The 56,973-nt window shown below is 66.4% G+C and carries 54 protein-coding genes and 1 tRNA gene (2 of these 55 only partly in view); 37 read left to right on the top strand and 18 right to left on the bottom strand.

Going from position 1 to position 56,973, the window contains the following annotated elements; translation table 11 throughout:
* The 4 genes from lysS to PQB87_RS11975 form a co-directional block, all read right to left on the bottom strand.
* Positions 1-600: the 5' portion of a lysine--tRNA ligase gene (lysS, locus tag PQB87_RS11990; RefSeq protein ID WP_021157678.1), read on the bottom strand. The gene continues 927 nt to the left of window position 1, outside the view; 600 of the gene's 1,527 nt are visible here — the first part of the coding sequence; the start codon lies at positions 598-600; its stop codon lies beyond the left edge, outside the window.
* An 82-nt stretch (positions 601-682) separates the two neighbouring features.
* A protein-coding gene (gene prfB / locus PQB87_RS11985) for a peptide chain release factor 2 (protein ID WP_111941483.1) occupies positions 683-1,787 on the bottom strand; the annotation gives its coding sequence in 2 pieces (ribosomal slippage) (positions 683-1,705 and positions 1,707-1,787; 1,104 coding nt in all).
* A gap of 152 nt (positions 1,788-1,939) precedes the next feature.
* Entirely contained in the window at positions 1,940-3,637 is a 1,698-nt protein-coding gene (gene recJ, locus PQB87_RS11980; protein WP_027786972.1) for a single-stranded-DNA-specific exonuclease RecJ, read from the bottom strand.
* Positions 3,638-3,654: 17 nt separating this feature from the next.
* Complete coding sequence (locus tag PQB87_RS11975; RefSeq protein ID WP_155630061.1) at positions 3,655-4,719, bottom strand: regulator; 1,065 nt, start codon at positions 4,717-4,719, stop codon at positions 3,655-3,657.
* A gap of 162 nt (positions 4,720-4,881) precedes the next feature.
* Between PQB87_RS11975 and PQB87_RS11970 the strand changes: the two genes are divergently transcribed.
* From PQB87_RS11970 to ftsB, 9 genes are all read left to right on the top strand, one after another.
* Positions 4,882-6,135, top strand: coding sequence for a lipoprotein-releasing ABC transporter permease subunit (locus PQB87_RS11970; RefSeq protein ID WP_021157682.1), 1,254 nt, complete (start codon positions 4,882-4,884; stop codon positions 6,133-6,135).
* Positions 6,128-6,886 carry a lipoprotein-releasing ABC transporter ATP-binding protein LolD gene (gene lolD / locus PQB87_RS11965; RefSeq protein WP_021157683.1) on the top strand — a complete coding sequence of 253 codons (759 nt, stop codon included), beginning with the start codon at positions 6,128-6,130 and terminating at the stop codon, positions 6,884-6,886. Before PQB87_RS11970 ends, lolD begins: the two co-directional genes overlap by 8 nt.
* Positions 6,887-6,949: 63 nt before the next feature.
* Positions 6,950-7,738 (top strand): TatD family hydrolase, encoded by a 789-nt coding sequence (locus tag PQB87_RS11960; RefSeq protein ID WP_060063364.1) that lies wholly within the window; start codon positions 6,950-6,952, stop codon positions 7,736-7,738.
* A gap of 57 nt (positions 7,739-7,795) precedes the next feature.
* Complete coding sequence (locus PQB87_RS11955) at positions 7,796-10,288, top strand: DNA internalization-related competence protein ComEC/Rec2 (protein WP_233344721.1); 2,493 nt, start codon at positions 7,796-7,798, stop codon at positions 10,286-10,288.
* Positions 10,289-10,337: 49 nt separating this feature from the next.
* Positions 10,338-11,183, top strand: a complete 846-nt coding sequence (locus PQB87_RS11950; RefSeq protein ID WP_031399457.1) for an alpha/beta fold hydrolase — start codon at positions 10,338-10,340, stop codon at positions 11,181-11,183.
* A gap of 181 nt (positions 11,184-11,364) precedes the next feature.
* On the top strand, positions 11,365-13,017 hold the full coding sequence (gene pyrG, locus PQB87_RS11945; RefSeq protein ID WP_043190306.1) for a CTP synthase: 1,653 nt from the start codon (positions 11,365-11,367) through the stop codon (positions 13,015-13,017).
* Between the two features lie 2 nt (positions 13,018-13,019).
* A complete protein-coding gene (gene kdsA / locus PQB87_RS11940) occupies positions 13,020-13,874 on the top strand; it encodes a 3-deoxy-8-phosphooctulonate synthase (RefSeq protein WP_059688888.1) in 855 nt (284 codons plus the stop codon).
* A gap of 106 nt (positions 13,875-13,980) precedes the next feature.
* Positions 13,981-15,264 carry a phosphopyruvate hydratase gene (gene eno, locus PQB87_RS11935; RefSeq protein ID WP_011352544.1) on the top strand — a complete coding sequence of 428 codons (1,284 nt, stop codon included), beginning with the start codon at positions 13,981-13,983 and terminating at the stop codon, positions 15,262-15,264.
* 81 nt (positions 15,265-15,345) lie between these two features.
* Positions 15,346-15,771, top strand: a complete 426-nt coding sequence (ftsB, locus tag PQB87_RS11930; protein ID WP_233344720.1) for a cell division protein FtsB — start codon at positions 15,346-15,348, stop codon at positions 15,769-15,771.
* A gap of 89 nt (positions 15,772-15,860) precedes the next feature.
* On the opposite strand, the gene PQB87_RS11925 is transcribed toward ftsB, so the two are convergent.
* The 3 genes from PQB87_RS11925 to PQB87_RS11915 all read right to left on the bottom strand — a co-directional run bounded on the left by PQB87_RS11925 (position 15,861) and on the right by PQB87_RS11915 (position 17,882).
* A complete protein-coding gene (locus PQB87_RS11925) occupies positions 15,861-16,247 on the bottom strand; it encodes a hypothetical protein (RefSeq protein ID WP_489241901.1) in 387 nt (128 codons plus the stop codon).
* A gap of 134 nt (positions 16,248-16,381) precedes the next feature.
* Entirely contained in the window at positions 16,382-17,332 is a 951-nt protein-coding gene (gene hslO, locus PQB87_RS11920; protein ID WP_048020835.1) for an Hsp33 family molecular chaperone HslO, read from the bottom strand.
* A 25-nt stretch (positions 17,333-17,357) separates the two neighbouring features.
* Complete coding sequence (locus PQB87_RS11915) at positions 17,358-17,882, bottom strand: gamma carbonic anhydrase family protein (RefSeq protein ID WP_021157692.1); 525 nt, start codon at positions 17,880-17,882, stop codon at positions 17,358-17,360.
* Positions 17,883-18,031: 149 nt separating this feature from the next.
* Here PQB87_RS11915 and PQB87_RS11910 point away from each other — a divergent pair, with 149 nt between their 5' ends.
* The 10 genes from PQB87_RS11910 to PQB87_RS11865 all read left to right on the top strand — a co-directional run bounded on the left by PQB87_RS11910 (position 18,032) and on the right by PQB87_RS11865 (position 27,111).
* The gene (locus PQB87_RS11910) at positions 18,032-18,889 is read left to right on the top strand and encodes a ferritin-like domain-containing protein (RefSeq protein ID WP_153488557.1); all 858 of its coding nucleotides are present in this window, start codon (positions 18,032-18,034) and stop codon (positions 18,887-18,889) included.
* 177 nt (positions 18,890-19,066) lie between these two features.
* Positions 19,067-19,957, top strand: coding sequence for an alpha/beta fold hydrolase (locus PQB87_RS11905; RefSeq protein WP_021157695.1), 891 nt, complete (start codon positions 19,067-19,069; stop codon positions 19,955-19,957).
* Between the two features lie 82 nt (positions 19,958-20,039).
* A complete protein-coding gene (locus PQB87_RS11900) occupies positions 20,040-20,870 on the top strand; it encodes a 3',5'-nucleoside bisphosphate phosphatase (RefSeq protein WP_060060508.1) in 831 nt (276 codons plus the stop codon).
* A gap of 82 nt (positions 20,871-20,952) precedes the next feature.
* On the top strand, positions 20,953-21,585 hold the full coding sequence (locus tag PQB87_RS11895; RefSeq protein ID WP_021157697.1) for an L-threonylcarbamoyladenylate synthase: 633 nt from the start codon (positions 20,953-20,955) through the stop codon (positions 21,583-21,585).
* A 49-nt stretch (positions 21,586-21,634) separates the two neighbouring features.
* Positions 21,635-22,297: a site-2 protease family protein gene (locus PQB87_RS11890; RefSeq protein WP_021157698.1), complete on the top strand. Its 663-nt coding sequence runs from the start codon at positions 21,635-21,637 to the stop codon at positions 22,295-22,297.
* 8 nt (positions 22,298-22,305) lie between these two features.
* Entirely contained in the window at positions 22,306-23,508 is a 1,203-nt protein-coding gene (locus PQB87_RS11885) for a tryptophan--tRNA ligase (RefSeq protein ID WP_111941495.1), read from the top strand.
* 8 nt (positions 23,509-23,516) lie between these two features.
* Complete coding sequence (locus PQB87_RS11880) at positions 23,517-24,119, top strand: class I SAM-dependent methyltransferase (protein WP_059554211.1); 603 nt, start codon at positions 23,517-23,519, stop codon at positions 24,117-24,119.
* Positions 24,120-24,167: 48 nt separating this feature from the next.
* Entirely contained in the window at positions 24,168-25,073 is a 906-nt protein-coding gene (gene dapA, locus PQB87_RS11875; protein WP_021162674.1) for a 4-hydroxy-tetrahydrodipicolinate synthase, read from the top strand.
* A 111-nt stretch (positions 25,074-25,184) separates the two neighbouring features.
* Positions 25,185-26,330 (top strand): NlpB/DapX family lipoprotein, encoded by a 1,146-nt coding sequence (bamC, locus tag PQB87_RS11870; protein WP_027786987.1) that lies wholly within the window; start codon positions 25,185-25,187, stop codon positions 26,328-26,330.
* A gap of 4 nt (positions 26,331-26,334) precedes the next feature.
* A complete protein-coding gene (locus PQB87_RS11865) occupies positions 26,335-27,111 on the top strand; it encodes an MBL fold metallo-hydrolase (RefSeq protein ID WP_059688884.1) in 777 nt (258 codons plus the stop codon).
* A gap of 113 nt (positions 27,112-27,224) precedes the next feature.
* Here PQB87_RS11865 and PQB87_RS11860 read toward each other — a convergent pair whose 3' ends face one another.
* Genes PQB87_RS11860 through PQB87_RS11850 form a run of 3 tightly spaced genes read right to left on the bottom strand, consistent with a single transcriptional unit; the run spans position 27,225 to position 28,940 of the window.
* Positions 27,225-27,488, bottom strand: a complete 264-nt coding sequence (locus tag PQB87_RS11860; RefSeq protein WP_034195863.1) for a hypothetical protein — start codon at positions 27,486-27,488, stop codon at positions 27,225-27,227.
* Positions 27,418-27,663 (bottom strand): hypothetical protein, encoded by a 246-nt coding sequence (locus PQB87_RS11855; RefSeq protein ID WP_075122947.1) that lies wholly within the window; start codon positions 27,661-27,663, stop codon positions 27,418-27,420. The genes PQB87_RS11860 and PQB87_RS11855 overlap by 71 nt, the downstream gene beginning before the upstream one ends.
* A gap of 56 nt (positions 27,664-27,719) precedes the next feature.
* Positions 27,720-28,940, bottom strand: a complete 1,221-nt coding sequence (locus PQB87_RS11850) for a JmjC domain-containing protein (RefSeq protein WP_489241893.1) — start codon at positions 28,938-28,940, stop codon at positions 27,720-27,722.
* 32 nt (positions 28,941-28,972) lie between these two features.
* On the opposite strand from PQB87_RS11850, the gene PQB87_RS11845 reads away from it, so the two are divergent.
* A complete protein-coding gene (locus PQB87_RS11845) occupies positions 28,973-29,515 on the top strand; it encodes an FKBP-type peptidyl-prolyl cis-trans isomerase (RefSeq protein WP_027786990.1) in 543 nt (180 codons plus the stop codon).
* Here PQB87_RS11845 and PQB87_RS11840 read toward each other — a convergent pair.
* Positions 29,495-30,766 carry a hypothetical protein gene (locus PQB87_RS11840; protein WP_233344716.1) on the bottom strand — a complete coding sequence of 424 codons (1,272 nt, stop codon included), beginning with the start codon at positions 30,764-30,766 and terminating at the stop codon, positions 29,495-29,497. The genes PQB87_RS11845 and PQB87_RS11840 overlap by 21 nt on opposite strands.
* The gene (mutS, locus tag PQB87_RS11835; protein ID WP_059688882.1) at positions 30,747-33,404 is read right to left on the bottom strand and encodes a DNA mismatch repair protein MutS; all 2,658 of its coding nucleotides are present in this window, start codon (positions 33,402-33,404) and stop codon (positions 30,747-30,749) included. Before mutS ends, PQB87_RS11840 begins: the two co-directional genes overlap by 20 nt.
* A 9-nt stretch (positions 33,405-33,413) precedes the next feature.
* Here mutS and PQB87_RS11830 point away from each other — a divergent pair, with 9 nt between their 5' ends.
* Together PQB87_RS11830 and PQB87_RS11825 are read left to right on the top strand one after the other, a co-directional pair.
* Positions 33,414-33,650: a hypothetical protein gene (locus tag PQB87_RS11830; RefSeq protein WP_233344714.1), complete on the top strand. Its 237-nt coding sequence runs from the start codon at positions 33,414-33,416 to the stop codon at positions 33,648-33,650.
* 248 nt (positions 33,651-33,898) lie between these two features.
* Positions 33,899-34,594 carry a methyltransferase family protein gene (locus PQB87_RS11825; RefSeq protein ID WP_233344713.1) on the top strand — a complete coding sequence of 232 codons (696 nt, stop codon included), beginning with the start codon at positions 33,899-33,901 and terminating at the stop codon, positions 34,592-34,594.
* A 117-nt stretch (positions 34,595-34,711) separates the two neighbouring features.
* Here PQB87_RS11825 and PQB87_RS11820 read toward each other — a convergent pair whose 3' ends face one another.
* Positions 34,712-36,334, bottom strand: coding sequence for an NAD(P)/FAD-dependent oxidoreductase (locus tag PQB87_RS11820; RefSeq protein WP_059589645.1), 1,623 nt, complete (start codon positions 36,332-36,334; stop codon positions 34,712-34,714).
* 326 nt (positions 36,335-36,660) lie between these two features.
* Positions 36,661-37,464, bottom strand: a complete 804-nt coding sequence (locus tag PQB87_RS11815; RefSeq protein ID WP_021162664.1) for an inositol monophosphatase family protein — start codon at positions 37,462-37,464, stop codon at positions 36,661-36,663.
* A 280-nt stretch (positions 37,465-37,744) separates the two neighbouring features.
* On the opposite strand from PQB87_RS11815, the gene PQB87_RS11810 reads away from it, so the two are divergent.
* Both PQB87_RS11810 and cysE read left to right on the top strand, forming a co-directional pair.
* On the top strand, positions 37,745-38,569 hold the full coding sequence (locus PQB87_RS11810) for an RNA methyltransferase (RefSeq protein WP_153488556.1): 825 nt from the start codon (positions 37,745-37,747) through the stop codon (positions 38,567-38,569).
* A gap of 307 nt (positions 38,570-38,876) precedes the next feature.
* A complete protein-coding gene (gene cysE, locus PQB87_RS11805; RefSeq protein ID WP_021162662.1) occupies positions 38,877-39,650 on the top strand; it encodes a serine O-acetyltransferase in 774 nt (257 codons plus the stop codon).
* 68 nt (positions 39,651-39,718) lie between these two features.
* Here the strand turns inward: cysE and PQB87_RS11800 are convergent, their stop codons facing one another.
* From PQB87_RS11800 to PQB87_RS11785, 4 genes are all read right to left on the bottom strand, one after another.
* Positions 39,719-40,519, bottom strand: coding sequence for a UDP-2,3-diacylglucosamine diphosphatase (locus PQB87_RS11800; protein WP_233344712.1), 801 nt, complete (start codon positions 40,517-40,519; stop codon positions 39,719-39,721).
* A 27-nt stretch (positions 40,520-40,546) separates the two neighbouring features.
* Complete coding sequence (locus PQB87_RS11795) at positions 40,547-41,038, bottom strand: peptidylprolyl isomerase (protein WP_006751616.1); 492 nt, start codon at positions 41,036-41,038, stop codon at positions 40,547-40,549.
* 88 nt (positions 41,039-41,126) lie between these two features.
* Positions 41,127-41,708, bottom strand: a complete 582-nt coding sequence (locus tag PQB87_RS11790; RefSeq protein ID WP_021162660.1) for a peptidylprolyl isomerase — start codon at positions 41,706-41,708, stop codon at positions 41,127-41,129.
* Positions 41,709-41,747: 39 nt separating this feature from the next.
* The gene (locus PQB87_RS11785) at positions 41,748-42,470 is read right to left on the bottom strand and encodes a tetratricopeptide repeat protein (protein ID WP_060060498.1); all 723 of its coding nucleotides are present in this window, start codon (positions 42,468-42,470) and stop codon (positions 41,748-41,750) included.
* Positions 42,471-42,704: 234 nt separating this feature from the next.
* Between PQB87_RS11785 and cysS the strand changes: the two genes are divergently transcribed.
* The 13 genes from cysS to PQB87_RS11720 all read left to right on the top strand — a co-directional run.
* Complete coding sequence (gene cysS / locus PQB87_RS11780) at positions 42,705-44,102, top strand: cysteine--tRNA ligase (RefSeq protein ID WP_021162658.1); 1,398 nt, start codon at positions 42,705-42,707, stop codon at positions 44,100-44,102.
* 43 nt (positions 44,103-44,145) lie between these two features.
* Positions 44,146-44,973, top strand: coding sequence for a DNA-3-methyladenine glycosylase family protein (locus PQB87_RS11775; RefSeq protein WP_111941503.1), 828 nt, complete (start codon positions 44,146-44,148; stop codon positions 44,971-44,973).
* Positions 44,974-45,076: 103 nt separating this feature from the next.
* Complete coding sequence (locus tag PQB87_RS11770; protein WP_006478433.1) at positions 45,077-46,048, top strand: acetyl-CoA carboxylase carboxyltransferase subunit alpha; 972 nt, start codon at positions 45,077-45,079, stop codon at positions 46,046-46,048.
* Between the two features lie 46 nt (positions 46,049-46,094).
* Positions 46,095-47,516, top strand: a complete 1,422-nt coding sequence (tilS, locus tag PQB87_RS11765) for a tRNA lysidine(34) synthetase TilS (RefSeq protein ID WP_174413492.1) — start codon at positions 46,095-46,097, stop codon at positions 47,514-47,516.
* A 343-nt stretch (positions 47,517-47,859) separates the two neighbouring features.
* Complete coding sequence (locus PQB87_RS11760; protein ID WP_027787050.1) at positions 47,860-49,113, top strand: aspartate kinase; 1,254 nt, start codon at positions 47,860-47,862, stop codon at positions 49,111-49,113.
* A 110-nt stretch (positions 49,114-49,223) separates the two neighbouring features.
* Positions 49,224-49,317 (top strand) — tRNA-Ser (locus tag PQB87_RS11755).
* An 897-nt stretch (positions 49,318-50,214) separates the two neighbouring features.
* A complete protein-coding gene (locus PQB87_RS11750) occupies positions 50,215-51,744 on the top strand; it encodes a complex I subunit 4 family protein (RefSeq protein ID WP_059688877.1) in 1,530 nt (509 codons plus the stop codon).
* 270 nt (positions 51,745-52,014) lie between these two features.
* On the top strand, positions 52,015-52,902 hold the full coding sequence (cyoA, locus tag PQB87_RS11745; RefSeq protein WP_042977071.1) for a ubiquinol oxidase subunit II: 888 nt from the start codon (positions 52,015-52,017) through the stop codon (positions 52,900-52,902).
* 3 nt (positions 52,903-52,905) lie between these two features.
* On the top strand, positions 52,906-54,912 hold the full coding sequence (gene cyoB / locus PQB87_RS11740; RefSeq protein WP_021162481.1) for a cytochrome o ubiquinol oxidase subunit I: 2,007 nt from the start codon (positions 52,906-52,908) through the stop codon (positions 54,910-54,912).
* A complete protein-coding gene (gene cyoC / locus PQB87_RS11735) occupies positions 54,912-55,520 on the top strand; it encodes a cytochrome o ubiquinol oxidase subunit III (protein WP_021162482.1) in 609 nt (202 codons plus the stop codon). Before cyoB ends, cyoC begins: the two co-directional genes overlap by 1 nt.
* On the top strand, positions 55,521-55,853 hold the full coding sequence (gene cyoD, locus PQB87_RS11730; protein ID WP_011352504.1) for a cytochrome o ubiquinol oxidase subunit IV: 333 nt from the start codon (positions 55,521-55,523) through the stop codon (positions 55,851-55,853).
* A gap of 330 nt (positions 55,854-56,183) precedes the next feature.
* Positions 56,184-56,549, top strand: a complete 366-nt coding sequence (locus tag PQB87_RS11725; protein ID WP_021162483.1) for a hypothetical protein — start codon at positions 56,184-56,186, stop codon at positions 56,547-56,549.
* 139 nt (positions 56,550-56,688) lie between these two features.
* On the top strand, positions 56,689-56,973 hold the 5' portion of the coding sequence (locus PQB87_RS11720) for an extracellular solute-binding protein (RefSeq protein WP_489241883.1). 1,584 nt of this gene lie beyond the right edge of the window; 285 of the gene's 1,869 nt are visible here — the first part of the coding sequence; its start codon is at positions 56,689-56,691; the stop codon falls past the right edge of the window.

Raw genomic sequence — 56,973 nt, 5'->3', positions numbered from 1 at the left:
GGCGTTGTCCATGAACTTGCGGATCGATGCGATCGTCTTCGTGCGGGCGCGGAACGTGTCGCGCGTTTCCGGCGTGACGATCAGGTCGACGTAGCGCTGGCGGTAGCGCATTTCCTGGTCGGACAGGCCGTGGAACTTGTCCGGCAGCGGGCGCAATGCCTTCGACAGCAGGCGCAGTTCCTTGCACTGGACCGACAGTTCGCCCTTGTTGGTGCGGAACAGCACGCCACGCGCGGCGACGATGTCGCCCAGGTCCCACTTCTTGAATGCGTCGTAGGTTTCCGCGCCGACGTCGTTCGGCGTCACGAAGAACTGGATCTGGCCCGACCCGTCCTGCACCGTCGCGAAGCTTGCCTTGCCCATCACGCGCTTGAGCATCATGCGGCCGGCCACCGACACCTCGACCGGGTTCGCTTCGAGCGCGGCCTTGTCCGAGTCGGCGAATTTCGCCTGCAGGTCGGCTGCGTGGTGCTCGGGCCGGAAATCGTTCGGGTAGGCGACGCCTTGCTCGCGCAGGGCGCGCAGCTTCTCGCGGCGCTCCGCGATGATCTGGTTTTCGTCCGCGGTGACGGCGGGCTGCGTTTGGGTCGGTTCGGTCATGATGGTCGGAATTCGGAGTGGGTGCGGCAACGCAAACGGGAAGGGCAAGGGGGCGCGGCCTGGCCAGGCCGCGCCGCGGCGCTTACACGCCCTGTTTGAGGCTCGCGCTGATGAAGTCGTCGAGGTCGCCGTCGAGGACGGCTCTCGTGTTGCTCATTTCGACGTTCGTGCGCAGGTCCTTCACGCGGCTCTGGTCGAGCACGTACGAGCGGATCTGATGGCCCCAGCCCACATCGGTCTTGCTCGATTCGAGCTTGTCCTGTTCGGCCTGGCGCTTGCGCATCTCGACTTCGTACAGGCGCGACTTCAGCATTGCCATCGCTTCGGCGCGGTTGCGGTGCTGCGAGCGGTCGTTCTGGCACTGCACGACGATACCGGTCGGCATGTGCGTGATCCGCACCGCGGAGTCGGTCTTGTTGATGTGCTGGCCGCCCGCGCCCGATGCGCGGTACGTGTCGATGCGCAGGTCGGCCGGGTTGATCTCGACTTCGATCGAGTCGTCGATTTCCGGATAGACGAACACCGACGAGAACGACGTGTGGCGGCCGCCCGACGAGTCGAACGGCGACTTGCGCACGAGGCGGTGGATGCCCGTTTCGGTGCGCAGGAAACCGTATGCGTATTCGCCCGAGACCTTGACCGTCGCGTTCTTGATGCCGGCGACGTCGCCGTCGGACTCTTCGAGCACTTCGGCCTTGAAGCCCTTGCGTTCGCAGTAGCGCAGGTACTGGCGCAGCAGCATCGATGCCCAGTCGCACGCCTCGGTACCGCCGGCGCCGGCCTGGATGTCGATGAAGCAGTTGTTCGGGTCGGCCGGGTTCGAGAACATCCGGCGGAACTCGATGTCGCCGACGCGTGCCTCGAGCTTCGCGGCGTCTTCTTCCGACGCGACGAGGGTGTCTTCGTCGCCTTCCTCGCGGGCCAGCTCGAACAGGTCGAGCGCGTCGCGCAGGTCGCCATCAAGCGCGGTGAGCGTCGTGACGACGCCCTCGAGCAGCTTCTTCTCGCGACCGAGCGCCTGGGCGTTCTTCGAATCGTTCCAGACGTTCGGGTCTTCGAGTTCCTTGTTGACTTCGGTCAGACGCGCAGCTTTGGCGTCGTAGTCAAAGATACCCCCGGAGCTCGCCCGCGCGATTGCGCAGGTCGAGCAGGGAGCTTTCGATCGCGTTGAGACGTTCCGCTTCCATGATCGCTCGCTATTCTTGCTTCGTAAAAATGCGGAATTATAGCCGATCGGCAGGGTTGCCCGGTGACGCAAACGGTGCTCGCACGTGCACCGCGGCCCTGTCCGGCGCGGCGCGCATGCATCGGCGGGCGTCGCGGGCCGGGCGGCCCGCGCTCAGCCGGCCGCGTGTTCGACGATCAGCTGGACGCGCGTGACGCCGTTCCACGTGTCGGCGACGAGCCGGTACGCGACCAGCGCGCTTTCCGGCAGGGGCTCCGTGTGGTTGAACCAGATCGCGTTGAAGCGCTGGCGGCCGCGTGCAAGCTGCAGTTTCAGGTGCTTTTCCTTCACGAGCGACTGGGACACGACGTCGAATTCGCCCGAGAAAAGCGGGGCCGGAAAACCTTGTCCCCAGACGGCCTCGTCGAGCAGCCCGACGAACTGCGGCGTGAAGTAGGCGTCCTCGAGTTCGCCGTCGGTCTCGATCACGCGGGCGAGCGCGTCGTCGGACAGCCATTCGCGCGCGACCGCCTCGAACGCGGCGGCGAAGCGCGGCACGTTCTCGGTGTCGAGCGTGAGGCCGGCCGCCATCGCGTGGCCGCCGAACGCGACGATCAGGTCCGGTTCGCGTTTCGACACGAGGTCGAGTGCGTCGCGCAGGTGGAAGCCGGCGATCGACCGGCCCGAACCCTTGACCCGCTTGCCTTCGTCGTCCGCGTGCGCGAACGTGAACGACGGGCGGTGGAATTTTTCCTTGAGCCGGCCGGCGACGATGCCGATCACGCCCTGGTGCCACTCGGGGTTGAAGAGGGTGATCGTGCACGCGTCGGCCGGGTCGACATCGGCGAGATCGGCGAGCGCCTGCTGCTGCATGCCGGCCTCGATCTCGCGGCGCTCGCGGTTCATCACGTCGAGCTGCTGCGCCAGGTCCCATGCGCGGCCGATGTCGTCGGTGATCAGGCACTCGATGCCGAGCGACATGTCGGAGAGCCGCCCGGCGGCGTTCAGGCGCGGGCCGAGGCCGAAACCGAGGTCGAAGCCCGATGCCGTGCGCGCTTCGCGCGCGGCGGCGCGGAACAGCGCGGCGACGCCCGGTTGCATGCGGCCGTTGCGGATGCGCTGCAGCCCCTGCGCGACGAGCACGCGGTTGTTGCCGTCGAGCCGCACGACGTCGGCGACGGTGCCGAGCGCGACGAGGTCGAGCAGGCCGTCGAGGCGCGGCTCGGCTTCCTTGCTCGCAAAGGCGCCGCGGCGGCGCAGCTCGGCGCGCAGCGCGAGCAGCACGTAGAACATCACGCCGACGCCGGCGAGGTGCTTGCTCGGGAACGCGCAGCCCGGCTGGTTCGGGTTGACGATCGCGCGTGCGGCGGGCAGTGCGTCGCCGGGCAGGTGGTGATCGGTCACGAGCACGTCGATGCCGCGTGCGTTCGCGGCCTCGACGCCCGCGACGCTCGCGATCCCGTTGTCGACGGTGATCAGCAGGTCGGGCTTGCGCGCGGCGGCGAGTTCGACGATCTCGGGCGTGAGGCCGTAGCCGTATTCGAAGCGGTTCGGCACCAGGTAGTCGATCTGCGCGCCGAACATCCGCAGGCCGCGCACCGCGACCGCGCAAGCGGTCGCGCCGTCGCAGTCGTAGTCGGCGACGACGAGCAGGCGCCGCTTGTCGGCGATCGCGTCGGCGAGCAGCGACGCCGCGTCGGCGCAGCCTTTCAGCTCGGTGGGCGGGACGAGCCGCGCGAGCGCGGTCTCGATGTCGGCGGGGGACTGCACGCCGCGCGACGCGTACAGGCGCGCGAGCACGGGATGCAGGCCGTGGCGCGCGAGCGCTTCGGCGTCGGCGGGCGCGACGGGGCGGGTAACGATCCGGGTCATACGGGGTGTGCTTGTTGTTATTCGAACAGGGAGGCCAGCGCGCGGCGGCGCCAGAACTTGCGCAGGTCTGAGCGCGTCGCACGCAGCGTCACGGAACTCGTGTCGCCGCACAGCGTGAAATCGACGCCCGCCAGCTCGCCGTTCCGCAGCGCGGCGAGGGCCGGCGCGAACCAGTCGCGCTCGAGCGCGGCGAGTCCGTCGTGCCAGCGCGCCCAGTCCTGCTCGATGAACGGGGTGGTCAGCGCCGGCAGTTCGACGAGCGTCGCGCCGTCGGCAGCGGGAAGTGCGCCGAATGCGGCGGGCACGCCCGAGGCGTCGATCCGCGCGGCACGCGCAAGGCCGAGCGCCGCGGGCGATGCGGACAGCACGCGCGCGAACGGCTGGCCGACCGGTTTCAGCGTGCCCTGCGCATGGAACCAGATCGAGTTGACGGCCGGCAGCCCGCGCGCTTCGCGCGCTTCGTTGACCGGGTGCTGGAACCAGGCCATCTGCACTTCGTTCTGCAGCTTCATCCACATCCGCGAGCGTTCGCCCGTATGCGCCTCGTGCGGCAGCCAGATCTCGATGTTGCGGCCGCTCGCGCGCAGCGGCGCGGCGCCGGCGAGCCGGGCGAGCTGCTCGCTCGACAGGTACCAGCGTGACGGGTTCGGCGCTTCGAGCCGTACGCCGAGCTCCTCGATCAGCGGCCGGGCGACCGCGAGCAGCGCGGCCGCGTCGCCGTCGTCGAGCGCAAGGGCCGCCGGATCGACGAGCACCAGGTGATCGTGCGCGATTTCGACGTGGACGGGCTCGACGCAGGCCCAGGCCCGGGTGCCCGGATCGCCGCCGTCCGCCAGCAGCATGTAGGGCGCGAGCGGCGCCTCGTCGGCGGCGTTGCCCTGGGTCGCGCCGAACTGGCGGGCCAGCCAGCGCTCGTGCGGCAGCGTGCGCTGGAAGTCCTCGCCGGCCACGCGCTCGACGAGGCTCGCGCGGGCGAGCAACTTTTCGAGCGCGGGGCTGTCCAGCGTGTGCAGGGACGAGGCCGCATCGGCCGCCGACGGCAGCGCGAACGGAACGAGAAAATGGAGGCGTCGGTCGTGCATGATGGTGCGCATTGTATGGCAAACTGCGCGCGTGATCGGGCCGGCTGACGGCCCGATCGCGTCCGGCGGCCGTTTTTCGACCGTGCCCGGGCCGGTGGCCGCCACCGGGCGGCGGTTCGGCCGCGGGGCGCCTCCCCGCCGTAACCAGCAGAAAGGATTCGCTTGAAACTTCCGTACGAATGGCAGATCGGCTGGCGCTACACGCGCGCCGGCAAACGCACGACCGGTAACGGCTTCATTTCCTTCATCGCGCTCGTGTCGATGCTCGGGATCGCGCTCGGTGTCGCGGCGCTGATCGTCGTGCTGTCGGTGATGAACGGCTTCCAGAAGGAAGTGCGCGACCGCATGCTGTCGGTGCTCGCGCACGTCGAGGTGTTCTCGCCGACGGGCTCGATGCCCGACTGGCAGCTGACCGCGCAGGAAGCGCGCCGCAATCCGTCGGTGATCGGCGCGGCGCCATACGTCGACGCGCAGGCGCTGCTCACTCGCCAGGACGCGGTGAGCGGCGTGATGCTGCGCGGGGTCGAGCCGACGCTCGAGCCGCAGGTGTCGGACATCGGCAAGGACATGAAGGCCGGCCAGCTCGCCGCGCTCGTGCCGGGCCAGTTCGGCATCGTGCTCGGCGATGCGCTTGCCGGCAACCTCGGCGTGACCGTCGGCGACAAGGTGACGCTCGTCGCGCCGGAGGGTTCGATCACGCCGGCCGGCATGATGCCGAGGCTGAAGCAGTTCACGGTCGTCGGCGTGTTCGAATCCGGGCACTACGAATACGACAGCACGCTCGCGATGATCAACATCCGCGATGCCGAGGCGCTGTTCCGGATGGCCGCGCCGACCGGTGTGCGGCTGCGGCTGAAGGACATGCAGAAGGCGCCGGATGTGGCGGTCGAGCTGTCGCATACGCTGTCGGGCAGCCTGTACATCCGCGACTGGACCCAGCAGAACAAGACGTGGTTCTCGGCCGTGCAGATCGAGAAGCGGATGATGTTCATCATCCTCACGCTGATCATCGCGGTGGCCGCGTTCAACCTCGTGTCGTCGCTCGTGATGACGGTGACCAACAAGCAGGCCGACATCGCGATCCTGCGCACGCTCGGCGCGCAGCCGGGGTCGATCATGAAGATCTTCGTCGTGCAGGGCGTGACGATCGGCTTCGTCGGCACGGCGTCGGGCGTCGCGCTCGGCTGCCTGATCGCATGGAGCATCCCGTGGCTGATCCCGATGATCGAGCACCTGTTCGGTGTGCAGTTCCTGCCGCCGTCCGTGTACTTCATCAGCGAGCTGCCGTCGGAACTCGTCGCGAGCGACGTGATCCGGATCGGGCTGATCGCGTTCGCGCTGTCGGCTGTCGCGACGCTCTACCCGAGCTGGCGCGGCGCGAAGGTGAAGCCGGCGGAGGCCCTTCGCTATGAATGATCGCGCGACCGCATTCGCGGATTCACGACAACACAACAGACAGGATTCGGCAGGTATGCAGGAATACGTGCTTCAGGCGCGCGGGATCACGAAGGCGTTCGTGCAGGGCGGCTTCAACGTGCAGGTGCTCGACAATACCGAGCTGACGGTGCGGCGCGGCGAGAAGCTTGCGGTCGTCGGCGCGTCGGGCTCCGGCAAGAGCACGCTGCTGCACGTGCTGGGCGGGCTCGACGAGCCGAGCGCGGGCGAGGTGTCGCTGCTCGGCAAGCCGTTCACGCAACTCGCCGAGCGCGAGCGCAACGAATTGCGCAACCGTGCGCTCGGTTTCGTCTATCAATTCCATCACCTGCTGCCCGAGTTCACCGCGCTCGACAACGTCGCGATGCCGCTACGCATCCGCCGGATGACGACCGAGGCCGCGCGTGCCGAGGCCCAGGCGATGCTCGAGCGCGTCGGTCTCGGGCCGCGGGCGAAGCATCGGCCGGGCGAGCTGTCGGGTGGTGAGCGGCAGCGCGTCGCGATCGCGCGCGCGCTGGTCACGAAGCCCGCGTGCGTGCTCGCCGACGAGCCGACCGGCAACCTCGACGGCACGACGGCCGATACGGTGTTCAACCTGATGCTCGAATTGTCGGAAACGCTCGAAACGAGCTTCGTGATCGTCACGCACGATCCCGATCTCGCCGCGCGCTGCGACCGCATCATGCGGCTGCGCGACGGCGTGCTGCACGAGGAGCCGGCGTTGCCGGTGTAAGTGAACGCCGCTGGCCGGTGCCGGGTTCGTCCCGGCGCGGCGCCAGCGTGCTGGAACATCGCCATGTGGATCGATACGCACTGCCATCTCGATGCCGCCGAGTTCGACGCCGACCGCGATGCGGTCGTACAGGCGGCGCACGCGGCCGGCGTGTCGCGCATCGTGATCCCGAGCGTCGGGCGCGACAACTTCACGACGGTGCGCGAGCTTGCGCAACGCACGCCGGGCGCGGTCTATGCGCTCGGCATCCATCCGATGTACACGCCGCACGCACGCGACGAGGATCTCGACCTGTTGCGCATGGAAATCGAGGCGAGCCTCGACGATCCGCGCTTCGTCGCGATCGGCGAGATCGGACTCGACTATTTCGTGCCGGGGCTCGACGACGCGCGGCAGCAGTTCTTCTACCAGGGGCAGCTGAAGCTGGCGCGCGAATTCGACCTGCCCGTGCTGTGTCACGTGCGCAAGTCGCAGGACCGCGTACTGGCCGGGCTGCGCCGCTTCGGCGTGCGGCGCGGCATCGCGCATGCGTTCAACGGCAGTTTTCAGCAGGCCGAAGCGTATCTCGCGCATGGGCTGCATCTCGGCTTCGGCGGCAACGTGACGTTCACGCGGGCGCTGCAGATCCGCCGGCTCGCTGCGCAGTTGCCGCTCGATGCGATCGTCGTCGAGACGGACGCGCCCGACATCGCGCCCGAATGGGCATACAAATCCCGCAACACGCCCGACCAGGTGCCGCGCATCGGCGACGTGCTCGCCGAACTGCGCGGGATCGACACCGGCGCGCTCTCCCTATGCACTTCGGCTAACGCGCTCGCCGCGCTGCCGCGACTCGCCCTTTCGTCCGCATAATCGTTGCCGGAAGGCGCCGTATTCGCAATGGCGGCGCTGGATCGACGAGGAGGGGCGATGCGCGTGTGGTGGATCGCGTTCGCGCTCGGCGTGGTCGTACTGCAGCGGCAGGCGACGCTGCCGGGTGCGTTCGCATGGACGATCGGTGCGGCCGTGCTCGCGGGCTGCGTGGTCCTGGGCGCGTGGGGCATGCGCCGCCGGCGTATGCGCATGACCGTCGCGTTCGGATGGATGCTTTGCGCGCTCGCTGCCTGCGTCGCCGGATTCGGCTACGCGGCCGCGCGGGCCGAATGGCGGCTGGGCGACAGCCTGCCCGTCGAGTGGGAAGGGCGCGACATCGTCGTCACCGGTGTGATCCGGGGGCTGCCCGTGGTCGACGACACAGGTGCGCGGCTGCTGTTCGCGGTCGAGTCGAACGATGCGGGGCTGGCCCGTTTCCCGCCGTTGATCCGTCTGTCGTGGCGCGCGTATGACGCGGCCGCGACGCGCGACGCGCTGCCCGATCTGCGCGCCGCGCAGCGCTGGCGTTTCGTCGTGCGCCTGAAGCGCCCGCATGCGGAATCCAATCCCGGCGTGCGCGACAGCGAGGCGGCCTGGCTTGCCGCGGGCATTCGCGCCGTCGGTTATGTCAGCGCGCCCCGGCGGGCGGTATTGCTCGATGCGCGCGCGTCGGGATGGCGTGCATCGATCGATCGGCTGCGCGACGTGCTGCGCGCGCGTATCGGCGAGACGCTTGGCGGCGACGCCGGCCATCGCGGCATCGTCGCTGCGCTCGCGATCGGCGACCAGTCGGGCATCGGCGACGACGACTGGCGCGTGCTGCGCAACACGGGCACGAGCCACCTCGTCGCGATCTCCGGCCTGCATGTCGGGCTCGTCGGCGCGATCGCGGGCGGGCTCGTGTCGATGGTCTGGCGCCGCCTGCGCTGGCGCGCCCGGGCCGCGACGCTCGTATTGCCGGCGCCGTACGCGGTCGCGCTCGCCGCGCTGACGGCCGCGGCCGGTTATGCGGCGCTCGCCGGCTTCAACGTGCCGGCGCAGCGCGCATGGTGGATGATCGCGGCCGGCGGCATTGCGTATCTGGCCGGGCGCAGCGTTCCGGCTTCCGCAGTGCTGTGCGCGTCGCTCGGCGGTGTACTGCTTGCCGATCCGTGGGCCGTGCTGTCGGCCGGGTTCTGGTTGTCGTTCGGGGCGGTCGCCGTGATCCTGCTGGCGGTTTCCGGCTGGCGTGCCGTGCGCGAGGCCGATGCGGAAGGGGATGGTGGCGAGGAGGGCGGCGGCACCGCTGGCTTGTCGAACCGTGCGCGCGCGTGGGGTGCACGCGCCGGGCGCCGCATCGCCCAGGCCACGCGCGTGCAGTACGCGGTGACGATCGGCCTCGCGCCGCTGACGGCCGCCTGGTTTGCGCAGATATCGCTGTCGGGCCCGTTCGGCAATGCGTTCGCGATTCCCTGGGTCAGCTCGGTCGTGACGCCGGTCGTGCTGGCCGGCATCGCGCTGCCGGCGCCGTTCGACGCCTATGCGTTCCGGCTTGCACACGCGGCGCTCGAACCGATGATGACGTTGCTGGGATACCTCGCCGACTGGCCGGCCGGCGTGTTCTGGTTGCGCATGCCCGACTGGCCGGTGCTGGCGCTGGCCTGCGTGGGCGTCGCATGGGCGCTGATGCCGCGCGGCTGGCCGTTGCGCTGGGCTGCGCCGCTCACGTGGCTGCCGCTCGTCGCGCCGGCAGCCGATGCGCCGCCGCCGGGCGGCTTCCGGCTGACCGTGCTCGACGTCGGGCAGGGCGCGTCGGTGCTGGTGGAGACCGCCCGACGGACCTTGCTGTTCGACGCGGGACCGGGCGCGGAGTCGACGCATGCCGGTGCGCGGATCGTCGCGCCGGCATTGCGCTCGCGAGGCATCGCGGTGGTCGATTCGCTCGTGCTCAGTCACGCGCACGCCGATCACGCGGGCGGCGCACCGGCCGTCTATGCGGCTGCCGACGTGCGCCAGCTGCTGGCGGGCATTCCGCCGACGAGCGGGCTGTGGCGCGATGCGACGGCCGCCGGCGTTGCCGACCGGCTGCCGTGCGCGGCCGGGCAGCGCTGGACCTGGGACGGCGTGGTGTTCACGATGCTCTGGCCATCGGGCGGTCCGGGCGCGGGTTCGTCGAACGGGCAGTCGTGCGTGCTGCGCATCGACGCGGGCGGGACGTCCGCGCTGCTGACGGGCGACATCGAAGCGCCGGTCGAACGCCAACTCGTGGGCACTGCGCGCGACACGCTGGCCGCGCAGATCCTGGTCGTTCCGCACCACGGCAGCCGCACGTCGTCGGTCGAGCCTTTCCTCGATTCGGTCGGGCCGCGCGTCGCGGTATTTCCTGTAGGCTATCGCAATCGTTTCGGACATCCGCACCGGGCGGTTCTCGCACGTTACGAGGCGCGCGGGATTCCGCTGCCGCGCACCGATCGCGACGGCGCCGTGCGGTTCGACGTCGCGCCGGCCGACGGCGGGTTTGCCTTCGAGCGTCATCGCGACGTTCGGCGGCGATACTGGATGGATCGGTGAGCGCGGCAAGGGCCGCGTCAATTCCGGTCGACAAGGGAGACATCGGCGTTTGAAGGACATCCTCCATTTCTCGCATGCGAACGGCTTTCCGGCGTCGACGTACCGCACGATCTTCGCCGAACTGGCCGACGACTACGAGCTGCGCTACATCGAACGGATCGGTCACGACCGCCGCTACCCGGTGACGCGCGACTGGCCGCATCTCGTCGAGCAACTGCTCGACGACATCGGCAGCCGCTACGAGCGTCCCGTCTGGCTCGTCGGCCATTCGCTCGGCGGCTACCTGTCGCTGATGGCTGCGCTGAAGAAGCCTCAATGGGTGCGCGGCGTCGTGATGATCGATTCGCCTATCATCGCAGGCTGGCGCGCCGGCGCATTGCGTGCGAGCCAGTGGGCGGGGCTCGACGAGCGGCTGTCGCCGGCGGCCGCGACGCGCAACCGGCGCACGCGCTGGGTGAGCCGCGACGAAGTCTGGCGGCACTTTCGTGAGAAACCGGCGTTCGCCCGCTGGGACGAACGGATGCTGGCCGACTACATCGACTACGGAATTCCGCAGGCCGGGGCCGACGGCGAGCGGGCGCTCGCGTTCGACCGGCAGGTCGAATACCTGATCTACCGGACGCTGCCGCACACGCTCGGCCCGAGGCTCGCGCACGGCGCGCCGGTGCCGCTCGGTTTTCTCGCCGGCACGCGTTCGCGCGAGGTGCGCCAGGTCGGGCTCGATGCGACGCGCCGCGCGGCGCGTGGCCGCGTCGAATGGCTGGAAGGCAGCCACCTGTTCCCGATGGAGCGGCCGCTCGAGACTGCCCGTGCATTGCAGCGGATGCTGAATTCGCTGAAGGCGGCCGAGGGCGACGTGTCGCAGGGCGGTGCCCCGCTCGCGAAGCGCGCCTGACCCCGGGCCGGGCGACCGGGCCGCGCCGCCAGTGCATGCGGCTGCGCCGGCCGGCGGGGGGGCTTCGCCCCGGCGCCCGCGGCTGGTGCGGGGCGGCGCGAAAGGGCGCGATCATCGAGTCAATTGCTGAGAGAAGGGCGGGCTTTACGGTATAATCCGTTTTTCCCGCGAGCATTCAGCGATGACCAAATATGTTTTCGTCACCGGCGGCGTAGTTTCTTCCCTCGGCAAGGGTATTGCCGCCGCCTCCCTCGCCGCGATCCTCGAATCGCGCGGTCTGAAAGTCACCCTCCTCAAACTCGATCCCTACATCAACGTCGACCCCGGCACGATGAGCCCGTTCCAGCACGGCGAAGTGTTCGTGACGGAAGACGGAGCGGAGACCGACCTCGACCTCGGCCACTATGAGCGCTTCATCAGCACGAAGATGCGCAAGGCCAACAACTTCACGACCGGCCAGATCTACGAATCGGTGATCCGCAAGGAGCGCCGCGGCGACTATCTCGGCAAGACCGTGCAGGTGATTCCGCACATCACGAACGAAATCCAGGCGTTCATCGAGCGCGGGGCGGCATCGGCCACCTGCGGCGAGCCGGATGTCGCGATCGTCGAGATCGGCGGCACGGTCGGCGATATCGAATCGCTGCCGTTCCTTGAAGCCGCGCGCCAGATGAGCCTGCGCCTCGGCCGCAACAGCGCGTGCTTCGTGCACCTGACGCTGGTGCCGTACGTCGCGACGGCCGGCGAGCTGAAGACGAAGCCGACCCAGCACAGCGTGCAGAAGCTGCGCGAGATCGGCATCCTGCCGCACGTGCTGCTGTGCCGTGCGGACCGCCGCATTCCGGACGACGAATCGAAGAAGATCTCGATGTTCTCGAACGTGCCGGAAGACGCCGTGATCTCGGTGTGGGACGCCGACAGCATCTACAAGATTCCGCAGATGCTGCACGACCAGGGCCTCGACCGGATCATCTGCGAGGAACTGAAGCTGTCGCCGAAGGACGCCGACCTGAGCATGTGGTCGGAGCTCGTCGAGAAGCTCGAGAACCCGAAGCACGAAGTGACGATCGGCATGGTCGGCAAGTACGTCGATCTGACCGAGTCGTACAAGTCGCTGATCGAGGCGCTGCGCCACGCATCGCTGCATACGTCGACCAAGGTCAACATCGAATACATCGACTCGGAAGAGATCGAGTCGAACGGTGTCGACAGCCTGAAGCACCTCGACGCCGTGCTGGTGCCGGGCGGTTTCGGCCGTCGCGGCACGGAAGGCAAGATCGCGGCGATCCGCTATGCGCGTGAAGCCAAGGTGCCGTATCTCGGCATCTGCCTCGGCATGCAGCTCGCGGTGATCGAATTCGCACGCGACGTCGTCGGCCTGAAGCAGGCGAACAGCACGGAATTCGAGCCGGACACGCCGGAACGCGTGGTCGCGCTGATCACCGAATGGTATGACCGCGACGGCAAGGTCGAGACGCGCACCGAGGAATCCGACCTCGGCGGCACGATGCGCCTCGGTTCGCAGCGTTGCCCGATCAAGCCGGGCACGATGGCCGAAGAAATCTATGGCAAGGACGTGAACGAACGCCATCGCCACCGTTATGAAGTCAATAACCGCTTCGTGCCCCAGCTCGAAGCCGGCGGCCTTATCATCAGCGCCCGTACCCCGAGCGAGGATCTGCCGGAAATGATGGAGCTGCCGCGTTCGATGCACCCGTGGTTCGTCGGCGTCCAGTTCCACCCGGAATTCACGTCCACGCCGCGTGACGGTCACCCCCTCTTCAAGTCGTTCGTCGAAGCCGCGCTCGCCAACAAGCAAGCGCGCGGAGTGTAAGCATGAAGCTGTGCGATTTCGAGGTCGGTCTCGACAGGCCTTTCTTCCTGATCGCGGGTACCTGCGTCGTCGAGTCGGAGCAAATGACGATCGACACGGCAGGCCGCCTGAAGGAAATCTGCGCGAAGCTGAACGTTCCGTTCATCTACAAGTCGTCCTACGACAAGGCGAACCGCAGCTCGGGCAAGTCGTTTCGTGGCCTCGGAATGGACGAGGGCCTGCGGATCCTGTCCGAGGTGAAGCGCCAGCTCGGCCTGCCGGTGCTGACCGACGTGCATTCGATCGACGAGATCGAGCAGGTCGCGTCGGTCGTCGACGTGCTGCAGACGCCCGCGTTCCTGTGCCGCCAGACCGATTTCATCCAGGCGTGCGCGCGCTCGGGCAAGCCCGTCAACATCAAGAAGGGCCAGTTCCTCGCGCCGCACGACATGAAGAACGTGATCGACAAGGCGCGCGACGCCGCACGTGAAGCGGGGCTGTCGGAAGACCGCTTCATGGCGTGCGAGCGCGGTGTCTCGTTCGGCTACAACAATCTCGTGTCGGACATGCGTTCGCTCGCGATCATGCGCGAGACGAGCGCCCCGGTCGTGTTCGACGCGACCCACTCGGTGCAGTTGCCGGGCGGGCAGGGCACGAGCTCCGGCGGCCAGCGCGAATTCGTGCCGGTGCTTGCCCGTGCGGCGGTCGCGACGGGCGTCGCGGGCCTCTTCATGGAAACGCACCCGAATCCGGCCGAGGCAAAATCGGACGGCCCGAACGCGGTACCGCTGAACCGGATGAGCGCGCTGCTGGAGACCCTCGTCACGCTCGACCAGGCGGTGAAGCGCCATCCGTTCCTGGAAAACGATTTCAATTAAAGATCGAATGAACCTTGCGACGGTTTCGCGCGTCAGTAGCGAAAGCGGTTCGGGCGCGTGCGCCGTCGCAGTTTGAAGAATCCATCGTCATTCTCAGAGGAAACCCATGAGTGCAATCGTAGATATCATCGGCCGCGAGATTCTGGATTCGCGCGGCAACCCCACCGTCGAATGCGACGTGCTGCTCGAATCGGGCACGATGGGCCGCGCGGCCGTGCCGTCGGGCGCGTCCACCGGCTCGCGTGAAGCGATCGAACTGCGCGACGGCGAAGCCGGCCGCTACAACGGCAAGGGCGTGCTGAAGGCGGTCGAGCACATCAACACCGAAATCTCCGAAGCCATCATGGGCCTCGACGCGTCGGAACAGGCGTTCCTCGACAAGACGCTGCTCGAGCTGGACGGCACCGACAACAAGTCGCGCCTCGGCGCGAACGCGATGCTGGCCGTGTCGATGGCCGTCGCGAAGGCAGCGGCTGAAGAGGCCGGCCTGCCGCTGTACCGCTATTTCGGCGGTTCGGGCGCGATGCAACTGCCGGTGCCGATGATGAACATCGTCAACGGCGGCGCGCATGCGAACAACAGCCTCGACATCCAGGAATTCATGATCGTCCCGGTGAGCCAGCCGACGTTCCGTGAAGCCCTGCGTTGCGGCGCGGAAGTGTTCCACGCACTGAAGAAGATCCTGAGCGACCGCGGCATGAGCACGGCAGTCGGCGACGAAGGCGGCTTCGCGCCGAACTTCGGCAGCAACGACGAGTGCCTGTCGACGATCCTGCAGGCGATCGAGAAGGCCGGCTACCGTGCGGGCGAAGACGTGCTGCTCGCGCTCGACTGCGCGGCATCCGAGTTCTATCACGACGGCAAGTACCAGCTCGCGGGCGAAGGCCTGCAACTGTCGTCGGCCGAATTCACCGACTACCTCGCGACGCTCGCCGACAAGTTCCCGATCGTGTCGATCGAGGACGGCATGCACGAAAGCGACTGGGAAGGCTGGAAGCTGCTGACCGATCGCCTCGGCAAGAAGGTGCAGCTGGTCGGCGACGACCTGTTCGTCACGAACACGCGCATCCTGAAGGAAGGCATCGAGAAGGGCATCGCGAACTCGATCCTCATCAAGATCAACCAGATCGGTACGCTGACCGAAACGTTCGCGGCCATCGAAATGGCGAAGCGCGCAGGCTACACGGCCGTGATCTCGCACCGCTCGGGCGAAACGGAAGATTCGACGATCGCGGATATCGCGGTCGGCCTGAACGCCGGTCAGATCAAGACGGGTTCGCTGTCGCGCAGCGACCGTATCTCGAAGTACAACCAGCTGCTGCGCATCGAGGAAGATCTCGGCGACATCGCGAGCTACCCGGGTAAATCGGCTTTCTATAACCTGCGCTAACGCGCTACTATCGGGTTCGTCATATCGACGCCGCTCTGTGCATGTGCGCGGAGCGGCGCTTCTTATATCTGCGTTTCCTACATGCGGCTTGTCACTGTCGTCCTGATTGCCTTGCTGGCGCTCATTCAGTACCCCCTATGGTGGGGACACGGCGGCTGGCTGCGGGTGCATGAATTGCGTCAGCAGCTCGACGACCAGCTCCAGAAGAATGCGGACGAGAAGCTGCGCAACGAGCGCACTGCCGGCGAAGTGCAGGATCTGCAGAGCGGCACCGCGGCCATCGAGGAGCGCGCGCGCTACGAGATGGGCATGGTGAAGGACGGCGAGGTATTCGTGCAGTTCGTGTCGCCGAATGCGCCGGCCGCGCCGCTGAACAACATGCCGTCGAATACGTCGACGCGCGGCGCCGTGTCCGCGGCGCCGGTGCGCGTCGTGCCGAATCCGCAGTCGATCGCGAAGCCGTCGCGGCATCATGGCGGCGACAAGGGCAAGGTCGCGCATCACTGACCACGATCGTTCGAACCCATTGAAAAAGCGCGGGAAATGCCGCGCTTTTTTATTTCCTGCCGGTAGTCAATCGGCTGGGCGACGGATGCTCACCACCACCATCCCGGGTAGCCGTAGCTGATACCCGTGCCCCAGCGATTGCCCCATCCGCCGTAATACCCGCCGTAGACGGTCACGGGCGGCGGCGAGTAATAGGCCCACGCGCGCGCGGCTGCCTCGGCTGCCATCGCGCTGTTCTGTTCGCGCAGCACCTGCTGGTCGATCTCGTCATAACGCTTGCGTTCGGCGCTCGACAGCGCGGGCGGCTGGCCGCCCGATGCGCCGGGTTCGGGCAGGCGGCTCAGGATCGTGGAAGTCGGCGGCGGCATCGCGCAGCCGGCAAGCGCGAGCGTGCAGGCGGCAACGCTCGTCAGGACGACGGTACGAAACGGGAGACGAAACGGGAGACGAAACGGGAGACGAAGCGGGCGATTCATGTGTTTCTCCTGCAGCGCGCCGACGACGGGAAGCGGCTTGCGCCGAAGTGCGGGACTTCGGCGCGCGAGCCTTGCGTGCGACGCTCGTGCGTCATTATGCGCCCGTGCCCGGACGGCGGGCATCGGGGCGCTGCTCAATGACGTTGTTCGGTCGCGGGTGCGATGCCCGTCTCGACGCCGGGTGCCGCGAACAGCTGCGCGACGTCGACCGGATCGAATTCATAGCGCTGATTGCAGAACTCGCAATGGATCTCGACGTGGCCACGCTCGACGATCACGCTGTCGACTTCTTCGCGGCCGAGCATGCGCAGCATCGCGCCGACCTTCTCGCGCGAGCACGAGCACTGGAAGCGCGTGCCGGCCGGCTCGAAGTGCTGCACGTTTTCCTGCCAGAACAGCCGGCGGAACACGACTTCCGGTTCGACCTCGAGCAGTTCCTTGGCGGACAGCGTGCCGCCGAGCGTGCAGACGCGTTCCCACGTATCGGTATCGGTTTCGGCGTTGCGCGGCACGATGCCGCCGTCGCCCGGCAGCTTCTGCAGCAGCATGCCGACCGCGCGGTCGCGATCGGCCGCGAGCCACATCCGCGTGTCGAGCTGCTCCGAGTGATGCATGTAATGCTCGAGCACCTGCGAGACGGATTCGAGCGGGCCGTCGACGCCGTTCAGCGGCACGATGCCCTGGTACGGCTGCTGGCCCGGCAGCTTGTCGGCCGGGTCGAGCGTGATCACGCAACGGCCGTGACCGCTCGCATTGACGAGCGATGCGAAGCTCGTGTCGTCGCCGATCGTCTGGGCGGCGTCGCCGGCGAACTTCGCGGTGGCCCGCATCGACAGATCCGAACTGCACTGGACGACCAGCATCTGGACCGGCCCGTCGCCGAAGATCTGCATGATCAGGGTGCCGTTGAATTTCAGGTTCGCGGACAGCAGCGCGCATGCGGCCATCATCTCGCCGAGCACCGTGCGCACGGGGGCCGGGTAGTCGCGGCGGGAGAGCACTTCCTGCCACGTATTGCGCAGCGAAACGATCTCGCCGCGCACGGGCGCCGCATTGAACATGAATTTCTGTAACTGGTCGCTCACTCTTCTTCCTTGAAATCCGTGCGAATCATCCGATTCGCACGAGTTGCTCCTTGAAATGCGCACGCCGCTCGACGTACGTCTTCGCGTTCGTGCGCAGCCGCGCGATGTCTTCCGCCGTCAGCTCGCGCACGACTTTCGCCGGTGCGCCGAGAATCAGCGAATTGTCCGGGAACGTTTTGCCTTCCGTCACGACCGCGCCGGCACCAACCAGACAGTTGCGGCCGATCACCGCTCCATTCAAGACCACCGCCTGAATCCCGACCAGCGATCCTTCGCCGATCGTGCAGCCGTGCAGCATGGCCTGGTGCCCGATCGTCACGTTTTCGGCAATCGTCAGCGGAAAGCCCGGGTCCGTATGCAGTACCGCGCCTTCCTGGACGTTGCTGCCCGCGCCGACGGTAATCGTCTCGTTGTCGCCGCGAATCGTCGCACCGAACCAGACGCTCGCGTTCTCCTCGAGCACGACCTTGCCGATGATGGCCGCCGTATCGGCGACGAATACGCTTTCGTGGATCGTCGGGGCCGTATCGCCCAGCTTGTAGATCGTCACGGAGTCTCCTTGTCTCTTCGATGATGGGCGCCGGTAGAATGGCGCGTCCGGTTTGCCCGGCGCGTTCGCATTGCGCCGCGGAACAATCGCCTATTGTAAACCGTCGCGTGCGTGCGCTCCCGCGATGCGCGCGCAGGGTGTCCCCGTTTATGAGCATGGAGTCTTCTTCTTTCGGCGAGGCGCGTGCCTGCGTGCGCCGCGCCGCGCTTGTCGCACTGCGTGACGCGGAACCCGCGGCCAAGGCCGCCCAGGTGCGCTCGCTACACGATGCGCTGCTGGCCGGGCGGGCGACGATCGCCCCGTCGCTCGAATTGCCCGAGCCGGCCGACCTGCCCGGGCGCCCGGCGCGCCCGCCGCTCGTCGAGCCGCGCCAGCTCGAGCGACGCAGCATGCGTTCGCCCGAAGGGCGCGCCGTGCTGCTGCACGCGCTCGCCCATATCGAGTTCAATGCGATCAACCTGGCGCTCGACGCCGTCTGGCGCTTCGCGGGCCTGCCGAACGCGTTCTACTCCGACTGGCTGAAGGTGGCGGCCGAGGAGGCGTACCACTTCACGCTGCTGTCCGACCGCCTGGCGGCATTCGGGCACGCGTACGGCGATTTTCCCGCGCACAACGGCCTGTGGGAGATGTGCGAGCGAACCAAGGGCGACGTGCTTGCGCGCATGGCGCTCGTGCCGCGTACGCTCGAGGCCCGCGGGCTCGACGCATCGCCGCCGATCCGCGCGCGGCTCGTACAGGCGGGCGACGATGCGTCGGCCGCGATCCTCGACGTGATCCTGCGCGACGAAATCGGCCATGTCGCGATCGGCAACCGCTGGTTCCGGCATCTGTGCGACGAAGCCGGCCGCGATCCCGTGCCGACCTACCGGCAGCTCGCCGAGCAATACCATGCCCCGCGGCTGCGCGGCCCGTTCAATTTCGACGCACGCCGCGATGCCGGATTCGAGCAGGCCGAACTCGACGAACTGGCCGCGCAGGACGGGGCGGACGGAAGCGCGCCGCGCTGACCCGCTCGGGTGCGGCTGCGTTTCGACCGCCGCCGGCTGTTCAGGGCTCCCGGCAGATGGCGCACTCCGGTGGCCTGTGCGCGCCGGCACCGCTAGAGCGGCGCCTCGACTGCCGGACGCCGGAAAGAAAGCGCCGCCGCTATAATCGAACGACCATTCTTTTTTTGAGCGGCTGCGATGAGTGCCTCGAGTTCTGTTTCCGATTTCGTCATGGTGCGCGGCGTCCAGCTGCATGTCCGGCGCTGGGGCCGGCCCGATGCGCCGACGCTGTTCATGCTGCATGGCTGGATGGACGTCGCGGCGTCGTTCCAGTTCGTCGTCGATGCGCTCGCGGGCGACTGGCAGGTGATCGCGCCCGATGCGCGCGGCTTCGGGCTGTCCGACTGGCCGGTCGCGCGGCAGGGTGGCGGCCACTACTGGTTCCACGAATACCTGGGCGACCTCGATGCGCTCGTCGACCACTATGCGCCGGCCGGCGAAGTCAACCTGGTCGGGCACAGCATGGGCGCGAACGTCGTGTGCCTGTATGCCGGCGCACGGCCGGAGCGCGTGCGGCGCGTGGTCGATCTCGAGGGTTTCGGGCTGGCGCCCGCGCGGGCCGAGCAGGCGCCGCGCCGGCTGCGCGGCTGGCTCGACGAGTTGCGCGAACCGCCCGCGCTGCGCCCCTATGCGTCACTCGACGACGTGGCGGCGCGCCTGATCAAGACCAATCCGCGGCTCGCCCCGCGCCGTGCCGCGTTCCTCGCCGAGCACTGGTCGAAGCGCGGCGACGACGGCCTCTACCACCTGCTGGCCGACCCCGCTCACAAGATGCCGGGTCCGCTGCTGTACCGGCTCGACGAAGTGATGGCTACCTGGGCGCAGGTGCGTGCGAAGGTGCTGCATGTCGAGGCCGTCAACTCGCCGACGCTCGCACACATCGCCGGCGACATCCCGCTGCCGGAATTCAAGGCGCGCTTCGACGCGTTTCCCGACTGGCGCGAGAAGCTCGTCGAGGATGCCGGCCACATGGTGCATCACGACCAGCCCGAGCAGATCGCGGCGCTGATCGAGGCGTTCTGCGCGTAAGCCGTGCGGTGGCAGCGGCGGGGCAGGCGGGCGGCGCATTGCCGCGTTGCAGTAGAATGAAGCCTTACCTGCCATGCCGACAATGAACGCCGATCTCCACTGCCATTCGAATGTTTCCGACGGGTTGCTGTCGCCTGCCGACGTCGCGCGCCGCGCCCACGCCGGCGGCGTGACCCTGTGGGCGTTGACCGACCACGACGAAATCGGCGGCCAGGCGGCGGCGCGCGGCGAGGCGGAAGCGCTCGGCATGCGCTACCTGAGCGGCGTCGAGATTTCGGTCACGTGGGCGTCGCGCACCGTTCACATCGTAGGCCTGAACGTCGATCCCGCGAATCCGGTGCTCGTCGACGGCCTGTATCGCACGCGCCACGGCCGCGCGGCGCGCGCGCTGGCGATCGGCGAGCAGCTCGCCACGCTCGGCATTCCCGGCGCGTACGAAGGCGCGCTGAAGTACGTATCGAATCCCGACCTGATCTCACGCACGCATTTCGCGCGGTTTCTCGTCGAGAACGGCCATGCCGAATCGACGTCCGACGTGTTCGATCGCCTGCTCGGCGACGGCAAGCCCGGGTTCGTCCCGCACCGTTGGGCCTCGCTGCCCGACGCCGTCGCCTGGATTCGGGCGGCCGGCGGTGAAGCCGTGGTCGCGCATCCGGGCCGTTATCGCTATACGCCCGTCGAATTCGACGCGTTTTTCGGCGAGTTCATCGATCTGGGCGGCCGCGCGATCGAGGTTGTGACGGGCAGCCACACGCCCGACCAGTACCGCGAATACGCGGACGTCGCACGCCGCTTCGGCTTCGAGGCATCGCGCGGCTCGGATTTCCATGCGCCAGGCGAGGGCCGTGTCGAGCTCGGCGGCCTGCCGCCGCTGCCGCCCGACCTGACACCGGTCTGGGAGCGCTGGCTCTGACACCGGGCGGCGGTCTGCCGCCCGCGTTGCCGCCGGCGCGCGCATCCGATTTCTCTTCCTTTACGTACCCCCACGTACCCCCATGTCCCAGTTCTTCAGGATTCATCCGGATAATCCGCAACCGCGCCTGATCAAGCAGGCCGTGGAGATCGTCAGCAAGGGCGGCGTGATCGCGATGCCGACCGATTCGAGCTATGCGCTCGCGTGCCATCTCGACGACAAGGACGCGGTCGAGCGGGTGCGCCGGATTCGCGGCCTCGACGAGAAGCAGCACCTGTCGCTGCTCGTGCGCGACCTGTCGGAGCTCGCCAACTTCGCGATGGTCGACAACCGCCAGTACCGCCAGATCAAGTCGGTGACGCCCGGCCCGTACGTGTTCATCCTGCAGGCGACCAAGGAAGTGCCGCGCCGGCTGTCGCATCCGTCGCGCAAGACGATCGGGTTGCGCGTGCCCGATCACGCGATCACGCTCGCGTTGCTGGAGTCGCTCGGCCAGCCGCTGCTCGGCACGACGCTGATCCTGCCGCCGGACGACGAGCCGCTCAACGATCCCGAAGACATTCGCGCGCGGCTCGAGAAACAGGTCGATCTCGTGATCGACGGTGGCGCGTGCCCGCGCGAGCCGTCGACGGTGATCGACCTCACCGGCGACGAACCCGAGCTCGTGCGTGCGGGGCGCGGCGCGCTCGAGCCGTTCGGCCTCTCGGCGCCGTAAGCGCGCCGTTCCATTTTTTGCGCGAGTGCGCTTGTTACAATAACGCGATATGGATGCTTCCCTGATACAGACCATCGCCGTCTACGCGCTGCCCGTGATCTTCGCGATCACGCTGCACGAGGCCGCGCACGGCTACGCCGCCCGCCTGCTCGGCGACAACACCGCCTACATGATGGGGCGCGTGTCGTTCAACCCGATGCGCCACATCGATCCGCTCGGCACGATCGCGATTCCGCTCGCGATGTATTTCCTGACGGGCGGCGCGTTCCTGTTCGGTTATGCGAAGCCGGTGCCGGTGTCGTTCGGCAACCTGCGCGATCCGCGCTGGGGCAGCCTGTGGGTATCGCTCGCGGGGCCGGCCTGCAACTTCGTGCAGGCGCTGATCTGGGGCGTGCTGACGCTCGTGCTGCCCGCCGTCGGCATCGACGAGCCGTTCTTCACGCGGATGGCGTTTGCCGGCGTCAGCGCGAACCTCGTGCTGGGCGTGCTGAACCTGTTTCCGCTGCCGCCGCTCGACGGCGGCCGCATCCTGGCGGCGCTGCTGCCCACGAAACAATCGATCGCGCTGTCGCGCATCGAGCCGTACGGTTTCATCATCGTCCTCGTGCTGGTCGCGACGGGCGTGCTGACGAACTTCTGGCTGCGCCCGCTCGTCAACGTCGGCTACGCCGTCCTGAGCGCCATCCTGTCCCCATTCGCCTCGCTCTTCTAACGACAATCATGTTCCCTGAACGTATTTTCTCCGGCATGCGACCCACCGGGTCGCTGCACCTCGGTCATTACCACGGCGTGCTGAAAAACTGGGTGAAGCTGCAGTCCGAGTACCCGTGCTTCTTCTGCGTCGTCGACTGGCATGCGCTGACGACGCACTACGAGACTCCCGAGGTCATCGAGAAGAACGTGTGGGACGTGCTGGTCGACTGGCTTGCGTCCGGCATCGATCCGGCCCAGGCGACGCTGTTCATCCAGAGCAAGGTGCCCGAACATGCCGAACTCGCGCTGCTGCTCGGCATGAGCACGCCGCTCGGCTGGCTCGAACGCGTGCCGACCTACAAGGAGCAGATGGAGAAGCTGAAGGACAAGGATCTGTCGACCTACGGCTTCCTCGGCTACCCGGTGCTGATGGCGGCCGACATCCTGCTGTATCGCGGCTCGCTCGTGCCGGTCGGTGAAGACCAGGTGCCGCACGTCGAGATGACGCGCGAGATCGCGCGCCGCTTCAACTACCTGTACGGCCGCGAGCCGGGCTTCGAGGAGAAGGCGCTCGATGCCGCGAAGAAACTCGGCGGCAAGCGCGCGAAGCTCTATCACGAGCTGCGCAATGCATACCAGCAGGAGGGCGACGACGAGGCGCTCGAACAGGCGCGCGCGATGCTGCAGGAATCGCAGAGTCTGTCGATGAGCGACCGCGAGCGCCTGTTCGGCTATCTCGAAGGCGCGCGCAAGATCATCCTCGTCGAGCCGCAGGCGCTCCTCACCGAAGCATCGCGGATGCCGGGTCTCGACGGGCAGAAGATGTCCAAGTCGTACGGCAACACGATCGGCCTGCGTGAAGACGCCGAGACGATCACGAAGAAGGTCCGCACGATGCCGACCGATCCCGCGCGCGTGCGCCGCACCGATCCGGGCGATCCGGACAAGTGCCCGGTGTGGCAGCTGCACCAGGTCTATACGGACGAAGCGACGCACGAGTGGGTGCAGAAGGGCTGTCGTTCGGCGGGCATCGGCTGCCTCGATTGCAAGCAGCCGGTCGTCGAAGGCATCCTGCGCGAGCAGCAGCCGATGCTCGAGCGTGCGCAGAAGTACATGGACGATCCGTCGCTGCTGCGCGCGATCGTCGCGGACGGTTGCGACAAGGCGCGCAAGTACGCGACGGAAACGATGCGCGACGTGCGCGACGCGATGGGCCTGTCGTACAACTGATCGACCGCATGAGCGCATCCGTCATTGCCGCCGCGGGCGGCCACGTCGCCCAGGCCGAGCCGTCGCGCTGGGTCGCGCAATGGTCGCGGCTCGTGCCGGCAGGCGGCGCGGTGCTGGATGTCGCCGCGGGCGGCGGCCGCCATGCGCGCTGGTTCGCGTCGCGCGGGCATCCGGTCGTCGCACTCGACCGCGATCCGGTCGCGCTGGCCGCGCTGCGCGCGATTCCGGGCGTCGACGCCCGTGACGCCGATCTCGAAGGCGCGCCGTGGCCATTGCCGGCCGGCGAGCAGTTTTCGGCGGTGATCGTCACCCATTATCTGCATCGCCCGCTCTGGCCCCATCTGCTCGATGCGGTGGCGCCGGGCGGCGTGCTCATCTACGAAACCTTCGCGCAAGGAAACGAATCGGTCGGTAAACCGTCCAACCCCGCGTTCCTGCTCGCCCCGGGCGAGCTGCTGGACGCCGTGCACGGCCGCCTGCGGGTGGTTGCGTACGAGGACGGGTTCGTTGCCGCGCCGCGCGAGGCGTTCGTCCAGCGTCTCTGCGCAGTGCGCGAGGGCGCGACCCCGAAGGCGGGGGCGGGAATTCCACGTTACGAACTGCCCGGCTAATCCGCTACAATCTCAACGTTTACCGGTACATAATCTCAATCGCGTTTCATGGCTAACGGCACCCAAGACGGCATTCAAATCCGCGGCAGCATCCCCGCGATCGTCACCCCGATGCTCGAAGACGGCAGTCTCGACCTGCCGGCGTTTCGCAAACTGATCGACTGGCATATCGCGGAAGGCACCGATGCGCTCGTCGTGGTCGGTACGAGCGGCGAGTCGGCAACGCTCAACGTCGAAGAGCACATCCTGATGATCCGCACGGCGGTCGAGCATGCGGCGAAACGCATCCCGATCATCGCGGGCGCGGGCGGCAACTCGACCGCCGAGGCGATCGAGCTGACGAAGCACGCGAAAGCCGTCGGCGCGGACGCGACGCTGCAGGTCGTGCCGTACTACAACAAGCCGACGCAGGAAGGCATGTACCGTCACTTCAAGACGATCGCCGAAGCGGTCGACCTGCCGGTGATCCTGTACAACGTGCCGGGCCGCACGGTCGCGGACATGGCGAACGAGACGATGCTGCGCCTCGCGGAAGTCCCGGGCATCATCGGTGTGAAGGAAGCGACCGGCAACATCGATCGCGCCGCGCACCTGATCAAGGCTGCACCGAAGCATTTCGCGATCTACAGCGGCGACGATCCGACGGCAATCGCGCTGATGCTGCTCGGCGGCCACGGCAACATCTCGGTCACGGCGAACGTCGCACCGCGCGCGATGAGCGAACTGTGCCGCGCAGCGCTGGCCGGCGACGTACAGACGGCCCGCGAGCTGCACATGAAGCTGCTGTCGCTGCACAAGAACCTGTTCATCGAGGCGAACCCGATTCCGGTGAAGTGGGCGCTGCAGGCGATGGGCAAGATGCAGGGCGGCATCCGGCTGCCGCTCACGGCGCTCGACGAGCGCTGCCACGATGCCGTGCGTTCGGCCCTCGTCGAGGCCGGCGTCCTCGCCTGATGCCGAGGCGGCCGCGTCCTGCGGCCGCCGGCTCGTACCCTGATCAACCCGCACCGGCCGGCTCCGTCCGGCGCCGCTCCTGACGAGCGTTCTAGCAAGACGAAGGATTTCATGAAACGTTTCGCCTTTTCCTCTCGCGCCATCCAGATGTCGGTGGTGGCGCTGGCGCTGGGCGCGCTCGCCGGCTGCGATACGCTGAACGACTATCTGGCCCCCGACCGGGTCAACTACAAGAACACCGGTTCGGCGCCGCCGCTCGCGGTGCCGAGCGACCTGAAGCCGGTACCGACGACGCAGCAGTTCGTCGCGCCGCCGAGCAACGCCGGCCTCGGCACGCTGCCGCCGCGGGCCACGACCCAGGCCGGCAACGCGACCGACGGCATCCCGAGCGCGCAGGATCCGTTCGGCATGCACATCGAGCGCGACGGCGACCGCCGCTGGCTCGTCGTCGATGGCCGGACGCCCGAGCAGCTGTGGCCGATCCTGAAGGAGTTCTGGCAGGAGAACGGTTTCTCGCTGAAGACCGACGCGCCGTCGACGGGCATCATGGCCACCGACTGGGCCGAAAACCGCGCGAACATTCCCGACGACTGGTTCCGTCGCACGATCGGCAAGGTCATCGATTTCGCTTACTCGTCCGGTACGCGCGACCGCTTCCGTACGCTCGTGAACCGCACGTCGGACGGCAACACCGACATCTCGATCACGCACAGCGCGATGGAAGAAATGATGGTCGGCCCGCAGGGCGGCACGTCGTCGCGCTGGGAGGAGCGTCCGCGCAACCCGGTGCTGGAAGCTGTGTTCCTGTCGAAGTTGATGCAGAAGTTCGGCCTGACCGATGCGCAGGCGAAGCAGCTGCTGACCGATGCACGCCCCGCGACAGCGCCGGCGCAGGTCAGCGACGCGAGCAACGGCGCGGCAACGCTGCAGCTGGCCGAGTCGTTCGACCGTGCGTGGCTGCGAGTGGGCCTGGCGCTCGACCGGACCAACTTCACGGTCGACAATCGCGACCGCGAGAAGGGTGTGTACACCGTGCGCTATGCGAATTCGATGGAAGAGCTGAAGCGTGACGGCCTGTTCGGCAAGCTGTTCTACGGCGGCCCGGCGGCCGCGAAGCCGGGCAAGGAATTCCTGGTCAACGTGCGTGCGCAAGGCAACGGCGGCACGCAGGTCGCGGTGATCGGCGCAAACGGCCAGGTCGACAACTCGTCGGACGCGCAGCGGATCATTTCGCTGCTCCACGCGCAGCTGAACTGAGCGCGTGCGATTCGCCAGCCTCGGAAGCGGCAGCGAAGGCAACGCGCTGGTCGTCGAGGCCTCGAGCGGCACGACGACCACCCGTGTGCTGCTCGACTGCGGCTTTTCCGCCAAGGAGGTCGAGCGTCGGCTCGGCCGTCTGAATCTCTGCATCGGCGATCTCGATGCGATCCTGATTACCCACGAACACAGCGACCACGTCGGCAGTGCGCTGACGCTCGCCCGCCGGGCGTCGCTGCCGCTCTACATGAGCTGGGGCACCGCGCGCGCGGTCGGCGCGGACGAGGCCGATGTCGACCTCCACGTGCTGTGGGGCGACGAGACGGCCGCGATACGCGATCTGGCCGTGATGCCCTATACGGTTCCTCACGACGCGCGCGAGCCGCTCCAGTTCGTCTTTTTGGACGGCTGCAGCCGGCTCGGCGTGCTGACGGACGTCGGCATGGCCACGCCGCACATCACGACGGTACTGAGCGGCTGTGACGCGCTGGTGCTCGAATCCAACCACGACACCGCAATGCTGGCCGCGAGCCGCTATCCGCAGTCGCTGAAGGCGCGCATCGGCGGCAACCACGGCCACCTGAGCAACGACGCAGCGGCGGCCATCCTCGCATCGCTTGAGCGCAGCCGTCTCCGGCACCTGGTCGGGGCGCACCTGAGCCAGCAGAACAACCTCCCGGAACTGGTCCGTCAGGCGTTTGGCGGCGTACTGGGGACGAACGGGGAGGACGTGATCGTGGCCACGCAGGACGCAGGCTTCGACTGGCTGGCGCTCGGATGAGCGGGGCAGGGCCGCTGCGGCGGCCCGGTACGACTGCCGGGCGACAGGCGCGAAAACGGCAGACGTAAAAAAACCGGCCCTCGGGCCGGTTTTTTTTCAGCTGACGCTGAGGCTTACTGGCTTGCGCCCGAAGCCGGAGCAGCCGTCGCTGCCGAAGCAGCCGACGCCACTGCAGCAGCAGCGTCGCTCGCAGCAGCCGTTGCCGACGAAGCAGCGGCAGCAGCGTCGCTCGCTGCACCAGCAACTGCCGAAGCAGCCGTCGAAGCAGCAGCAGCCGCGTCGCTTGCAGCCGACGAAGCAGCTTGATCAGCGCTCTTGTTGCAAGCAGCCAGTGCAACAGCAGCCAACAGGGAAGCTACGAGGAGGGATTTCTTCATGATCACGTCCTTTTATGGTTAAAGGTAAGCAACAGCGCGAAACAATACCGGTAATGTGCTCCAACACCGACCTGGGCCGCTGGTGGAGATGCACTTCTAGAGCGTGAATCTTCCCTACGGCTTGGGCGGAAATTATATGCACTTTCCTATCGACCGTCGACAAATGCGGGGTCAATACGTTGTCTTTCCCATACAGAATTTGATCTGTACGGGCATACGGGGCGACTCACACTAATTCCGGTTTCCGACCCGTATCCAGCCCGCACGATACCACTCGTGCAATAAAGCTGTCATTGAGGGAGCCCGGGATAGTGTTACAAACCGTTTCGCCTCCATCTGGCGTTGATTGGCCAGTTCGGGCAGCCATTCGCCGGCCTGCTCGAGCGGTCCTTCCTCGCCATTAATGAAGTACGAGCGCGCGTTATACATCAATGCGGCCCTTCTGTCGAGACACACGCCACGACGTGACGCTTGCGTGACGAACGCGGCCTCGGACAGCGGGCGCGCGGGCGGGTCGAAAACGACGTTCGGTTTGGGCTCGCTCAGGTAGCAGCCGAGAAACTCTGCGACGTCGCGCTTGCGCCAGCGAATCGCGTCGACGATCTCGGCGACGCGCTCGACCATCGCCGGAGGCAGTTGCGCGGGCGTGTCGACGGCCGGCTGCTTCGGGTCGCGGTAGAGGTCGTCGCCGCACCCGTCCCGCAGCCCGCCACGCTCCGCGAGATAGTACAGGAACTGGGCGCCCAGTTCGCCTGCGGACGGAGCCCGGAAGCCGATCGAGCAGGTCATGCATTCGCCTTCGGCCACGCCGTCGTGCGCGATGTGCGGCGGCAGGTACAGCATGTCGCCGGGTTCCAGCACCCATCCGTCGCTCGGCTCGAAGTTTTCGAGGATCTTCAGCGGCACGTCCGGCTGCAGCGACAGGTCCTTCTGCGCGCCGACGCGCCAGCGGCGCCGGCCCTCGACCTGCAGCAGGAAGACGTCGTATGAATCGAAATGCGGGCCGACGCCGCCGCCATCTGTCGCGTACGAGATCATCAGGTCGTCCAGCCGCGCGTCGGGGATGAAGCGGAAGCGGTCGAGCAGCGCGCGCGCCGCGTCGACGTGCAGGTCGAGCCCTTGTACGAGCAGGGTCCAGGCCTTGCGCGTGACGGCCGGCAGCGAGCCCGGCTCGAACGGGCCGTGAGCCAGTTGCCACTTGTTACGAAAATGGGTGATCAGTCGCGATTCCGCGTCATAGTCCGTGGCGAGCTCGAACAGCGCGTCGCGCGAGACCGGCGACGCGACGCCGGGGATCGCCTGGCGGATCAGGAGCGGCTTCTTCTGCCAGTAGCCGCGCATGAATTGCGTCGGCGTAAGACCGCCGAGCAGCGGTGTGGGAAGATCGGAGGGCGGCGCGCCGAGCGGGGCGGCAGCGGCATCCCGCGGTTCGGCTTGAGACCGGTTGCGCATCGTATAATGAGACTTGTATTTGGGAGAATTGGATGAAAATCGCAAAAAACACCGTCGTGTCGGTCACTTACAAGCTGTCGGATGCACAGGGCAATCTGATCGAGGAAAGCGACGAGCCGATGGTTTATCTGCACGGCGGCTATGATGGCACGTTCCCCAAGATCGAGGAACAGCTCGACGGCCACGAGCCGGGCTACGAGGCACAGGTCCAGCTCGAGCCGCAGGACGCGTTCGGCGACTACGATCCCGAACTCGTGAAGATCGAGCCGCGCGATCGTTTTCCCGAGCCGCTCGAAGTGGGCATGCAGTTCGAAGGCACGCCGGAAGACGGCGACGAGGAAGTCGATTCGCTGATCTATACGGTCACCGACATCGCCGAAGACAAGGTCGTGCTCGACGGCAACCACCCGCTGGCAGGCATGGCGCTGCGTTTCGCGCTGACCGTGAAGGACGTTCGCGAAGCCACCGAAGACGAAATCGAGCATGAGCACGCACATGGCGCGGAAGGGCTCGAGATCGTCGACGAGGACGAAGACGAAGACGGTGAAGCGCCGTCAGGGCGCACCCTGCACTGAGCTTGCAGGCAGGCCAGGCGCCGGCCCCGACGCTGGGGCGGGCACCGGCCACGACGCGCCGCCTGGGGCGGTGCCGTCGCCCTGCAGCGGCGGCGCGACCGACGACGAGTCGGGTAGCGCCGGCAATGCAGGGATTTCCGGCATCTGCGGCAGCGGAACGTCGTCACGGGGCACGAGCGGCAGCGCGGGCGGCACGGGCAGGTTCTTCGGTACTTCCTGCAGGCTCACGTTGAAGATCGTCTGCCGTGCCGGCGACACGCTCACCTTGACCCACTGATTCACCGGATGGCGTGGTCCGATCGCGACGCGCGTCACGTTACCGACCAGTTCACCGTCGTCCGCACGCAGCGGGCGGTCGATCAGAAAGCCGTTCGCCAGCGCTTCGCCGCTCGCGTGCATCACGAGTATCGGGCCGCGGAACGTCGCCGCCGCCTTCACCAGCGTTCGTTTCAACTCACGGAAGCCGTCGCGTACGCGCGGCCGGTTGAAACGCAGCCATGCGAAGCGTTCCGCGCGTTCATAGCGCTCGAACTGCGGATCGCCTTCGAACATCACCACCATCGCACGCGCCTCGCGCCGCTTCGCGTATTCGGCCGCGTGGTCGATCCAGAAACCGTTCGCGATGATGCGGTCCTCGAATTCGCCGTTGCGGCCGCCGGCCGTCAGGTAATGGTTGTTCGGCGCCGGCGCGTTGAGTGCGACGTAGACGATGTCGTCGCGCATCCAGCGTGCATTCTCCCGATACGGCCGGAATCGTGCGACTTCGCTTTCCCGCGTGATCTGTAGCGCGCCGGGGTCGGGCAGTGCCGAATCGGCGAGCAGCGTCTGCCGCAGGAAGTCGAGCCGCTCGACCGGATCGTAGCTACCGCCGGCCGCGGTGTTGCACGTTGCCCAGTCGTCGTGACCGGGAATGAATACGAGCGGCACGCGTGCCGCATCCAGGATCGCGCCGCGCTGCGAATACAGTGCATCGCGGCACGCTTCCTTCGAACCCTTGAGATCGCCCGCATACACCACGAACGCGAGATTGCGCTCACGCGCGATCGCATCGAGCAGCCGCTGGGCGGCCGGTTCGTCCGCTGGGGTGTTGATCACGCCCGATACGACGGCGAACGAGTAGGGCGCGGTGCTGCGCTTCGGCGGCGCAGCCAGCGCGGCGGCCTGCGCGAGCGCGAGCACCGCCGCGACTAGCGCTGCGGCGGTGCGGGCCGGCAGGCCGCGCGGGATGCGCTTACGCGTGCCCGTCGGCATCGTGCGACCGGACCAGCGTGCGCAGTTCGTACAGCAGGTCGAGCGCCTCGCGCGGCTTGAGATCGTCGGGATCGATGTCGCGCAGTTTTTCGAGCGCCGGATGCGGTGTGTCGGGCAGCGCCGGCGCGTCCGCGCATTCGAGATCGTCGGCGGCCACCGGCGGCGCGCTGAACAGGTCGAGCTGCGGCGTGTGTTGCGACGCCGATTGCTGTTCGAGGTATGCGAGGTGCTTGCGCGCGGCGCGGATCACGGGCGCCGGAACGCCTGCGAGCTGTGCGACCTGCAGGCCGTAGCTCTGGTTGGCCGGCCCTTCGTTGACCGCGTGCAGGAACACGATGCCGTGGCCGTGCTCGACGGCCGACAGGTGCACGTTGGCCGCTTGCGGAAATTCCGCCGGCAGTTGCGTCAGCTCGAAGTAGTGCGTCGCGAACAACGTGTAGCACGCGTTGTGCGCCAGCAGGTGGCGCGCGATGGCCCACGCGAGCGCGAGGCCGTCGAACGTCGACGTGCCGCGGCCGATCTCGTCCATCAGTACGAGGCTTTGCGGTGTCGCGTCGTTGAGGATCGCCGCGGCTTCGGTCATCTCGACCATGAACGTCGAGCGGCCGCCAGCGAGATCGTCTGCCGCGCCGATGCGCGTGAAGATCCGGTCGATCGGGCCGAAGCATGCCGACTTGGCCGGCACGTAGCTGCCGACGTAAGCCATCAGCGCGATCAACGCGGTCTGCCGCATGAACGTCGACTTACCGCCCATGTTCGGGCCGGTGATCAGCAGCAGCTTGCGCTCGGTGCCGAACCGGCAGTCGTTCGCGATGAACTGTTCGACCTGCGCCTCGACGACCGGGTGGCGGCCCTGTTCGATTTCGATGCCGATCTCGTCGGTGAAGGTCGGCGCGACCCAGTCGAGCGCACGGGCGCGTTCGGCGAATGCGGCGAGCAGGTCGAGTTCGGCGAGCGCCGATGCGACGCGCTGGCACTCGGGGATGAACGGCAGCAGTGCCTGCAGCACTGCGTCGTACAGCGCGCGCTCGCGCGCCAGGGCGCGTTCCTGCGCGGACAGCGCCTTGTCCTCGAAAGTCTTCAGTTCGGGCGTGATGTAGCGCTCGGCATTCTTCAACGTCTGGCGCCGGCGATAGTCGTCGGGCACCTTGTCGGTCTGGCCGCGCGTGACCTCGATGTAGAAGCCGTGCACCTTGTTGTATTCGACGCGCAGGTTCGCGATGCCGGTGCGCGTGCGCTCGCGCGCTTCGAGATCGATCAGGAACTGTCCGCAGTTCTCCGAGATGTCGCGCAGCTCGTCGAGCTCGGCGTCGTAACCGCGCGCGATCACACCGCCGTCGCGCACCATCGCGGCTGGTTCGGGCGCGATCGCGCTCGTCAGCAGGTCGAGGCATTCGGCGGGCGGTGCGAGTGCTGCGTCGACGCGGGTGAGTGCGTCCGCGTTCGCGACGATCGCGCTGATGCGCTCACGCAGCGCGGGGAGGGCGGCGAACGTGTCGCGCAGGCTCGACAAGTCACGCGGGCGCGCGGACAGCAGTGCGAGGCGCCCGGTGATCCGTTCGACGTCGGCGATCTGGCGCAGTGCGCTGCGCAGCGCATCGAGGCTTGCGTTTGCCGGTGCATCGAGCAGCGCGCCGATCGCCTGCTGGCGCGATTGCGCGGCAACCGACGCACGCGGCGGGTGATGCAGCCAGTGACGCAACAAGCGGCTGCCCATCGTCGTGCAGCAGGTGTCGAGCAGCGAATACAGGGTCGGCGACTCGGTGCCGCGCAGCGTCTCGGTCAGTTCGAGGTTGCGGCGCGTGGCCGGATCGAGCCCGATGTACTCGGTTTCGTTTTCGACCTTCAGGCTGCGCACGTGCCGCAACTGCTGGCCTTGCGTGGCCGCTGCGTAGAGCAGCAGCGCGCCGGCCGCGCCGCACGCGCTCGTCAGCGAATGTGCACCGAAGCCGTCGAGGCTCGCGACATCGAGCTGGTCGCACAGGCGCTGCGTGCCCGATGCGATGTCGAAATGCCACGCCGGCACGCGCTTGCTTGCGCCTGCGCCTGCCGGCACGGCGTCGGTTGCGCCGTCCGGCGTCAGGATCTCGGCCGGCCGGATGCGCTCGAGCGCGGCAGCGAGCTGCTCGGGTTCGATTTCTGCGAGCCGCAGCGCGCCGCTTGCAAGGTTCAGCCACGCGAGGCCGACATTGACCGCGACGCCACGCTTGTTGTGGCCCGTGCACATCGCGAGCAGGTAAACATCGTTCTTGTCGGACAGCAGTGCTGCATCGGTCAGCGTGCCGGGCGTGACGACGCGCACGACCTTGCGCTCGACGGGGCCCTTCGACGTGGCGGGATCGCCGATCTGTTCGCAGATCGCGACCGATTCGCCCATCTTCACGAGCTTGGCGAGATACTGTTCGACCGCGTGGTGCGGTACGCCCGCCATCTTGATCGGCGTGCCGGCGGATGCGCCGCGTTGCGTGAGGGTCAGGTCGAGCAGGCGTGCGGCCTTTTCCGCGTCTTCGAAGAACAGCTCGTAGAAGTCGCCCATCCGGTAGAAGACAAGCGTGTCGGGGTGGTCGGCCTTGATGCGCAGGTATTGCTGCATCATTGGAGTATGGCCGGCGAAGGCTTCGGGCGACAGCGTGGTCATAGGTCAGGCATGAAGTTGTTGCTTGGGTTGCCCGAGTTTACCAGTGGCTTCCATGTGCAAGCGCGAAGTTCGCCGTTTGGCCAGTTGCGGGTGATCGGCGAACCCTTGCGTGCTGACGGCGTCCCGCATATCAGCGCGTGTGTTTGGACGTCAGGCGGCGTGCGCGGCTTCGAACCCGGCGGCGCAGCGCCGCCGGTCGGTTTCGAGCATGGCGGCCCGATCCGCGGCTCTCATTCGGCCCCTTGATCGCCTGGGAGACTAGCCACTCATTGCCATCGACCGCAGACGATTTCGCCCGTCCGGACAGCGCTACAAACTGTGAAACGTTTGGCAGACCGCGTAATCCAGTTACTCGGTCTTTATATTTGCCCACGCTCTCGGGACTTACACCAATCAACCTCGTAAAACTGAAACTTAGGCAAGTTTCAATGAATGGAGCGTGCTAGTCTGAAACGGCAATATATATAAAAACGCAGTAAGTTCGGGGCACAAACATGAAGCAGGCCATACAGGATGCGGGGGGCGCGTGCGCGCAAAGTACCCTGGTGCCGCACGTTACAACGGTCGCGGACGAGTCGGAGCGGATCAATCTGATCGAGCTTGGTGCTCGCGTGTCGTCAGTGACCGTGCTGGGCGTATTTGCCTATCTGATTTATATACCGTGGCGATTGGACCCGAGCCGGATTACGCTGGTCCTGCTGCTGGTATCCGCGGTACTGACCGTCTGCATGTCGGCTTTTGCCAAATTGACGAAACGGCGCGACTGGCATCCCGTTGCAGTGTGCTTGTCCCTGGGCGGTTCGTTCTACTGCCTGACCTATCAGCTGACTGCCAGTACCCAACTGATCCCGGAGTGGGCAGGGGGCGCCTGGCAAATATGCGGGATTGCGTGGCAACTGTTCGCGAAACTGTCGCTCGGGCGCTCGTTCGGCTTGCTGCCGGCGAATCGCGGCGTCGTTTCGACCGGAGCGTACCGGTTCATGCGCCACCCGATCTATGCCGGTTATCTGTTGTCCGAAATCGGTTTCCTGCTTGCAAACTTCAGTACGCGAAACCTGCTCGCGATCGGCATCTGGATGCTGTTGCAGATCGGGCGAATCAGTTTGGAAGAGCGGGTGCTGTCGGAAGACGCCGATTATCGTGCGTACAAGACGAGGGTTCGGTACCGGCTGATTCCCGGTGTGTTTTGACGGGCGTGCCCAAAGCGCGCCGTGGTGGTGCGCCGGTGAAACAGATTGGCGCGGCGAACGTGCAAAAGTCGGCGTACTCGGGTCACGGACCTTCGCACGCCGACTCTGTCCTGCATGTCAGGACGTGTGTCCCGACGTCAGGCTGAGGGCCACCGCCTGCGCAACTTCGATGCCGTCGATCGCCGCCGAATAAATGCCGCCTGCATACCCGGCGCCTTCGCCGGCCGGATACAGCCCTTCGACGTTCATGCTCTGGTAATCGTCCTTGCGTCGAATCCGGATCGGTGACGACGTGCGCGTCTCCACACCGGTGAGCACTGCATCGTGCATCGCAAAGCCGGCGATCTTCTTGTCGATTTGGGGCAGGGCTTCACGGATCGCTTCGATCACATAGTCCGGCAGCGCGGTACTGAGATCGGTCGGGTTCACGCCCGGCTTGTACGATGGCTCCACGGAGCCCAGCGACGTCGACGGCCGGCCTGCGATGAAATCGCCGACCAGTTGACCCGGCGCACGGTAATCGCCGCCGCCGAGTTCGAACGCACGCTCTTCCCATTTGCGCTGGAACGCGATGCCCGCCAGCGGACCGCCGGGATAATCGTCCGGCGTGATGCCGACCACGATGCCCGCATTCGCGTTGCGCTCGGCCCGCGAATACTGGCTCATGCCGTTGGTGACCACGCGGCCCGGCTCGGAGGTCGCCGCGACCACGGTGCCCCCAGGGCACATGCAGAAGCTGTAGACGGCGCGGCCGTTGCTGCAGTGGTGAACCACCTTGTAGTCGGCGGCGCCGAGCTGCTTGTGGCCCGCGAACTTGCCGAAGCGGCTGCGATCGATCAGCCCCTGCGGATGCTCGATGCGAAAACCCAGCGAGAACGGCTTGGCTTCGATATAGACGCCGCGATCGTGCAGCATCTGGAAGGTGTCGCGCGCGCTGTGGCCCACGGCGAGCACCACGTGGTCGCACCGCAGCGTTTCTCCGTTCGAGAGCTTCAGCGAGCGCACCTTGCCCTGATCGATCTCGATGTCGTCGACCCGCGTTTCGAAACGCACTTCACCACCCAGTTCGTGGATGGACGCACGCATTTTTTCCACCATGCTGACGAGGCGGAACGTGCCGATATGCGGCCGGCTCAGATACAGGATGTCTTCCGGTGCACCTGCCTTGACGAATTCGTCCAGCACCTTGCGGCCATAGTGGTTGGGATCCTTGATCTGGCTGTACAGCTTGCCGTCGGAAAACGTCCCGGCCCCGCCTTCGCCGAACTGCACGTTGGATTCGGGGTTGAGCACGCTCTTGCGCCACAGGCCGAAGGTGTCCTTGGTGCGCTCGCGCACGGCCTTGCCGCGCTCGAGGATGATGGGACGGAAACCCATCTGCGCGAGGATCAGCCCAGCGAACAGGCCGCACGGCCCCATGCCGATCACGACCGGGCGCAGGAAATTGCCGTGCTCGGGCGCCTTCGTGACGAAGTGGTACGCCATGTCGGGCGTCACGCCGCAATGCGGTTTGCCGGCGAGGCGCTTGATCGCGGCCGCTTCGTCCGCGACTTCGACGTCGACGATATACGTGAGCTTGATGTCGGCGCGCTTGCGCGCATCGTGCGCACGACGGAACACGGTGTAACGGAGGAGCTCGTCCGCGGCCACGCCAAGCTCCGCGAGGCGTGCGCGAATCGCGGCCTCGAGCGCGCTTTCGGGGTGGTCGAGGGGGAGTTTAATTTCGCTTAGCCGTAACATGGGGACTCGGATGCGATTGCCACGGCGTCGTGGCGGTGTTGATACGGTCGGGGGCCGGCAGGCCGGCGGGGTTGTCCGCCGCGCGGGCGTGCCGCATGCAAACCCGCACGCAAACCATTTATTGTCATTGCGGGAACGGCGGTGTGGGCGGCAGTACGCTGACCGGCCCCGACAAACTCAAGCAACTTCAGGATAGGCGCACGAAGCGACCCTTGTGCGGGAAGATGTTCCCGCCTCCCGGCAACCGGGAGGCGAACGGTGCGCCGTCGTGACGATGCCCGCGAGCGGTGTGCGCGAAAGCCGCGCCGCACGGGCGCGGCCGGGGCTTACTCCGCCGCCGGATGCACGCGGGTGTAACGGTTCAGGATCGGGATCATCTGCGCGTAGATCTTCGGGTTCGCCGCGACGATTTCATGGCGATGCAGGAAATCGGCGTCGCCGGTGTAGTTGCCGACGAGGCCGCCGGCCTCGGTGATCAGCAGGCTGCCCGCTGCCATGTCCCACACGTTGATGCCTTGCTCGAAGAACGCGTCGAGGCGGCCGGCCGCGACGTTCGCGAGATCGAGTGCTGCTGCGCCCGGACGACGCAGGCCGGTGCAGGCTTGCGTCATTTCGGTGAAGAGGCGCGCGTATGCATCGAGGCCGTCCTTTTCGCGGAACGGGAAGCCCGTGCCGACCAGTGCGTCCGACAGGCGGTCGCGGCGGCCGACGCGGATGCGGCGGTCGTTCAGGTACGCACCGCGGCCGCGCGTGGCCGTGAACAGGTCGTTCTTGTTCGGGTCGTAGACGACGGCCTGCGTGACGACGCCCTTGTGCTCGAGCGCAATCGACACGCAGTAGTACGGGAAGCCGTGGATGAAGTTGGTCGTGCCGTCGAGCGGATCGATGATCCACTTGAATTCGGACTCGTTCTCCGATTCGCCCGATTCCTCGGCGAGGATCGCGTGGTCGGGATAGGCGGTCTTCAGCGTCTCGATGATCGCGTCTTCGGCGGCCTTGTCCACTTCGGTGACGAAGTCGTTCTGCTGCTTCTTGCGGATCTCGATCAGGTCGAGATCGAGGGACGCGCGGTTGATGATCTGTCCGGCGCGGCGCGCAGCCTTGACAGCAATGTTGAGCATGGGATGCATGAGCCTGGATCCTGTAGCCGGCGGCACGGGCCGCCACGAAGTGGAACAACCGCCCGGCACGGCGCAAGCGTGGCAGGCGAGGTGAGACGCGAATTGACAAAGAACGGGGTACGACCCGCGCCGCACGGAGTGCGACGCGTAAAGGCATGATTTTACCCGATTTTTGGCGGTTTCAGGCGACCGGAATACGGGGAAACCCCCACTATCCGTCCGGACGAGTGGGTTTGCCGCGGCGATGGCGATACCATACTGCCATTCTGATGAACCGAGTCGTATCGTAGTGGAAACCCCGCAGATCACCGCCGCGCCGTCCGAGTCGGGCGCGGCCTCGTCCCGGCCGCCGTCCGGCGGCTTCACGTCCACCCGTTTCGTGCTCGTCGAGCCGAGCCATCCCGGCAACGTCGGGGCGGCCGCCCGCGCGCTGAAGACGATGGGTTTTTCTCGTCTGGTGCTGGTCGCGCCGCGTGTGCCGCACGTCCAGAGCGATCCCGAGGCGATCGCGATGGCCAGCGGCGCGGACGACGTCCTCGCCTCCGCGCATGTCGTGCCGACGCTTGGCGATGCGCTGTCCGGCGTGCACTGGTCGATCGCACTGACCGCGCGTACGCGCGAATACGGGCCGCCGCGTCTCGCGCCGCGCGCGGCCGCCACGCAGGCGTGCGCACAGGTCGGTGCGGGCGACATCGCGCTCGTGTTCGGCAACGAGCGCACGGGCCTCGCGAACGAGCACGTCGAGCAGTGCAGCGCGCTCGCGCACATCCCGGCGAACCCGGCCTACAGTTCGCTGAATCTCGCACAGGCCGTGCAGGTGCTCGCATACGAGCTGCGCGTCGCGTTTCTCGAGCAGGCGAGCGAGCCGTCGGCGCAAGCGCCGGCCGAAGCCGGCACGCTCGCGCAGAGCGACGAGATCGAGCGGATGTACGTGCACCTCGAGAACGCGCTGATCGCACTCGATTTCCTCGATCCGCGCAACCCGAAGAAGCTGATGCCGCGGCTGCGGCGCCTGTTCGCGCGCACGGGCCTCGAGCGTGAGGAGGTCAATATCCTGCGCGGTATCGCGAAGCACATCCTGCTGAAGTCGGGCAAACCGGGCGGCGACGCATAAGCGGCCGGTGCACAGTGCACGGGCTGCAGGACGGCTCGGCGCGCGGGGCCGTTTCCCTGTCGGGCAGGTGCTGCGTCGGCCGCCGGAAGCGCCGGGCCGAATCGCCCGGCCTGTTCGGCCATCCCGCAAACTCAATGCCAGCAAGCGTTACGGCCGAATACCCGCGCCGTCGGCGGGGTGAACGCGCGGGCTCGTGCGGCCGTGCGCGACTCGCCCTACAATCGCCGAACGTCATAACTAAATTACCCGGCGCGATAACGGCCGGTCATTGCCGGCGATGCGCGCCGGCCTTTTCCCAGACCACATCATGTTCACGAGACTGCGCGAAGACGTTGCAACGATTCGCGAGCGGGATCCCGCCGCTCGCAGTGCATGGGAAGTGCTGACCTGTTATCCGGGGCTGCATGCGCTCGTACTGCATCGTTTCGCGCACGCATGCTGGCGCGCGAAGCGCTACTGGCTCGCGCGTTTCGCGTCACAGGCCGGCCGGTTCCTGACCGGCATTGAAATCCACCCGGGCGCGACGATCGGCCGGCGCGTGTTCATCGATCACGGCATGGGTGTCGTGATCGGCGAGACGGCGATCATCGGCGACGACTGCACGATCTATCAGGGCGTGACGCTGGGCGGCACGTCGCTCACGCGCGGCGCGAAGCGCCACCCGACGCTCGAGGCCGGCGTGATCGTCGGCGCGGGTGCGAAGGTGCTCGGCGGTTTCACGGTCGGTGCGGGCGCGAAGATCGGTTCGAACGCGGTCGTCGTGAAGCCGGTGCCGGCAGGTGGCACGGCAGTCGGCAATCCGGCGCGCATCGTGATGCCGGCGCAGCCGAAGCCGCAGCCCGAACGCGCGGCGTTCTCCGCGTACGGGATCACGCCGAATGCCGACGATCCGATGTCGCTCGCCATTCACGGGCTGATCGATCACGCTGCGAAGGAAAGCCGCCGTGTCGACGAGATCGTCGCGGCGCTCGAGCGGCTCGGCACGCATCTGGAAACGCTGCAGGGCGCCGATGCGGCGCGCCTCGATCTGCGCCGGCTGTCGGCGGTGCTGGAAGGCAAGACGGTCGAGCGCCAGGCGTAACGTGATCGATGCGGGTCGCTGCCGGTCGCTACCGGTCGCAACAGGTCGGTTCGACGGCGGCGGCCGCGTCAGTCGAGCGGCATCGCGTGGATGCCTTCCGCGTCGACACGCAGGTAACCGCCGCGCGGCTTGCCGTGGTCGAGATCCCAGTCGGGCAACACCCAGCGAATGCCGCCCGGCTCGCTGTGGCGCGCGGGGCGGTGCGTATGGCCGTGAATGATCACGCTCGCGCGGCTTTTCCGGAACAGGGCGGCTACCCCTTCACGCGTGACATCGTAAATCGCCGAAGCAGGGCGGATCCGGCCCGCTTCGCTGTTTGAGCGCATGCGCTGCGCGAGCGCGCGGCGCCAGCGGAACGGCCACGCGAGAAACAGCCATTGCGCGACGCGGTTGCGTGCGAAGCGGCGGAACAGCTGGTAGCCGCGATCGGCCGTGCATTGCGCGTCGCCGTGCGCGAGCACGATGCGCTGGCCGAACGCCATGATCAGCGACGGGTCGGGCAGCAGCATCGCACCGGCTGCCTTCATGAAGCGACGGCCGAGCAGGAAATCGCGGTTGCCATGCATCACGTACAGCGCAATTCCGCGTTCCGAGAACGTGTGCAACAGCGCGGCCATGCGGGCCGCGAACGGATCGTCGTCGAGGATGTCGTCGCCGATCCAGTATTCGAACAGATCACCGAGGATGAACACCGAGTCGGCGCTGTCGGCGGTGTATTTCACGAAATGCTCGAACGCGGCGACCGTCTTCGGAATCGCTTCGCTCAGGTGCAGATCGGAGAGAAACAGGAACGGGCGTGCGGCTTGCGCGTATTCGCGCTCGCCCGGCACGCCCGCGGAGACGCTTCGCGGCGGACTCTCCTGCAACATCGAAGTGCCTCCGTTACGTGCTGTGCGTCAGACCACGACGGCCTTTTCGATCACGACGTCGTCGGCCGGCACGTCCTGGTGGAAACCGGCGTTGCCCGTCTTGACGCCCTTGATCTTGTCGACCACGTCCTGGCCTTCGACAACCTTGCCGAACACGGCGTAGCCCCAGCCTTGCGGCGTCGGCGACGAGTGGTTCAGGAAGTCGTTGTCGTTCACGTTGATGAAGAACTGGGCGGTCGCCGAGTGCGGATCGTTCGTGCGCGCCATCGCGATCGTGTAGTTGTCGTTCTTCAGGCCGTTGTTCGCTTCGTTGTCGATCGGCGCATCGGTCGGCTTCTGCTTCAGGCCCGGCTCGAAGCCGCCGCCCTGGATCATGAAGCCGTTGATCACGCGATGGAACACGGTGCCGTCGTAGTGGCCCTTCTTCACGTAGTTCAGGAAGTTTTCGACCGTCTTCGGTGCCTTCGCGGCGTCGAGCTCGAGCTTGATCACGCCGTGGTTCGTATGCAGTTCAACCATGATGAATTCCTTCGGTGAGGCGGTTTAAATGGCACGCGGCCGGTCGTGCGACGCGGCCGCGTGAGGCGCCGGACGTGCCGGCAGGTTCTTACTTCGAGACGACGCTCGCCGATTCGATCACGATCGGTTGTGCGGGCACGTCCTGCATCGGGCCGCGCGAGGTCGTCGCGACGCCTTCGATCTTCTTCACGACGTCGAGACCCGACACGACCTTGCCGAACACCGCATAACCGTTGCCGTCCGGGTTCGGGTAGTCGAGGCCGCTGTTGTCGACCGTGTTGATGAAGAACTGCGCGGTGGCCGAATTCGGATCGCTCGTGCGCGCCATCGCGATCGTGCCCGTCAAGTTCTTCAGACCATTGCGGCTTTCCAGCGGGATCGGCGCGCGGGTCGGCTTCTCCTCGAAGTTGGTCTTGTAGCCGCCGCCCTGGATCATGAAGCCCTTGATCACGCGATGGAAGATCGTGCCGTTGTACTGGCCGGCCTTCACGTAATCGAGGAAGTTGGCGACCGATTTCGGCGCCTTCTCCGGGTAGAGCTCGACGCGGATGTCGCCCTGCGAGGTCTTCAGCTGCACGACGGGGTGCGCGGTAGCCGATTGCGCGAACGCAGGTGCGGTCGCGGTCGCGAGAAGGGCGGCGCCGCCAAGCGCCAGCAACAGACGTTTCATTGCGATCCTCAGGTTGGGAGGGAAAGAAGGCCGCGCCGCTTATTGCGACGGCGCGACGTACGGCGCCGCCAGTGCGCCCGACGGACCGCTGAACTGGAACGTCGGCGACATCGGCAGCGTGGTGGTGCTCACGTTCGCGGCGGCGCGGTCGGAGTAGTCGCGCGTGGCCGGTGAGGCCGCGCGGGCGTTCGGCGCGGCCTTCGGCGGCGACACGATCTTCTGGAGATCGGCGAGGCGCTGCGCGGTCGCGCCGCTCGTGCGGCCGAGCGATTGCGCGCGCTTGTACGACTCGGCCGCGAGGCGCAGGTAAAGATCGCCGAGGTTTTCGTATGCGAGCGAGTAGCTCGGGTTCGCTTGCGTTGCCGTGACGAGCGCGGTGCGCGCTTCGTCGTATCGGCCATGCTTCGCGTAAAGCGCCGCAAGGTTGTTGTACGGCTCGGGCAGTTCGGGGTACGCCTGCGTGATCGCGACGAACTGCTGGATCGCGTCGTCGTCGCGGTTCAGGCGGGCCAGCACGGTGCCGCGCTTGAACTGTGCCTGCAGGTCGTGCGGGTTCGAAGCGATGCGCGCGTCGAGCTGCGCGAGCGCCTGCTTCCACTGCTTGCCGGCGATCGACGCGTCGATTTCGGGCGTGCCGTCGGCGGTGGCCGGGGCCTTCTGCGCATGCGCCGCCGGGGCCGCGAAAAGCGTCAGCGCGACGCCCATGACGGTGGTCGCAACGAGGGTCGCAGCGCTCTGCGCGCGGCCGCGATGAGGTTTCATAGGCGTAAATCGGAATGTTATACTCCGAGCCATTCTAACAAAACGTCTGCGCGTTCCGGCGAGCGGCAGACAGTCTTTCTTTGCCTCTCGTGGCCGTCACCGCTGTGCTTGCAGCCTGACCGCCCCATGTGATATCGAGGACGCTCGGCCTGGTGCCGCAGCAGATGGTCCGTCCGTTTCGCATGCTGGGCGAGCTTCGCCAGGGCGGTTTCCTTCGGCTCACGGTTCATCTCTATGGAATCACTGCGCATCTACAACACGCTCGCGCGTGACAAGCAAGTCTTCGTGCCGCGCCAGCCCGGCGAAGTGCGGATGTACGTATGCGGAATCACCGTATACGACTATTGTCACGTGGGCCACGCGCGCATGCTGGTCGTGTTCGACCTCGTCCAGCGCTGGTTGCGTGCGATCGGTTACCGGGTCACGTATGTGCGCAACATCACCGACATCGACGACAAGATCATCCGCCGCGCGGTCGAGAACGGCGAGACGATCAAGTCGCTGACCGACCGGTTCATCGGCGCGATGCACGACGACGAAAGCGCGCTCGGCATCCAGCGGCCCGACATCGAGCCGCGTGCGACGGCGTTCATTCCGCAGATGCTCGGCATGATCGAGACGCTCGAGACGAACGGTTACGCGTATCAGGCGACCGACGGCGACGTCAATTACTCGGTGCGCAAGTTCGCGAACTACGGAAAGCTGTCGGGCAAGTCGCTCGACGATCTCCGCGCGGGCGAGCGCGTCGCCGCGAACGACGCGAAGGAAGATCCGCTCGACTTCGTGCTGTGGAAGCGGGCGAAGCCGGAAGATCCGGAAGGCGCGTCGTGGGCGTCGAAGTACGGGATGGGCCGCCCGGGCTGGCACATCGAGTGCTCGGCGATGGGCTGCACGCTGCTCGGCGAACATTTCGACATCCATGGCGGCGGGCAGGACCTGCAATTCCCGCACCACGAGAACGAGATCGCGCAGAGCGAAGGCGCGACCGGCCAGACGTTCGTCAATTACTGGATGCACAACGGCTTCGTGCAGGTCGACAACGAGAAGATGTCGAAATCGCTCGGCAACTTCTTCACGATCCGCGAAGTGCTCGAGCGCTACGACGCGGAAGTCATGCGCTTCTTCATCGTGCGCACGCACTACCGTTCGCCTCTCAATTACAGCGACGTGCATCTCGACGATGCGCGCGCGTCGCTCACGCGCCTCTACACCGCGCTGAAGGACGTCGATGCCGACACGCTCGCGCTCGACTGGAACGAGCCGCACGCGCAGCGTTTCGCGGCCGCGATGAACGACGACTTCAACACGCCGGTTGCGGTGGCGACGTTGTTCGAGCTGGCGGGCGAGGTGAATCGCACGCGCGACGCATCGCTCGCGCGGCAACTGAAACAGCTGGCGGGGCTGCTCGGCCTGCTGGGCCGCGAACCGCGCGCGTTCCTGCAGCAGGCGTCGGGTGCCGCGCAGGCGGGCGGGCTCGCCGCCGACGAGATCGAAGCGAAGATCGCCGCGCGCGTCGCGGCGAAGCAAGCGAAGGACTATGCCGAAGCGGACCGGATCCGGGCGGAACTGCTCGAGACCGGTATCGCACTTGAAGACAAACCGGGCGGATCGACCGAATGGCGTCGCGTATGAGCGCGGTGCGTTCCACTGACCGATCCGTCAGGTAGGAGGCAAGATGGCAACGGCCAGAAAAGCGCCGGTCAGGCGCGCGACCCCGGTCGCCGCGCGTCCGGCAGCCAAGCGCGTGCCGCCGGTGAAGACGGACGCAACGCGCGCCGTGCCGAACGGCGCGCTCAACGGTCATGTGCAGCCCGCGGCCGCGCAGCCGGCCGCCGACGCGGCCCGCAAGGCCCGTGCGTCCGAAGCGGACGGCGAGGAGGTCGTCGTGCGTCCTGCTTACTGGGACAAGGCATGCGCCGACCTCGTCAAGCGCGACCGGATCCTGAAGAAACTGATTCCGAAGTTCGGTCCCGCGCATCTCGTGAAGCGCGGCGACCCGTTCGTCACGCTTGCGCGCTCGGTCGTCGGCCAGCAGATTTCGGTGCCGTCGGCGCAGTCGCTGTGGGCGCGCATCGGGGATGCCTGTCCGAAACTCGCGCCGCAACCGGTGATCCGGCTCGGCGCGGACAAGCTGATCGCGTGCGGGCTGTCGAAGCGCAAGACGGAATACATCCTTGATCTCGCGCAGCATTTCGTGTCGGGCGCGCTGCACGTCGACAAATGGACGTCGATGGACGACGAGGACGTGATCGCGGAACTCACGCAGATCCGCGGCATCAGCCGCTGGACAGCCGAGATGTTCCTGATCTTCAACCTGTCGCGGCCGGATGTCCTGCCGCTCGACGACCCGGGCCTGATCCGCGCGATCAGCGTCAATTACTTCAGCGGGGAACCCGTCACGCGCAGCGAGGCGCGTGAAGTCGCGGCCAACTGGGAACCGTGGCGCACCGTCGCGACCTGGTACATGTGGCGCAGCCTCGATGCGCCCGACGCCGACGCCTGAGCGGCGGCTATCGGGTTTTAAACATCAATAGTTGAGAGCCGGTTTTGAGCGTCGCCCGCGCGGGTAGAATACGCGCTGCCGCAAGACCCAAGGATTCGAACACATGAAGACCACGTTTCTGGATTTCGAACAGCCGATCGCCGAACTCGAGGCCAAGATCGAAGAGCTGCGATTCGTGCAGGACGACTCGGCTGTCGACATTTCGGAAGAAATCGAGCGGCTGTCGAAGAAAAGCCAGCAACTGACGAAAGACCTCTACGCGAACCTGTCGCCGTGGCAGGTTTCGCAGATCGCGCGGCATCCGCAGCGCCCGTACACGCTCGATTACGTTGCGGAACTGTTTACCGATTTTCACGAGCTGCATGGCGACCGCGCGTTCGCGGACGACCTGTCGATCGTCGGCGGTCTCGCGCGCTTCGGCGGCCATCCGTGCATGGTGATCGGTCACCAGAAGGGCCGTGACACGAAGGAACGCGCCGCGCGCAACTTCGGGATGCCGCGTCCGGAAGGCTATCGCAAGGCCGAGCGCCTGATGCGTCTCGCCGAGAAGTTCGGGCTGCCGATCTTCACGTTCGTCGACACGCCGGGTGCGTACCCGGGCATCGGCGCGGAAGAGCGCGGCCAGTCGGAGGCGATCGGCCGCAACCTGTACGTGATGGCCGAGCTGAAGACGCCGATCATCACGACCGTGATCGGCGAGGGCGGTTCGGGCGGCGCGCTCGCGATCGCCGTGGCCGACACCGTGATGATGCTGCAGTTCTCGACCTACTCGGTGATCTCGCCGGAAGGCTGCGCGTCGATCCTGTGGAAGAGCGCAGCGAAGGCGCCGGAAGCCGCGGAAGCGCTCGGCCTGACCGCACACCGCCTGAAGGCGCTCGGCCTGATCGACAAGATCATCAACGAGCCGCTCGGCGGCGCACATCGCGATCCGAAGGGCATGGCTGCGCTGCTGCGCCGCGCGCTCGCCGATTCGCTGCGCCAGTTCCAGGGCATGAGCATCGATGCGCTGCGCGAGCGCCGCTTCGAGCGCCTGATGGCCTACGGCAAGTTCAAGGAAACCACGCCGGGCGCATGACCGCCCGCGTGTTCAATACGCGCGCCGCTGCGCGCGCGTTCCTCTCGTGATCCCACCGACCGAATTCTCCGCCGACCGCGTCGTCCTCGACGCGGTCGGCGTTGCGCTTTCCGGCATGCCGCCCGATGCGCGCATCGCGATCGCATACAGCGGCGGCCTCGATTCGACGGTGTTGCTCGATGCGGCCGTGCGCGTCGCGGGCGCGTCGCGCTGCGTCGCACTGCACGTGCATCACGGGCTGAGTGCGAACGCCGACGCCTGGGTTGCGCATGCCGAGGCGAGCGCGGCCGGGCTCGGCGTCGCATTCGAATCGATGTGCGTCGACGTGCCGCGCGACAGCGGCCTCGGTGTCGAGGCGACGGCGCGCGAGCGGCGCTATGCGGCGCTCGACGAGATGTGCGAACGCCACGGCGCGGCCGCGCTGTGGCTCGCGCAGCATGCGGACGACCAGGCCGAGACCGTGTTGCTGCAGTTGTTGCGCGGCGCGGGGATCGCGGGGCTTGCCGCGATGGCGCCGCGTTACCGCCCCGACGGCGTGAGCGTCGAGCGCGTGCGCCCGCTGCTGCGATTGCTGCGCGCGCAACTCGAGCGTTATGCGGCGCAGCGCGCGCTCGAATGGATCGACGACGAATCGAACAACGACACGCGTTACGCGCGCAATGCGCTGCGCATCGACGTGCTGCCGGCGCTGGCCGTGCATTTCCCGGGCTTTCGCGACGCGCTGGGCCGCGCGGCCCAGCATGCGGCCGCCGCCCAGCGGTTGCTCGACGATCTGGCTGAACTCGACTTCGTCGTTGCCGCGCGCGATGACGGACAGGCGCTGTCACGCGATGCACTGGTTGCGTTCGACGATACGCGTGGCGCGAACCTGCTGCGCTTCTGGATGCGCCGGCTCGGTTTGCCGGGCGCGTCGGCCGCCCGGCTCGCCAACATGATGCGGCAGTTGCGTGCCGCACACGATGCCCATGCATTGCGCGTCGATCACGCGGGGCAATGCTTGCGGCTTTATCGCGATGTCGTCTACTGGGAAGCGGGCGACAGCAGCGAGCCGGCCGACGACGGCACCGGCACGCCCCATCCGGACGCATCGCTCGCGTGGGACGGGCAGGAGGTCTGGCACCTGCCGGGATGGCGCGGCACGTTCGTGTTCGCGCCGGCCGACGCGGCAAGCCCCGATGCGGTGCCGGAGGTGCTGCTGCGCGGCGCGCGGCTCGTGGCGCGCGCCCGAGCGGGCGGCGAGCGGATGCGCACGTCGCCGGGCGGGCCGGGTCGCACGCTGAAGAACCTGTTCCAGGAGCGCGGCGTGCCGGCCTGGCAGCGCGACGTGCCGCTCTTGTTCGTGGGCGAGCGGCTGATCTACGTGCCGCGGCTCGGCGTCAATCGCGATGTCGGCGCGTTCGGCAGCGAGGCGGCCGGCGACGGTGCCTGGCGCCGGATCGAATGGCGTCCCGACCTGCTGATCGCGTAACGGCGGGCAGGCTTCCGGCGGTGCGATGGCGCGCGCATTTTCACCATTTGGTAAACAGCGCCGGAACGGCTCCGGACGCGGCGAGCGGCTTGTCAAGCGGGCCTCTATCGGGTACGCTCGGTCGTTTGCTCGGCTCGATTTTTGAGCGATTTGTGCAGGTTTTCCGCGTGACGTACCCGGTTTGCGCGGCCTGATCGGCCTTCCGGGCAAAATCCGTCACGCTTGCGTGTTGCGTCCCAGCCGTCCCCCTCGTCGTCCGTCCACAGCCACAAGCCGCGTGACCGAACGGCTACGCGGCCTGCCCAGCGCGCCCGTGCGGTTTCTCCTCCAGTTCAGAACGACAATGGCACTCATCGTACACAAATACGGCGGCACTTCGATGGGCTCGGTCGAGCGCATCAAGAACGTCGCGAAACGCGTCGCAAAATGGCATCAGGCCGGGCACCAGATGGTGGTCGTGCCTTCGGCGATGTCCGGCGAAACCAACCGTCTGCTCGGTCTTGCGAAAGAGATTTCGAGCCAGCCGAGCCCGCGCGAGCTCGACATGATCGCGTCGACCGGCGAGCAGGTCAGCGTCGGCCTGCTGTCGATCGCGCTGCAGGAAATCGGCGTCGAGGCCGTGAGCTACGCCGGCTGGCAAGTGCCGATCAAGACGGACAGCGCGTTCACGAAAGCGCGCATTCACTCGATCGATGACGAGCGCGTGAAGGCCGATCTGAATGCAGGCAAGGTCGTGATCATCACGGGCTTCCAGGGCGTCGATCCGGACGGCCACATCACGACGCTGGGCCGTGGCGGCTCGGATACGTCGGCGGTGGCGGTCGCGGCTGCGCTGGGTGCCGAAGAGTGCCTGATTTACACGGACGTCGACGGCGTCTACACGACCGACCCACGCGTCGTCGAAGAGGCGCGACGCCTCGATCGCGTGACGTTCGAGGAAATGCTGGAAATGGCCAGCCTCGGCTCGAAGGTCCTGCAGATCCGCTCGGTCGAATTCGCCGGCAAATACCAGGTGAAGACGCGCGTGCTGTCGAGCCTGACCGATCCGCTGATTGCGCTCGACGAAGAAATGCGCTCGGGCACCCTGATTACTTTTGAAGAAGACGAGACCATGGAAAAGGCAGTCATTTCCGGCATCGCGTTCCAGCGCGACGAAGCACGCATTGCTGTGATGGGCGTGCCCGACAAGCCGGGCATCGCGTATCAGATCCTCGGCCCGGTCGCGGATGCGAACGTCGACGTCGACATGATCATCCAGAACCAGAGCGTCCAGGGCAAGACCGACTTCACGTTCACGGTCGGCCGCGGCGACTACCAGAAGGCGATGGACATCCTCACCAACCAGGTGAAGGGCCACGTGAACGCCGAGCAGGTGCAGGGCGATCCGAAGGTGTCGAAGGTGTCGGTGGTCGGCGTCGGCATGCGTTCGCACGTGGGCGTCGCGAGCAAGATGTTCCGCACGCTGTCGGAAGAGGGCATCAACATCCAGATGATCTCGACGTCCGAAATCAAGATTTCGGTGCTGATCGACGAGAAATACATGGAGCTGGCCGTCCGCGCGTTGCACAAGGCATTCGAACTCGACCAGGCATCGTGAATTTTTCGTGATGCATTGAAGAAAATGCATCACGGAAATTGACGTGCGGTTCGAAACCCTATATTATTTCGTTCTCGTCGCACTGCCTCCCTGGTGCGAGCGAAAGTTTGGGAGACGTGGCCGAGAGGTCGAAGGCACTCCCCTGCTAAGGGAGCATCTGGGCCAAAACCTGGATCGAGGGTTCGAATCCCTCCGTCTCCGCCAAAAGCGGTGACAAAGCCCCGCAAGTTCTCGGACTTGCGGGGCTTTTTCTTTTTCCAGCCCGTCGAGCGCCCGACACGCGATGCGGCTGGATCTCGTCCGCCGGCCAATGTGGGCGTGGTGCTCAATGTCCAATGAGTGCTCGGGTCGAGCGTGCGTTCCGTTCCGGCTGTCTTCTCTCATCGATTCATCGTTTCGTCGACGGACTTGTCGACGACCACGCGTGTTGCGCTCGGCGGCACGCGGCTACCGGCACGCGATGGTCGACGGCATATGCGTGTATTGCGAGCGCCCGCAGATCCTGCACGAGTCCACGCGATCGTCGCGCCTCTCGTCGCGATGAAGCAAGGCGGCATTGCTGCTCGTGATCGATCCGTTCTCCGTAGCGCGTGACCCGCCCGCGTTGCGGGATGTCGCGCACGGTCACGAGAGTGCGGAGAGGGGGCGAGCGGCGCGACCATTCACTCGATCCGCGTCGAGCAAGACGAAATGAAATAAAAATGAAAGATAGTCTGTAAGAAATCAGGGCTGCGTTCTCGCCGTCTTGTCTGGCGCCAATCAGCTCGTTCCGACCCTCCGAAATGGCAGGCGGATGTCAAAAATGCGGCGCTGCGTCGATTTTTGCTATCTGTCTGACCGATCAATACAAAAAATTACTCATAAAAATCATAAAGATACGGTGTGTTGTGGAAATCAATGTTCTGCTGCGCTGCAGAAAATAATCAATCGCCTTATGCTGGTTAACCCGATCGCGTTTGAGCGGCGTCAAGCTTTCCCGTGATGCCGCTTTACATTTTGCCAACATTGGCGATTCACGAAATCTTTCTGTCGATTTGATTTCGTTCCTTTCGTCTCGCCTGTCTCCGATGCAGTGCGCGACTTCATCAAGGCCCTGTTGACATGCATGATTTCCCCTTCCTGAGCCTGGCCATCTGGGCTCCGATCCTGTTCGGCGCGTGCCTGCTGCGTGCCGGTTCCGACCATCATCCACGTCGAACGAGGCTGATCGCGCTCGTCGGCGCGCTGGTGGGGCTTGCGGCGGTCGTTCCGCTGGTCGCCGGTTTCGATGCGCACTCGGCCGCGATGCAGTTCGTCGAGAGCCGCAACTGGCTGGCGGCATTCAATTCCGGATGGCGGGTCGGCATCGACGGCGCGTCGCTGTGGCTCGTCGTGCTGACCGCGTTCACGACGCTCGTGGTGGTCGTGGCGTCGTGGGAGTCGGTCACGGTGCGCGTCGCGCAGTACTACGCGTCGTTCCTGATCCTGTCGGGGCTGATGGTCGGCGTGTTCGTCGCACAGGACGGGCTGCTGTTCTTCATCTTCTTCGAGGCGACGCTGATCCCGCTTTACCTGCTGATCGGCACATGGGGGCGCGAGCGCCGCGTGTACGCGGCCGTGAAGTTCTTCTTCATCTCGTTCGCCGGCTCGCTGTTGCTGCTGATGGCGATGCTGTACCTGTACGCGCAGTCGCACACGTTCGACATGGCCGTGTGGCGCACGCTGCAGCTCGGCTTCGCGCCGCAGTTGCTGGTGTTCCTCGGCTTCTTCGCCGCCTTCGCGGTCAAGGTGCCGATGTGGCCGGTCCACACGTGGCTGAGCGACGTCTATACCGACGGCCCGACGGGCGCGGCGCTGATGCTCGCGATGCTCAAGCTCGGCGGCTACGGGTTCCTGCGCTTCGCGCTGCCGGTGACACCCGACGCGAGCCACTTCTTCGCGCCGGCCGTGATCGCGCTGTCGCTGTTCGCGATCGTCTATGCGAGCCTGATCGCGCTCGCCCAGACCGATCTCGGCAAGCTGCTCGCGTATTCGACGGTCGCACACATGGGGATCGTCACGCTCGGGCTGTTCCTGTTCAACCGGATCGGCGTCGAAGGCGCGATCGTGCAACTCGTGTCGTACGGCTTCGTCGCGGGCGCGATGCTGTTGTGCGTGAACGTGCTCGTCGACCGCACGAAGCAGCGCGAGATTGCCGCGTACGGCGGCGTCGCGGGCGTGATGCCGCGTTTTGCGACCTTCACGGTGCTGTTCGCCATGGCCAACGTCGGCCTGCCGGGCACGTCGGGCTTCGTCGGCGAGTTCATGGTCATCATGGGCGCGATCCGCTTCAACTTCTGGATCGGCGCGATCGCGGCACTGACGCTGATCCTCAGCGCGTCGTACACGCTGTGGATGCTCAAGCGCGTCGTGTTCGGCAAGGTCGCGAGCCAGCGGATCGCGAAGCTCGCCGACCTGAATCGTCGCGAGATCGTGATGTTCGCGTCGCTCGCACTGGTCGTGCTGGCGGTCGGCATCGATCCGAAGCCGTTCACCGACGCGATCGATCCGACTGTCGGAAGGCTGATCCAAGACGCGAGCCACTCGAAGCTGCCGGCAGGGGACGGCCCTGCGCAGCCGCAGCCGTCGTACATGGCATCGACGCGCGGCTGATCGCGGCACGTCGCGCGAGCGGGGCTCATTGCGCGGCGGTGCGGCCGTTGCGTACACATCGATCTCGGTCCGGCGCAGGTAGCGCCGGGCCCGCGTGCGGCTGCGTGAAATTGCCCCGCGACAATGTGTCTCACAACAGATTCTGCAATGATGATTTTCCGCATTAGCTGGTTCTTCATCGCACTCGCGCGACGTATGATTCGGCCACTTTCGTGGATCGAATGCGCATCGGGCATACGCAAACGGATTCAATGACCCTCGGGCGGTGTGATGAAAAGAAGAGCTTCAAAAGGCGGGGTGGCGCTGATGTCGATCGGCGCGGCCCTGAGCCTGTCAGGCTGTAATTTAGATGTACTAAATCCGAAAGGAAGCGTGGGTGCTGCCGAGAAGGCGCTGATCGCAACGTCCACCTGGGCGATGCTGGTCGTCGTCGTGCCGGTGATCCTGCTCACGCTGTGGTTCGCGTGGCGTTACCGCGCATCGAACCGCAGCGCCACCTACGCGCCGAACTGGTCGCACTCGACCGCGATCGAGGTCGTGATCTGGACGGTGCCGACGCTGATCATCCTGTTCCTCGGCGTGCTCACGTGGAAGACCACGCACGAGCTCGACCCGTACAAGCCGCTCGAGTCGTCGGTGAAGCCGATCGACGTCGAGGTCGTCGCGCTCGACTGGAAGTGGCTGTTCATCTATCCGGAACTCGGCATCGCGTCGGTGAACCAGCTCGCGATTCCGGTCGGCACGCCGGTGAACTTCCGCATCACGTCGGATTCGGTGATGAACTCGTTCTTCATCCCGCAGCTCGGCGGCCAGGTCTACGCGATGGCCGGCATGCAGACGCGCCTGCACCTGATCGCCGACGAGCCCGGCAACTACGCGGGCACGTCCGCCAACTTCAGCGGCCGCGGCTTCTCCGACATGAAGTTCCGCACGCTCGCCGAGCCGCGCGAACAGTTCGATGCATGGGTGCAGAAGGTGAAGGCCTCGCCCGACCGTCTCGATGCGACCGTGTACGGTACCGTCGCCCAGCCGAGCGAGAAGGCGCCGGTGCGCTACTTCTCGTCGGTCGATCCGCGGCTCTTCCACAACATCATCGCGAAATACAACGATGGCCACGTCCTCGACCTGAAGGACGCCGCCTGCGGCACGAAGGGGTAACGCATGTTCGGCAAACTCACACTCTCGGCGATCCCGTTCGATCAGCCCATCATCATGGGGGCAGGCGCCTTCATGGGGCTGGTCGTGCTGGGCATTCTCGCCGCGCTGACGATCACCGGCCGGTGGAAATGGCTGTGGACGGAATGGCTGACCACGGTCGACCACAAGAGACTCGGCGTGATGTACATCATCGTCGCGCTGATCATGCTGCTGCGCGGCTTCGCCGACGCGATCATGATGCGCATGCAGCTCGCGCTCTCGTACAACGGGCCCGGCTACCTGCCGCCGCACCACTATGACCAGGTCTTCACGGCACACGGCGTGATCATGATCTTCTTCATGGCGATGGTGTTCATGGTCGGCCTGATGAACCTGGTCGTGCCGCTGCAGATCGGCGCGCGCGACGTCGCATTCCCGTTCATCAACTCGCTCTCCTTCTGGATGACGGCCGTCAGTGCGATCCTGATCAACGTGTCGCTCGTGATCGGCGAATTCGCGCAGACGGGCTGGCTCGCGTATCCGCCGCTGTCGGAGCTGCAGTTCAGTCCGGGGGTAGGGGTCGACTACTACCTGTGGGCGCTGCAGATATCGGGCGTCGGCACGCTGCTGACCGGCGTGAACTTCTTCGTGACGATCATCAAGATGCGCGCGCCGGGCATGACGCTGATGAAGATGCCGGTGTTCACGTGGACCGCGCTCTGCACGAACGTGCTGATCATGGCGTCGTTCCCGATCCTGACCGCGACGCTCGCGCTGCTCGGCCTCGACCGTTACCTCGGCATGCACTTCTTCACGAACGAAGCCGGCGGCAACGCGATGCTGTACCTGAACCTGATCTGGGCGTGGGGCCATCCGGAGGTGTACATCCTGATCCTGCCGGCGTTCGGGATCTTCTCGGAAGTCATCGCGACGTTCGCGAAGAAGCCGCTGTTCGGCTACAAGACGATGGTGTACGCGACCTGCGCGATCATGGTGCTGTCGTTCCTCGTGTGGCTGCACCACTTCTTCACGATGGGCTCGGGTGCGAACGTGAACGCGTTCTTCGGCATCATGACGATGATCATCGCGATCCCGACCGGCGTGAAGGTGTTCAACTGGCTGTTCACGATGTATCGCGGCCGGATCGAATTCACGACGCCCGTGCTGTGGACGATCGGCTTCATGGTCACGTTCACGATCGGCGGCATGACCGGCGTGATGATGGCGATTCCGGGTGCGGACTTCGTGCTGCACAACAGCCTGTTCCTGATCGCGCACTTCCACAACGTGATCATCGGCGGCGTGCTGTTCGGTTATCTCGCGGGCTTCAACTACTGGTTCCCGAAGGCGTTCGGCTTCAAGCTGAACGAGAAGCTCGGCAAGGCTGCGTTCTGGTTCTGGCAGGTCGGCTTCTACGTCGCGTTCGTGCCGCTCTACGTGCTCGGCTTCATGGGCATGACGCGCCGGCTCAACCACTACGACAACCCGGCCTGGCATCCGTGGCTGCTGGTCGCCGCATTCGGCGCCGTGCTGATCGCGGTCGGCATTGCGTGCCAGTTGCTGCAACTGGTGGTCAGCATCCGCAACCGCAACCTGCCGGCATACCGCGACACGACGGGCGATCCGTGGGGCGGCCGCACGCTGGAGTGGGCGACTTCGTCGCCGCCGGCCGACTACAACTTCGCGGTGATCCCGCAGGTGCGCACGCTCGACGCGTATGCGGACATGAAGGCACGCGGCGAAGGCCGGCCGAACCCGGCGTCGTTCCGCGACATCCACATGCCGTCGAATACCTGCGCGGGCCTCGTGGTGGCGATCTTCAGCCTGGTGCTCGGCTTCGCGCTGGTGTGGCACATCTGGTGGATGGCGATCGGCGGGCTCGTCGGGATCGTCGCGACGCTCGTGATCTACAGCTCGCGCGATAACGACGGTTATTACATCCCTGCGTCGACGGTGCGCAAGACCGAAGACAAGCAGCCGACGCAGCGCGTGGCCGCGCGCGTCGACGACGTGGAACTGGAGGCCAACTGATGTTGCAGAAAACCTTGAGCGCAACCCTGCTCGAGCACGACGACCATCCGCCGTCGCATTCGGTGTTCGGGTTCTGGCTGTACCTGATGACCGACTGCGTGATCTTTGCCGCGCTGTTCGCGACGTTCGCGGTGCTCGGCCAGCAGTATGCGGGCGGCCCGACCGCGAAAGACCTGTTCGACATTCCGGGCGTCGCGGTGGAAACCGCCGCGCTGCTGCTGTCGAGCATCACGTACGGGTTCGCGATGCTCGCCGCGTACAAGCAGCGGCGTGGCGCGCTGCTCGCGTGGCTCGCGGTAACGTTCGTGCTGGGCGCGGCGTTTCTCGTGATGGAACTGCGCGAGTTCTCGCACCTGATCGCGGAAGGCGCGGGCCCGCAGCGTAGCGCGTTCCTGTCGGCGTTCTTCACGCTGGTCGGTACGCACGGGCTGCACGTGACGGCCGGGCTGCTGTGGATGATCGTGCTCGCCGGGCAGATCGTGTTTCGCGGCGGCGACCTGACCGATCGCGACCTGCGACGCCTGACGTGCCTGAGCCTCTTCTGGCACTTCCTCGACATCGTGTGGATCTGCGTGTTTTCCTTTGTCTATCTCGCGAGCGTGATCTAAATGGCCCATTCGCATTCGTCTCAACTCGAAGAAGGGCACGGCAGTGTCGGCGGTTATGTCGCCGGTTTCATCCTGTCGGTGCTGCTCACGGCCGCGTCGTTCGGCCTCGTGATGGGCGGCGTGCTGTCGCCGCACGCGTCGCTGATCGCGCTTGCCGTGCTCGCGTTCGTGCAGATCGTCGTGCACCTCGTGTACTTCCTGCACATGAACGGCTCGTCGGGCCAGCGCTGGAACGTGATGGCGTTCAGCTACACGGTGCTGACCGCGGCGATCCTGATCGTCGGCACGCTGTGGGTGATGCACAACGTCAGCATGAACATGATGTCGCGCTGAGCGGCATCGCGGCGCGATGCGTCGACCGGAGAAGCGGCACGAAGGTGCCGCTTTTTTTTCGTCCGCGAGAAGGGCGCTGCGGCCCGCGAGGGCGGTACCGCGGGACATCGACTGTATGATTCGGCGCGCACGCATTGCCGGTGCGAACGCCGATCGGCGAAGGCGGAAGGGCGCCTGGACGCCTCCGTCGGGCCGTCGATTGTTACAAGACGTTAGCGCAAGCTTGCCGTTGCGATGCCGCGCATCAGTTCTTACAAACTTGAAATATGCGGTGGCAACGCTTGCCGTTATAGTCGAATCACACATCAAACAACCCCCAAAGAGGAATCCATGAAGACCTTGCGTATTGCCTCGCTCTTGACCGGTATGACGGCCTTGCTCGTGTCGGGCGCAGCAATGGCGGGAGTCAATGTCGGGATCAATCTCGGCGTTCCGGCACCGGTCTACGTCGCGCCCGCACCTGTGTATGCGCCGCCGCCTCCGCCGCCGGTCGTCTATCAGCCTGCGCCGGTCTACGCGCCGGCACCCGTCTACGCACCGGCGCCGACTATCGTGATCGGCTGGCATGGCGACCGCTACTGGGACGGCCGTCGCTACTGGGGCCGCGACGAGTGGTACCGCCGTCACGGCGGCCGCCCCGGCTGGGATCGCGGTCACGGCCATTGGGACAACGGTCGCCACAACGGCTGGCGTTGATCGACAGGGCGCACGCGTGATGTGCGCGCAACGTCCGCTGATGAAGAAACCGCCTGCATGGCGGTTTTCTTTTGGCCCGACGGATTGAATGGGTAGAATCGTCCCTCGTTACTACCCTCATTCGACCGACAGGGCCTCTATGACGAAGGGTTCGCCCCGGGCCGCCGTGCGTGTCCGCCGTGCCGTACGGGTTGCCGGCCGCACGGCCGCGGTGTTCGTGTTGCAGGCGGCGCTGGCCGCGACGGCCGCGCACGCGGCCTACGCCATTGCGCAGTACGGCGTGCCGAAGTATCCGCCGGGCTTCAGGCATTTCGACTACGTCAACCCCGACGCGCCGAAGGGCGGCACGCTCGTGCTCGCGAACCCCAACCGGCTGACCTCGTTCGACAAGTTCAACCCGTTTACGATGCGCGGCAATCCCGCG

The organism is Burkholderia sp. KL41 (genome assembly GCF_057005415.2).
Note: the sequence above shows the minus strand (reverse complement) of the source record. Positions and strands in the feature narration are given on the sequence as shown.

Excerpts from the sequence above, each read along its gene's own strand:
- recJ (WP_027786972.1), bottom strand. The coding sequence starts at position 3,637 with ATGACCCGGATCGTTACCCGCCCCGTCGCGCCCGCCGACGCCGAAGCG.
- PQB87_RS11975 (WP_155630061.1), bottom strand. The coding sequence starts at position 4,719 with ATGCACGACCGACGCCTCCATTTTCTCGTTCCGTTCGCGCTGCCGTCG.
- lolD (WP_021157683.1), top strand. The coding sequence starts at position 6,128 with ATGAATGATCGCGCGACCGCATTCGCGGATTCACGACAACACAACAGA.
- PQB87_RS11960 (WP_060063364.1), top strand. The coding sequence starts at position 6,950 with ATGTGGATCGATACGCACTGCCATCTCGATGCCGCCGAGTTCGACGCC.
- PQB87_RS11955 (WP_233344721.1), top strand. The coding sequence starts at position 7,796 with ATGCGCGTGTGGTGGATCGCGTTCGCGCTCGGCGTGGTCGTACTGCAG.
- pyrG (WP_043190306.1), top strand. The coding sequence starts at position 11,365 with ATGACCAAATATGTTTTCGTCACCGGCGGCGTAGTTTCTTCCCTCGGC.
- kdsA (WP_059688888.1), top strand. The coding sequence starts at position 13,020 with ATGAAGCTGTGCGATTTCGAGGTCGGTCTCGACAGGCCTTTCTTCCTG.
- eno (WP_011352544.1), top strand. The coding sequence starts at position 13,981 with ATGAGTGCAATCGTAGATATCATCGGCCGCGAGATTCTGGATTCGCGC.
- ftsB (WP_233344720.1), top strand. The coding sequence starts at position 15,346 with ATGCGGCTTGTCACTGTCGTCCTGATTGCCTTGCTGGCGCTCATTCAG.
- PQB87_RS11925 (WP_489241901.1), bottom strand. The coding sequence starts at position 16,247 with ATGAATCGCCCGCTTCGTCTCCCGTTTCGTCTCCCGTTTCGTCTCCCG.
- PQB87_RS11910 (WP_153488557.1), top strand. The coding sequence starts at position 18,032 with ATGAGCATGGAGTCTTCTTCTTTCGGCGAGGCGCGTGCCTGCGTGCGC.
- PQB87_RS11905 (WP_021157695.1), top strand. The coding sequence starts at position 19,067 with ATGAGTGCCTCGAGTTCTGTTTCCGATTTCGTCATGGTGCGCGGCGTC.
- PQB87_RS11900 (WP_060060508.1), top strand. The coding sequence starts at position 20,040 with ATGAACGCCGATCTCCACTGCCATTCGAATGTTTCCGACGGGTTGCTG.
- PQB87_RS11895 (WP_021157697.1), top strand. The coding sequence starts at position 20,953 with ATGTCCCAGTTCTTCAGGATTCATCCGGATAATCCGCAACCGCGCCTG.
- PQB87_RS11890 (WP_021157698.1), top strand. The coding sequence starts at position 21,635 with ATGGATGCTTCCCTGATACAGACCATCGCCGTCTACGCGCTGCCCGTG.
- PQB87_RS11885 (WP_111941495.1), top strand. The coding sequence starts at position 22,306 with ATGTTCCCTGAACGTATTTTCTCCGGCATGCGACCCACCGGGTCGCTG.
- PQB87_RS11880 (WP_059554211.1), top strand. The coding sequence starts at position 23,517 with ATGAGCGCATCCGTCATTGCCGCCGCGGGCGGCCACGTCGCCCAGGCC.
- dapA (WP_021162674.1), top strand. The coding sequence starts at position 24,168 with ATGGCTAACGGCACCCAAGACGGCATTCAAATCCGCGGCAGCATCCCC.
- bamC (WP_027786987.1), top strand. The coding sequence starts at position 25,185 with ATGAAACGTTTCGCCTTTTCCTCTCGCGCCATCCAGATGTCGGTGGTG.
- PQB87_RS11860 (WP_034195863.1), bottom strand. The coding sequence starts at position 27,488 with ATGAAGAAATCCCTCCTCGTAGCTTCCCTGTTGGCTGCTGTTGCACTG.
- PQB87_RS11850 (WP_489241893.1), bottom strand. The coding sequence starts at position 28,940 with ATGCGCAACCGGTCTCAAGCCGAACCGCGGGATGCCGCTGCCGCCCCG.
- PQB87_RS11845 (WP_027786990.1), top strand. The coding sequence starts at position 28,973 with ATGAAAATCGCAAAAAACACCGTCGTGTCGGTCACTTACAAGCTGTCG.
- PQB87_RS11840 (WP_233344716.1), bottom strand. The coding sequence starts at position 30,766 with ATGCCGACGGGCACGCGTAAGCGCATCCCGCGCGGCCTGCCGGCCCGC.
- mutS (WP_059688882.1), bottom strand. The coding sequence starts at position 33,404 with ATGACCACGCTGTCGCCCGAAGCCTTCGCCGGCCATACTCCAATGATG.
- PQB87_RS11830 (WP_233344714.1), top strand. The coding sequence starts at position 33,414 with ATGAAGTTGTTGCTTGGGTTGCCCGAGTTTACCAGTGGCTTCCATGTG.
- PQB87_RS11825 (WP_233344713.1), top strand. The coding sequence starts at position 33,899 with ATGAAGCAGGCCATACAGGATGCGGGGGGCGCGTGCGCGCAAAGTACC.
- PQB87_RS11820 (WP_059589645.1), bottom strand. The coding sequence starts at position 36,334 with ATGTTACGGCTAAGCGAAATTAAACTCCCCCTCGACCACCCCGAAAGC.
- PQB87_RS11815 (WP_021162664.1), bottom strand. The coding sequence starts at position 37,464 with ATGCATCCCATGCTCAACATTGCTGTCAAGGCTGCGCGCCGCGCCGGA.
- cysE (WP_021162662.1), top strand. The coding sequence starts at position 38,877 with ATGTTCACGAGACTGCGCGAAGACGTTGCAACGATTCGCGAGCGGGAT.
- PQB87_RS11800 (WP_233344712.1), bottom strand. The coding sequence starts at position 40,519 with ATGTTGCAGGAGAGTCCGCCGCGAAGCGTCTCCGCGGGCGTGCCGGGC.
- PQB87_RS11795 (WP_006751616.1), bottom strand. The coding sequence starts at position 41,038 with ATGGTTGAACTGCATACGAACCACGGCGTGATCAAGCTCGAGCTCGAC.
- PQB87_RS11790 (WP_021162660.1), bottom strand. The coding sequence starts at position 41,708 with ATGAAACGTCTGTTGCTGGCGCTTGGCGGCGCCGCCCTTCTCGCGACC.
- PQB87_RS11785 (WP_060060498.1), bottom strand. The coding sequence starts at position 42,470 with ATGAAACCTCATCGCGGCCGCGCGCAGAGCGCTGCGACCCTCGTTGCG.
- cysS (WP_021162658.1), top strand. The coding sequence starts at position 42,705 with ATGGAATCACTGCGCATCTACAACACGCTCGCGCGTGACAAGCAAGTC.
- PQB87_RS11775 (WP_111941503.1), top strand. The coding sequence starts at position 44,146 with ATGGCAACGGCCAGAAAAGCGCCGGTCAGGCGCGCGACCCCGGTCGCC.
- PQB87_RS11770 (WP_006478433.1), top strand. The coding sequence starts at position 45,077 with ATGAAGACCACGTTTCTGGATTTCGAACAGCCGATCGCCGAACTCGAG.
- PQB87_RS11760 (WP_027787050.1), top strand. The coding sequence starts at position 47,860 with ATGGCACTCATCGTACACAAATACGGCGGCACTTCGATGGGCTCGGTC.
- PQB87_RS11750 (WP_059688877.1), top strand. The coding sequence starts at position 50,215 with ATGCATGATTTCCCCTTCCTGAGCCTGGCCATCTGGGCTCCGATCCTG.
- cyoA (WP_042977071.1), top strand. The coding sequence starts at position 52,015 with ATGAAAAGAAGAGCTTCAAAAGGCGGGGTGGCGCTGATGTCGATCGGC.
- cyoB (WP_021162481.1), top strand. The coding sequence starts at position 52,906 with ATGTTCGGCAAACTCACACTCTCGGCGATCCCGTTCGATCAGCCCATC.
- cyoC (WP_021162482.1), top strand. The coding sequence starts at position 54,912 with ATGTTGCAGAAAACCTTGAGCGCAACCCTGCTCGAGCACGACGACCAT.
- cyoD (WP_011352504.1), top strand. The coding sequence starts at position 55,521 with ATGGCCCATTCGCATTCGTCTCAACTCGAAGAAGGGCACGGCAGTGTC.
- PQB87_RS11725 (WP_021162483.1), top strand. The coding sequence starts at position 56,184 with ATGAAGACCTTGCGTATTGCCTCGCTCTTGACCGGTATGACGGCCTTG.